Source organism: Enterobacter cloacae complex sp. P1B (genome assembly GCF_014982345.1).
Lineage (GTDB): Bacteria > Pseudomonadota > Gammaproteobacteria > Enterobacterales > Enterobacteriaceae > Enterobacter > Enterobacter bugandensis.
This window is the reverse complement of sequence record NZ_JADCLF010000009.1, coordinates 56317-113032: the sequence shown is the minus strand read 5'-3', so window position 1 is coordinate 113032 and position 56716 is coordinate 56317. Positions and strand designations below refer to the sequence as shown.

Genomic DNA, 56716 nt, shown 5'->3' with positions numbered 1-56716 from the left:
CTGCGTTTGCCCGGCCTACGGTTTTTGTAGGCCCGGTAAGCGCAGCGCCAGCGGGCGAATCACAAGCGGCGTAGCAGCCTCGCCGGGTTCCCGGCATAGACACCTTTCTCGACGATCGATTTCGTCACCACGCTTCCCGCCCCAATCACCGCTCCGTCGCAAATGGAGACCGCCAGGATGGTGGCACCGCTGCCAATCGACACATCATTTCCGATGGTAATGTGGCCCCAGCTGGTCCGGTCGGCGTTCGGTTTCCCCTCACGAAACATATCGTTCGCAAACATCACGCCATGGCCAACAAAGCAACGCTTACCGATGGTCACATACTCACAGATGAAGGTGTGCGACTGAATTTTGCTGTCGTCACCGATGCGCGAATTGCCCTGAATTTCAACAAACGGGCCGACGAACACGCCGTTGCCCAGTACACAGTCGTAAAGATTAGTGGGTTCATATACGGTCACATTGTCGCCGCACGTCACGTTGCGAACCCCGGTTGGTTTACGATCCATCGGTTACCTCCCTACATAAAACATAATTAAAAAATATAGATCCCCGTCACATTTTTGCGTTATACAGGAATCTCGTCCTGGAGAATGAGGTGCTGTATGACATCCCTGACTCGCCCGCGCGTTGAGTTTATCTCAACGATACTCCAGACCGTGCTGAACCTCGGTCTGCTGAGCCTTGGCCTGATCCTGGTCGTCTTTCTCGGCAAAGAGACGGTGCATCTGGCGGATGTGCTGTTCGCCCCTGAGCAAACCAGCAAATATGCGCTGGTGGAAGGCCTGGTGGTTTACTTTCTCTACTTTGAATTTATCGCCCTGATTGTGAAGTACTTCCAGTCCGGCTTTCACTTCCCGCTACGCTATTTTGTCTACATTGGCATCACCGCCATTGTGCGGCTGATCATCGTCGATCATAAATCCCCGCTCGACGTGCTGATCTACTCGGCGGCGATCCTGCTGCTGGTGATCACCCTCTGGCTGTGTAATTCGAAGCGGCTGAAACGGGAATAAAAAAATGGCGGCCCGGAGGCCGCCTAACAACAGTCACAAGTTGGGTCAATACAATACGTCTAAAGTTGAGGGTTGCAGTGGCATAACAAATGAAACTTAACCTTTCACGCCGCCCGCCGTCAGGCCATTCACCAGCCAGCGCTGGGCCAGCAGGAACACCACGGTAATCGGGATGGCAGACAGTACGGCCGCCGCGGCAAAGTCGCCCCACAGGTAGTTTTGCGGGTTGAGGTATTGCTGCATACCTACGGCCAGGGTGTAGCTGTTCACATCGCGCAGTAACAGTGAGGCGACCGGTACTTCGGTGATCGCCGCGATAAACGACAGAATAAAGACCACCGCCAGAATCGGCACGGACAGCGGCAGCAGCACCAGACGGAACGCCTGCCACGGGGTAGCGCCATCCAGCGACGCCGCCTCTTCCAGCGAGCCGTCGATGGTTTCGAAATAGCCTTTAATGGTCCACACGTGCAGGGCAATACCGCCGAGATAGGCGAAGATCACGCCGCCGTGGGTATTCAGGCCGATAAACGGCACGTACTGGCCCAGACGGTCAAACAGGGCATACAGCGCCACCAGCGACAGCACCGCCGGGAACATCTGGAAAATCAGCATGCCTTTCAGCAGCGTTGCTTTGCCCGGGAAACGCATGCGGGCGAAGGCATAAGCACAGGTGGTGGAGAGCGTCACGATGCCGATCGCAGTGATGGTTGCTACCTTCACCGAGTTCCACAGCCACAGCAGCACCGGGAACGGCGGCGGGGTGACGCGGCCATCGGCGTGCTCCACGCTGAAGCCCAGCGCGAGCTTCCAGTGCTCCCAGGAGATTTCATCCGGGATCAGGCTCCCGGTCGCAAAGTTACCCGAGCGCAGGGAGATGGCGATAACCATCAGCAGCGGGAACATGATGGCCGCGATGAAAATCAGCAGGCCTAAGTGCGTCGCGAGGAGGCGCAGCTTCTGAGATTTGGGTTGTACCATTGCCATGTTCAGTGCCCTCCTTAGTCAAATTTCATACGTGTGGCTTTCAGGTTCACAATCGCCAGAGCGCCAACCAGCAGGAAGATCAGGGTGGCAATCGCCGCCGCCAGACCAAAGTCCTGGCCGCCGCCGCCTTCAAAGGCGATACGGTAGGTGTAGCTCACGAGCAGGTCGGTATAGCCTGCCGGCGTCGTGGTGCCGAGACGGTCCGGGCCACCGTTGGTCAACAGCTGAATCAGCACGAAGTTGTTAAAGTTAAAGGCGAAGCTGGCAATCATCAGCGGCGTCAGAGGCTTAATAAGCAGCGGCAGCGTAATTTTAAAGAAGTTCTGGAACGGACCCGCGCCATCCATCGCCGAGGCTTCATACAGATCGTCCGGAATCGCCTTCAGCAGCCCCATGCACAGGATCATCATGTACGGATAACCCAGCCAGGTGTTGACGATGATAATCATCGAGCGGGCGGTGGTCGGGTCGCTGAACCAGGCCGGTTTGATACCGAACAGCGCGCTCAGCATCATGTTGATTTCACCGAAGCTCTGGTTAAACAGCCCTTTGAAAATCAGAATCGAGATAAACGACGGTACGGCGTAAGGCAGAATCAGCATCACGCGGTAAATCGCTTTGCCTTTCAGGGACTCCCACTGCACGAGGCAGGCCAGCACCATGCCTACGGCAACGGTCAGGATCACCGTCAGCACCGAGAAGACCACCGTCCAGACGAAGATGGCGAAGAACGGTTTCTGGATACCTTCGTCGGTAAACACGCGGGTAAAGTTGTCCCAGCCGATGGTGACGGTATAGCCAGGGCTGAGCTTGTCATCACCCCATTTGCCATCGGCATTTACAGACTGATAAAAACCAATGTCGTTATTCGGACGGTACTTCACGCCGCTCTGGTTGTTGGTCAGCGTGCCGTCATCCGCCAGGGTATAAAGCGGCTGCGTGCCGGAGAACTGGCGCAGCGAGCTCATGGTCACTTTGCTTTCATCGGGCAGCACGGCGGTGAGCTGGGTCAGCGCCTGGCGATTCTGGGTAATGATACGCAGGTTCGCACGTTCACCCTCCGGCAGGGCCGCGGCCTCTTTTAAGACCAGCTTCTGCTCGCCGCCAAATTTGAACGCGTCGGAAAGATAGTTTTTGCCGCTCTCACCGTCAGTGAGTGCTAACTTCCACTCGTCACCTGCAGGATACAGGCCGAAGTTAAAGGTTTTACCCGCCTGATAAGAGCGATCCAGAAGCACCTGAGTGGCGCGCTCCTGCGCGAGCTGGTTGGTGCTGCTGTAGTTGGTGAACGCAATGGCGATGGTGCAGATCAGCGGGAACAGGACAAACAGCCCCATCCCGGCCACGCCCGGGTAGACATAGCGCCAGGCATAGGCTTTACGGTTGGCGAAAATATACAGGCCAGCAGAGCTTAAGATCAGCGTCATGATGGCGAACAGATATTCCCCTTGTACGTACATTAAAACAACAAGGTAACCCACCAGCAGACACAGCAGACCGATCGCTGACCACTTCAGCGCGTCGCTTTGCCACCAGTGCTTCTTTTTAATGACATCCATGGGGTTCTTCCTCTACAACGGTGGAAACTTTTCGTCAGGTGGCGCTGCGCTTACCTGACCTACGGATCGTGCCGTAGTCGTAGGGCGGGTAAGCGCACGCGCCACCCGCCGTTTTTCTTCTTACTTAGTAATACGACCCTGAGCATCTTTCAGCGCGGCATCGACGGTCTGGCGACCGCTTGCAGCGTTGATGACGGCGGTACGGGTGGCGTACCAGAACGCGGCCATCTGTGGGATGTTCGGCATGATTTCGCCTTTCTGAGCGTTATCCATGGTTGCCGCGATGCGTGGATCTTTTGCCAGCTGATCCTGGAAGGATTTCAGCGCCACGGCGCCCAGCGGTTTGTCCTTGTTCACTTCACCCAGACCCTGATCGGTCAGCAGGTAGTTTTCCAGGAACTCTTTCGCCAGCTCTTTGTTCGGGCTGGCGGCGTTGATGCCCGCGCTCAGCACGCCCACGAACGGTTTAGACGGTTTGCCGTTGAAGGTTGGCAGCAGGGTCACGCCGTAGTTGATTTTGCTCTTGTCGATATTGGTCCAGGCCCACGGACCGTTGATGGTCATCGCGGTTTCGCCTTTGTTGAACGCCGCTTCCGCGATGGAGTAGTCGGTATCCGCGTTCATGTGTTTGTTCTTAATCAGGTCAACCAGGAAGGTCAGGCCTTTTTTCGCGCCCGCGTTGTCCACGCCCACGTCTTTCACGTCATATTTGCCGTTTTCAAACTTGAACGCGTAGCCGCCGTCGGCAGCAATCAGCGGCCAGGTGAAGTACGGCTCTTGCAGGTTGAACATCAGGGCGGATTTACCTTTCGCCTTCAGCTCTTTATCCAGTTTCGGGATCTCTTCCCAGGTTTTTGGTGGGTTTGGCACCAGGTCTTTGTTGTAAATCAGTGACAGGGCTTCAACCGCGATTGGGTAGGCGATCAGCTTGCCGTTATAGCGAACGGCGTCCCAGGTGAACGGGAACAGTTTGTCCTGGAAAGCTTTGTCTGGCGTGACTTCAGCCAGCAGGCCAGACTGCGCGTAACCGCCGAAACGGTCGTGTGCCCAGAAGATGATGTCCGGGCCGTCACCGGTTGCCGCAACCTGCGGGAATTTCTCTTCCAGTTTGTCCGGGTGCTCTACGGTGACTTTGATACCGGTGTCTTTCTCGAATTTTTTGCCCACTTCGGCCAGGCCGTTATAGCCTTTGTCGCCGTTAATCCAGATAACCAGCTTGCCTTCTTCAATTTTGGCGAGCGCTGGGGCGGAAACCATCATTGCTGCAAGGGCGGACAATGCGAAAACGCGTGCGCCAGTCTTGATATTCATATCTGCCATCCTTTTTGGTGATGTGCTCGTGGATACATAAGGTGGTTCAACGTGACTCAGTCTCCTTATTTGACATCCTCTTTCCATCCTCCCAACCCCTACGCCCCACCCCCCGTTTGTGTGATCTCCGTTGCATAAATTTAAGTTATGAGTGCTGGCGCACATAAAAACCCACCGAATTTTGCAGGCGGCTTCACGAATTTCGCCTCAGCCCCCCGGCTGCGGTCGCAGAGCCTGTTCTCTCATCCTCCCGCCTCCTCCCCCATAAAAAAGGCGGGGGGTGGAGGATTCACGGAAGTAATGGATACCCCATAGTGAACTTATCTTGAATGTTTCTGTCGGTGACAGGTTGTAACGAAGGGAGAAGGGCATGGCGAGCGTACAGCTGCGTAATGTAACGAAAGCCTGGGGCGACGTAGTGGTGTCGAAAGACATCAATCTGGACATCACTGAAGGCGAATTTGTGGTGTTTGTCGGCCCATCAGGCTGTGGTAAATCAACTCTGCTGCGTATGATTGCCGGTCTTGAAACCATCACCAGCGGCGACCTGCTGATCGGTGATACCCGAATGAACGACATCCCGCCAGCCGAACGCGGCGTAGGCATGGTGTTCCAGTCTTATGCGCTTTATCCCCATCTTTCCGTTGCCGAGAACATGTCCTTTGGCCTGAAGCTGGCCGGGGCGAAAAAAGAGGTCATTAACCAGCGCGTCACGCAGGTGGCTGAAGTGTTGCAGCTGGCGCACTTGCTGGAGCGTAAACCGAAAGCGCTTTCCGGTGGTCAGCGTCAGCGTGTGGCGATTGGCCGTACGCTGGTGGCCGAGCCGCGCGTGTTCCTGCTCGATGAACCTCTCTCTAACCTGGATGCCGCCCTGCGCGTCCAGATGCGTATTGAAATCTCCCGTCTGCACAAGCGCCTTGGCCGCACGATGATTTACGTCACCCACGATCAGGTCGAAGCGATGACCCTCGCCGACAAAATCGTGGTGCTGGACGCCGGTCGCGTGGCGCAGGTGGGCAAACCGCTGGAGCTGTATCACTACCCGGCAGACCGCTTTGTTGCGGGCTTCATTGGCTCGCCAAAGATGAACTTCCTGCCCGTCAAAGTGACGGCGACAGCCATTGAACAGGTACAGGTGGAGCTGCCAAACCGCCAGCAGGTCTGGCTGCCGGTCGACAGCGCCAACGTACAGGTCGGGGCAAATATGTCCCTCGGTATCCGTCCTGAGCATCTACTGCCAAGCCACATTGCGGATGTGACGCTGGAAGGTGAAGTTCAGGTCGTCGAACAGCTTGGTCACGAAACACAGATTCATATCCAGATCCCCGCCATCCGTCAGAACCTGGTCTACCGCCAGAATGACGTGGTGTTGGTAGAAGAGGGTGCCACATTCGCTATCGGCTTGCCGCCAGAGCGTTGCCATCTGTTCCGTGAGGATGGCACCGCATGTCGTCGGCTGCACAAAGAGCCAGGCGTTTAAGCAATCCCAAAAGAAGACACGAAACCGACAGGTGAAGTGTTCAAAGAAAAGCAATGATCTCAGGAGATAGAATGATGATTACTCTGCGCAAACAAGTCCCTCTGGCGGTCGCCATTGCGGCAGGCATCCTGTCTGCCCAGGCTGGCGCCGTGGACTTTAAAGGTTATGCTCGTTCCGGCATTGGCTGGACCGGGAGTGGCGGTGCCCAGCAGTGCTTCCAGGCAACGGGTGCTCAAAGTAAATACCGTCTGGGTAACGAATGTGAAACCTATGCGGAATTGAAGCTGGGCCAGGAAGTGTGGAAAGAGGGCGATAAGAGCTTCTATTTCGACACTAACGTCGCGTATTCCGTTGCGCAGCAGAATGACTGGGAAGCCACTGATCCGGCCTTCCGTGAAGCCAACGTGCAGGGTAAAAACCTGATTGAGTGGCTGCCTGGCTCCACCATCTGGGCCGGTAAGCGCTTCTATCAGCGTCATGACGTCCACATGATCGACTTCTACTACTGGGACATTTCCGGTCCTGGTGCGGGTATCGAAAACATCGACCTGGGCTTCGGTAAACTCTCTCTGGCAGCCAGCCGCTCCACTGAAGCAGGCGGTTCTTCTACCTTCGCCAGCAACAACATCCGTGACTACACCACCGACACCGCGAACGACGTGTTTGACGTGCGTTTAGCGCAGATGGAAGTCAACCCGGGCGGTACGCTGGAGCTGGGCGTTGACTACGGTCACACCAACGTTAACGATGATTACTACCTGCAGCCAAAAGCTTCGAAAGATGGCTGGATGTTCACCGCAGAACATACCCAGAGCATGCTGAAGGGCTTCAACAAGTTCGTTGTTCAGTACGCAACGGACTCTATGACCTCCCAGGGTAAAGGTCTGAACCAGGGCGCGGGCATTGGTCTTGGCAATGACGATTCCGATGGCAAACTGTACGGATACGGCATCAACAACAACGGTAGCCTGCTGCGTATCCTTGACCACGGTGCAATCTCCCTGGGCGACAGTTGGGACCTGATGTACGTCGGTATGTATCAGGATATCGACTGGGATAACAACAACGGCACCAAGTGGTGGACCGTCGGCGTGCGTCCTATGTACAAATGGACGCCAATCATGAGCACCCTGCTGGAAGTAGGCTACGACAACGTCAAATCTCAGAAAACTGACGAAACCAACAACCAGTACAAAATCACCCTGGCACAACAGTGGCAGGCTGGCGACAGCATCTGGTCTCGTCCTGCAATCCGTGTCTTCGCAACCTACGCCAAGTGGGATGAGAAGTGGGGTTATGACACTTCCGGTAGCCCGATTTCTACGAGTTCCAACTATAACTCCAACTTCGGTATGCAGACTGCAGGCCTTGGCCGCGGCGACACTGACGAGTGGAGCTTCGGTGCCCAGATGGAAATCTGGTGGTAATTCGCAAGACCTGACGTAATGACCTGAAAGAGGGGCGTAAGCCCCTCTCTCCTTAGGGCCCTGCGCGCTATTGCCTGGCCACCGCAGAGCTGATGCTATCAGAGGTAATAACAATGAAAATGAAGAAAAGTCTCGTCGCGCTGTACCTCTCTGCGGGGCTGCTGGCCAGCGTGCCGGCGCTAACGTTCGCAGAAGTGAATTTTGTTCCTCAGAATACGTCCACGGCGCCTTCTGTTCCTACGGCAGCGCTGCAGCAGCTGACCTGGACACCGGTTGATCAATCCAAAACGCAGTCCACACAGCTTTCCACGGGCGGGCAACAGCTGAATGTGCCCGGCATTTCCGGCCCGGTTGCTGCCTACAGCGTTCCGGCCAATATTGGCGAGCTGACCCTGACGCTGACCAGTGAAGTGAATAAGCAGACCAGCGTATTTGCGCCGAACGTGCTGATCCTCGACCAGAACATGACGCCATCTGCCTTCTTCCCGAGCGAGTATTTTACCTATCAGGAGCCCGGCGTGATGAGCGCGGACCGGCTTGAGGGCGTGATGCGTCTGACGCCAGCGCTGGGTCAGCAAAAAATCTACGTGCTGGTATTCACCACCGATAAAGATTTGCAGCAAACCACCAGGTTAGTGGATCCGGCAAAAGCGTATGCAAAAGGTACTGGCAACGCGGTGCCGGATATTCCCGACCCGATTGCCCGCCACGCAACGGACGGTCTGGTGAAGTTAAAAGTCTCCACCAATAGCGCTTCCAGCGTGCTGGTTGGCCCGCTGTTTGGTTCGTCTGGTCCGGGGCCGGTCACCGTCGGTAATACCGCCGCTCCAGCCTATGCCGCGCCAGTTGCCGCTGCGCCAGCCGCAGCGCCAGCCCCGGCGAAGAAAGCCGAGCCCGTACTGAACGACACCGAAGAGTACTTCAACAACGCCATTAAGCAGGCGGTGAAGCGCGGCGATGTCGATAAAGCGCTGAAACTGCTTGATGAAGCCGAACGTTTAGGTTCAACCACTGCCCGTTCCACCTTTATCAGCAGTGTAAAAGGCAAGGGGTAACTGTTCCCCACAGTGCTGATTTGTTAGTAGTTTAGTGCGCCTGAGTGGGCGCACTTTTTTTCGTATTCGCCAGGCTGTTGCGCCCATGTTGCGATAGTGATCGTTAAATAACGTTTGGCCCCCCCTCATTGCCCGTTTCTGCGATACAATGCCATTACGTTATGTATCGGAGAGTCTGGCATGTCACACCCCGCGCTAACGCAACTGCTTGCGCTGCGCTATTTCGACCAAATACCTGCGCTTGATCCGCAGCAGCTGGACTGGTTGCTGCTGGAAGATTCCATGACAAAACGTTTTGAGCAACAGGGTAAAACGGTCACGGTAACCCTGATACAGGAAGGGTTTGTCTCCGGCGATGAGATCGCCAGCGAGCTGCCGCTGTTGCCGCAAGAGGAACGCTACTGGCTGCGTGAAATTTTGCTCTGTGCCGATGGCGAACCCTGGCTTGCCGGGCGGACGGTGGTGCCTGAATCTACCCTATCCGGGCCTGAGCTGGCGCTGCAGCGGCTGGGGAAAACGCCGCTGGGACGTTATCTTTTCACCTCATCTGAGCTGACCAGGGATTTCATTGAAATTGGGCGTGATGCCGAACTGTGGGGGCGCCGTTCCCGCCTTCGCCTGAGCGGTAAGCCGTTAATCCTGACGGAGCTATTTTTACCGGCATCACCGTTGTACTAAGAGGAAGAAAAAATGGAGTGGACCCTGACGCAGAATAAGCTGTTGGCGTATCACCGCTTAATGCGTACCGATAAACCCATTGGCGCGTTGCTGCTGCTGTGGCCGACCTTATGGGCGCTGTGGGTGGCCACGCCGGGCATGCCGCCGCTGTGGATCCTGGGCGTATTCGTTGCCGGCGTCTGGCTGATGCGCGCGGCGGGCTGCGTGGTGAATGACTATGCCGATCGTAAATTTGACGGCCACGTAAAGCGCACTGCCAACCGCCCGCTACCCAGCGGCCAGGTGACCGGGAAAGAAGCCCGCGTACTGTTCATCGTTCTGGTGCTGCTCTCTTTCCTGCTGGTATTAACCCTGAACACCATGACGATTCTGCTGTCCGTCGCGGCGCTTGCTCTGGCCTGGGTTTATCCCTTTATGAAGCGCTACACCCATCTGCCTCAGGTGGTGCTGGGGGCGGCGTTTGGCTGGTCGATTCCGATGGCGTTTGCGGCAGTTAGTGAGTCCTTACCGCTTAGCTGCTGGCTGATGTTCCTGGCGAACATCCTCTGGGCCGTAGCGTATGACACGCAATATGCGATGGTTGACCGCGACGATGACCTGAAAATTGGCATTAAATCCACCGCCATTCTCTTTGGACGCCAGGACAAACTCATCATTGGCATTCTGCAGGTTGCGGTTCTGGCACTGATGGTCGCGATTGCGCGCCTGAACGGACTGAACTGGGAGTTTTACTGGTCGATACTGGTAGCAGGGCTGCTGTTTGCCTACCAGCAGAAGCTGATTGCAAAACGCGAACGCGAAGCCTGCTTTAAAGCGTTTATGAACAATAACTATGTCGGTCTGGTGCTGTTTTTAGGCCTGGTCATGAGCTATTTTTCCTGATTGACGCGCGGTCATGCCCCCGCCGGGTATGGCCGCATCGTTACCCGGCATTACCGCCCTCACAAATTTAAACCATCGTTTCATAAATTCGCGCTTTTGTGAGGCGCTTCACCTACGCTTCTCCCGGGCTAGTCTATTTTCTAAGCGTGAAAAAATAAAACACTGTTTTAACGCTGACATCGCTACCCTGGAGCTGACTCAATGAAAACGACCCTCAAGCCGTTACTGGCCGCGCTGTGCCTGTCTGCTTTTGCCTGCACCGTTTCTGCCCAAACCATCAAAGCCGCCGATGTGCATCCTGAAGGCTACCCGAACGTGGTCGCGGTTCAGCACATGGGTGAAAAACTCAAACAACAAACCGACGGCAAGCTGGAGATTAAGGTCTTCCCCGGCGGCGTGCTGGGGGATGAAAAGCAGATGATTGAGCAGGCGCAGATGGGGGCGATTGACATGATCCGCGTCTCCATGGCGCCGGTTGCCGCCATCCTGCCGGATATCGAAGTCTTCACCCTGCCGTACGTTTTCCGCGATGAGGATCATATGCATAAAGTGATCGACGGGGATATCGGCAAGCAGATCGGCGACAAGCTGACCGCGAACCCGAAATCCCGCCTGGTGTTCCTCGGCTGGATGGATTCCGGCACCCGCAACCTGATCACCAAAGAGCCGATCGTCAAACCTGAAGATCTGAAAGGGAAGAAAATCCGCGTGCAGGGCAGCCCGGTGGCACTCGCCACGCTGAAGGACATGGGGGCGAACTCGGTGGCGATGGGCGTTAGCGAGGTTTACAGCGGCATGCAGACCGGCGTGATCGACGGCGCGGAGAATAACCCGCCCACCTTTATCGCCCACAACTACATGCCGGTTGCTAAAAACTACACCCTCAGCGGCCACTTTATCACCCCGGAAATGCTGCTCTATTCAAAAGTGAAATGGGACAAGCTGAGCGCTGATGAACAGCAAAAAATCCTGACCCTGGCCCGTGAAGCGCAGTTCGAACAGCGCAAGCTGTGGAATGCGTATAACGACCAGGCGCTGGCGAAAATGAAGGCGGGCGGCGTGCAGTTCCACGATATCGATAAGACGGTATTCATCAAGGCCACAGAGCCGGTGCGCGCCCAGTATGGCGACAAGCATCAGGATCTGATGAAAGCCATCGCTGACGTCCAGTAATACGGAGCACGTATGTCCGAACTCTACCTGAAGTGGATGGACCGTCTGTACCTGCTCGCCATGGCGGTGGCGGGTGTCTCGCTGCTGGTGATGACGATTGTCATCCCCATCGGCATCTTCTCACGCTACGTGCTCAACCGCGGCGAATCCTGGCCGGAGCCCGTCGCCATTATCTGCATGGTGACGTTCACCTTCATCGGCGCGGCGGTGAGCTACCGCGCCGGGTCGCACATTGCGGTCAATATGCTCACCGACCGTCTGCCCGCGTCGCTGCAAAAGCTGTGTGTACGTGTGGTTGATCTGCTGATGCTGCTGATTTCCGGTCTGATGTGCTGGTACAGCTACTGGCTGTGCGTCGAGCTCTGGGAGCAGCCGGTGGCGGAGTTCCCGATCCTGACTTCCGGCGAAAGCTACCTGCCGCTGCCGATCGGGTCGGCGATTTTGATTCTGTTTGTGCTTGAACGCCTGCTGTTTGGCGCGCAGGAAAACCGTCCGGTCGTGCTGATCGGCAATCACAGTTAAGGGGTGAACAATGGATGCTTTTGTTTTGTTATTCACCCTCGCCATTTTGCTGGCGCTGGGGATGCCGGTGGCCTTCGCCGTGGGGCTGAGCGCCGTGGCAGGTGCGCTGTGGATTGATTTACCGCTGGAGGCGCTGATGATCCAGATCACCAGTGGGGTGAACAAATTTACCCTGCTGGCGATCCCGTTCTTTATCCTCGCCGGAGCGATCATGGCGGAAGGGGGCATTGCCCGACGGCTGGTTAACTTCGCCTATGTGTTTGTCGGCTTTATCCGCGGCGGGCTGTCGCTGGTGAACATCGTCGCCTCGACGTTCTTCGGCGCGATTTCTGGCTCGTCGGTGGCGGATACAGCGTCCATCGGCAGCGTGATGATCCCGGAGATGGAGAAGAAGGGCTATCCGCGCGAATACGCGGCGGCGGTCACGGCGAGCGGGTCGGTGCAGGCGATTCTGATCCCGCCCAGCCACAACTCGGTGATTTATTCCCTGGCGGCGGGGGGAACGGTCTCCATCGCCACGCTGTTTATCGCCGGCGTGCTGCCGGGGCTGCTGCTGGGGCTGTGCCTGATGATCCTCTGTCTCGGATTCGCCCACAAGCGCGGTTACCCGAAGGGTGAGAAAATCCCGTTTAAGCAGGCGGTGAAGATTTTACTTGATGCCCTGTGGGGGCTGATGACGGTGGTGATTATCCTCGGCGGGATCTTGTCCGGGATATTTACGGCGACGGAATCCGCCGCCGTGGCCTGCCTGTGGGCATTCTTCGTCACCATGTTTATCTACCGCGACTACAAATGGAGCGAACTGCCGAAGCTGATGTGCCGCACGGTGAAAACTGTCACCATCGTGATGATTTTGATTGGCTTTGCCGCGGCGTTTGGCGCGGTGATGACCTACATGCAGCTGCCGATGCGCATCACCGAGTTCTTCACGTCGCTCTCTGATAATAAGTACGTGATCCTGATGTATCTCAACATCATGCTGCTGCTGATCGGCACGCTGATGGACATGGCGCCGATCATCCTGATCCTGACGCCGGTGCTGCTGCCGGTGACCAACGCGCTGGGGATCGACCCGGTGCACTTCGGGATGATCATGATGGTTAACCTGGGGATCGGGCTGATCACCCCGCCGGTCGGATCGGTGCTGTTTGTGGCGAGCGCGGTGAGTAAGCAGAAGATTGAAACCGTGGTGCGGGCGATGCTGCCATTTTACGGCATCCTGCTGGTGGTGCTGGGGATGGTGACGTATATCCCGGCGATATCATTGTGGCTGCCGAGGATGTTAGGGATGCAGTAACGCCGTTTTTTGCCGGGTGGCGGCTGCGCCTTACCCGGCCTACGGTTCAGAGTTGTTATTGGCCCGGTAAGGCGCAGCCGCCACCGGGCGTTTTTATTTCCGCCGTAATAATCTCAACGCGTTCGCCGTGACCAGCACCGTCGCCCCGGTATCCGCCAGCACCGCCAGCCACAGGCCAGTCATGCCGAGCAGCGTGGTGACGAGAAATATCCCCTTCAGACCCAGCGCAATGCCGATGTTCTGGCGAATATTGGCGCGCGTCGCCCGCGCAAGATCTATCATCTGTGCCAGCCCGGTCAGGCGGTTGTGCGTCAGCGCCGCGTCGGCGGTCTCCAGCGCCACGTCGGTGCCGCTGCCCATGGCAATGCCAATGGTTGAGGCCTTCATCGCCGGGGCATCGTTAATTCCGTCACCGACCATCGCCAGCGGCGCGCGGCTATTCAGTTCGGTTACCGCGCTGACCTTGTCCGCAGGCAGTAATCCGGCCTTAAACGCCAGCCCCAGCTCGTCGGCAATCGCAGCCGCCGCGCGCGGGTTATCGCCGGTGAGGATCACGCCCTGTACGCCCAACTGATGCAGCGCCGCCACGGCGTCTTTGGCGTCATCGCGCAGAGTGTCGCGCAGTGCCAGCATGCCCTTCGACATGCCGTCCTGCATCACGGCAACGACCGTCTGCCCGGCCTGCTCTAACGCCTCAACCTGTGGATGAGAGAACGCGCCTGCCGCAACAATCAGCACCTTTTTGCCGTCGACGACGGCCTCAATCCCTGACCCGACCAGCGCCCGTTGGGCGGTTGCCGAAGGGATAGCCAGCCCGCGTCTCTGCGCTTCACGCACTATCGCCTGCGCCAGCGGGTGAGTGGAGCCCTGCTCAACGGCGGCGGCCATGATCAGCAGTTCGTCTTCGCTGATGTCCTGCGGATAGACGCCGGTGACCTGCGGCTTGCCAACCGTCAGCGTACCGGTTTTATCGAAGGCGATGTGCTGAACCTGGCTCAGCTGTTCCAGCGCCGCGCCGCCCTTAATCAGCGCCCCGCGACGTGCCGCCGCCGCCAGCCCCGAGGTAATCGCCGCGGGCGTAGAGATCACCAGCGCGCACGGGCAGCCAATCAGCAGCAGGGTCAGCCCTTTATAAATCCAGCCCTCCCACGGCGCGCCGAAGAACAGCGGTGGAATAACGGTAACCAGCAGGGCGACCAGCATGATGGCGGGGGCGTAAATCCGGCTGAAGCGGTCAATAAAGCGTTCGACCGGCGCGCGGCGCTCCTCGGCCTCTTCAATCAGCTTCAGGATACGGTCGATGGCGCTGTCGCCCGGCTCGGACAGGACTTTGAGCTGCACCAGGCGGTCGACGCTGGTGGCACCGGCAGGGACTTTTTCGCCTGCCGCACGCTCCACCGGAATGGATTCCCCGGTCAGGGCGCTTTCGTCAAAGCTCGCGGTGGCGGTAACGAGAGCCCCATCGGCAGGCAGACGCCCACCCGCGGCGACTTCAATCACGTCGCCCGGTCGCAGCGTGTTGATGGCGACCGTTTCACGTTTGCCTTCATTAACCCGCGTGGCGGTTTCTGGCTTCAGCGCCATCAGCGCGCTCACCCCTTTGCGCGCCCGGCTCGCTGCCCAGCCCTCAAGCCGCTCGCCGATCAGGAACAGCAGCAGCACCATCGCCGCTTCCGCCGTCGCGCCAATAAACAGTGCGCCAATGGCCGCCACGCTCATCAACGTTTCAATGGCAAACCAGCTGCCGCTTCTCATCAGGCGCAGTGCCTGACGGGCAATCGGGAACAGCCCGACCAGGGTAGTGGCAATAAACGCCAGATTACCGAACGGGTGGTTAATCTGCTCCAGACCCCAGCTCAGGGCCATCATGATGACGAGCGTGATAAGGGGCAGGTTTTCTTTTAGCGGAGACGTTTTTTCAGCGGGGACTGCTTCGCTGCGCAGAGCGTAGCCCGCCTTGCTGACGGCGGCTTCAACCTGCTTACTGACGTCTTTTTCGGCGCTGACCAGCAGCTTTTCGGTGGCGAACAGGACCTGAACGTGGTTCACGCCCGGTACTTGCCTCACCGCGTTTTCCACTTTGCGGGCGCAGGCCGCGCAGTCCATGCCGTTGATGACCCAGCTGTAGCGGTTGCCGCCTTCAGGCAGCGCGTCGACCTGCGTTTCGCACGCGCCCTCGCAGCAGCAGTCGTCTTTCGGCGGAACCGGGCTGAGCTTAAGCGCCGAGAATTGTGGGACTTTTTTTGGAATTTCTGGAGTCGACATGGCAGTCTCCGGTAATGATAATTTTCTCATTAACCGCAGCATACACTCTGGAGTCGACTCCAGAGTCAAGCGTTATTTAGATATACAATGAACGCACGATCAGGAAGTGCCCGGCAAAGTAGCAGGCGGACGAAATCGCGTTATCCGCGCGGAAGCGGCGGCGATAGTGGCTGCCCAGCCAGACGATATTGCCGATTAACAGCAGCGCCGCGCCGAAGAACGCGGACATCGCCTGAGATGTCGGACGGAAGAACCACAGTTCACCGGCCAGCCACACCATCACCAGCGTCATGGCGATAAACGTGCATACCGGCAGACGCATCTCTTCCAGACGCGACCAGATCACCGCAATCAGCAGCGCGCCAATCACCAGCAGCACCAGCGGTAGCGGCCAGAAGAAGGAGAGCGTCATCTGGCTGGCAAAGTAGATGGTATACAGCAGATGGGAGAGGAAAAATGCCCCCACGGCATACAGCAGGCGCTGACGCGGCAGCAGGGTTAAGGCATCACCAATCAGGGAGGCACACAGCCCGGCGAGCACCAGATAGCTGATGGCGTTAAACATCGGAGCCTGCCAGGCGAGCAGCAGAAGCAACAGCAGCGTGACGGGTTTAAACAACCAGCGCTGCCAGGCTGGACCGCGATAGGACGCATCGACATAAAGCCATGCGGAAAAACAGACAGCGATAAATGACCAAAGCATATTAACTCCCTGTAACTGTTGAGGCTGAATAATCAGTTTCTGATCCAGTGTAGTGACGCGAGCGGGCGTTTGGCAATGCCGGGGCAGGCGAGGTATCCTGAATTCCGCATAATCTGATGGGATTTTTCAATGAGCAAGATGCCGCTGTTTTTCATTATCGTGGTGGCGATTATCGTCATTGCCGCCTCGTTTCGCTTCGTGCAGCAGCGCCGCGAAAAGGCGGACAACGACGCCGCGCCGCTGATGCAAAAGCGCGTAGTGGTGGCGAACAAACGCGAGAAACCGCTTAATGACCGCCGCTCTCGCCAGCAGCAGGTGACGCCTGCGGGCACCGGCATGCGCTATGAAGCCAGCTTTAAGCCGGAAACCGGCGGTCTGGAGATGACCTTCCGCCTGGAGGCGCAGCAATACCATCAGCTGACGGTGGGAGAGAAAGGCACGCTGAGCTATAAAGGGTCGCGTTTTGTAGGTTTTAGGGCTGAATAATGCGCGATCGGTCCCCTCTCCCAGTGGGAGAGGGTTAGGGTGAGGGCATCACACCGCACCTTACTTCTTCACCTGCGCCTTAAACTTCTTCATCCACACCAGCAGTTCAAACACGCCGAAAATAAACACCCGCAGCTGCTGCCAGCCGGTCATCGGCGGGCCATCTTTCGGCAGGCCGTTTTTCAGCATCACCATCTGCAGGGCGTGCATGAACGAGGTGAAAATCAGCGCCACGTTAACAAAGATGTTCAACGGGCGCGGGAACGGGTGCACCAGATTCAAAATCAAAAATGCCCAGACGCCCAGCATCAGCAAGCGTCCCAGGTTAATCAGTACCGGCATCGGATCCTCCTTGTGCCTGACGGTGATACAGACGATAAGCCACCTGGCCTGCGACCTTCTCGCGGTGCAGATCCCAGTGAACGGGAACGGGTGGCAGGCCGTTTTCCACTTCGCTTTCTACATAAATCAGCGCGTCATCCGCCAGCCAGCCATTGTGCTCCAGCAGGGATAACGTCTCTTCCAGCAACCCCTTGCGGAACGGCGGGTCGACAAAGACCACGTTATGCGGCGTACCCTGCTGCGCGAGGAAACTCAGCGTATTGGTGTTGACCACTTTCGCATTCGTCGCCTTCAGCGTCGCCAGATTTTGCTGCAGCGTCTGCGCAACGCCGCGCTCCATCTCCAGCAGCGTGGCGCTGGCGGCGTAGCGCGACAGCGCTTCCAGCCCTAAGGCACCGCTTCCGGCGAAGCAGTCCAGGCAGTGGGCGTCTACCATTGATGGGGCAAGCCAGTTAAACAGCGTCTCGCGAACGCGGTCGGTTGTAGGGCGTAAACCGGGGCTGTCCGGCACCGGTAATTTCCGGCCTCGCCACTGGCCGCCGATAATGCGAATTTGACCGGCCGGGGCGCGGGTGGGTTTCTTCATCTCTGGAAAGCTCTGTTAACCATAGCCCTGCGATTGCGGGCGGTGATGTCAATTAAGTAAAGTGTTAGACTATTTCATCATTTTTTTAGCTTCCCTGTATATAGCGCCGCGAGGAGTGTAGTCGCAGATGGCAAAACAAAAAAAACGTGGCTTCTTTTCCTGGTTGGGTTTCGGTGAAAAAGAGCAAGAAACAGAACAGAAAACCGAAGAGCAACAGGTTGTAGAAGAGCAGTCACAGCCTGAAACGCCTGTCGAAACCGCTGCGGTTGTCGAAGCGGAAGAACCAGCGCACAGCAAAGAAGAGATTGAATCCTTTGCTGAAGAGGTGGTTGAGGTCACTGAGCAGGTTCAGGAGAGCGAGAAGCCAGAGCCGGTTATCGTAGAAACCCTTACCGAAGCGCCGCAGGCCGCTATCGAACACGAAGCGCTGCCGCTGCCCGAAGAGGTTAAAGCTGAAGAGGTTTCTGCCGAAGAGTGGCAGGCCGAAGCGGAAATCGTTGAGGCGGTGGAAGAAGAGGCGGCACTTGAGCCAGAGCTGACCGACGAAGAGCTGGAAGCTCAGGCGTTGGCGGCGGAAGCGGCTGAAGAAGCGGTAATCGTCGTGCCGGTGGAAGAGCAGGCCGAAGAAGAGATCGTTCAGGAGCAGGAAAAACCGACCAAAGAAGGTTTCTTCGCGCGCCTGAAGCGCAGCCTGCTCAAAACCAAAGAAAACTTAGGTTCCGGATTTATCAGTCTTTTCCGCGGCAAGAAGATCGACGACGATCTGTTTGAAGAGCTGGAAGAGCAGCTGCTGATTGCGGACGTGGGCGTGGAAACTACCCGTAAGATCATCGCCAACCTGACCGAAGGGGCGAGCCGCAAACAGCTGCGCGACGCCGAGGCGCTGTACGGCCTGCTGAAAGACGAGATGGGTGAAATTCTCGCAAAAGTTGACGAACCGCTTAATATTGAAGGCAAAACGCCATTTGTTATTCTGATGGTTGGCGTTAACGGCGTGGGTAAAACCACCACCATCGGCAAGCTGGCGCGCCAGTTTGAGCAGCAGGGCAAATCGGTGATGCTGGCGGCGGGCGATACCTTCCGTGCGGCAGCGGTTGAGCAGCTCCAGGTGTGGGGCCAGCGCAACAACATTCCGGTTATTGCCCAGCACACCGGCGCAGATTCCGCATCCGTGATTTTCGACGCCATCCAGGCGGCAAAGTCGCGCAACGTGGACGTGCTGATTGCCGACACCGCAGGGCGTTTGCAAAACAAATCGCACCTGATGGAAGAGCTGAAGAAAATCGTTCGCGTCATGAAGAAGCTGGACGAAGATGCACCGCATGAAATTATGCTGACTATCGACGCCAGCACCGGGCAGAACGCCATTAGCCAGGCGAAGCTGTTCCATGAAGCGGTAGGACTGACGGGGATCACGCTGACCAAACTGGACGGCACCGCGAAAGGCGGGGTGATCTTCTCCGTGGCCGACCAGTTCGGCATTCCTATCCGCTACATCGGTGTGGGCGAGCGTATTGAGGATTTGCGTCCGTTTAAGGCGGACGACTTTATTGAGGCATTATTTGCCCGAGAGGACTAACAATGATTCGCTTTGAACACGTCAGCAAGGCCTATCTCGGTGGGAGACAAGCGCTGCAGGGGGTGACGTTCCACCTGCAGCCAGGCGAGATGGCATTCCTGACCGGCCATTCCGGCGCGGGGAAAAGTACCCTGCTCAAGCTTATCTGTGGGATCGAACGGCCAAGCGCCGGGAAAATCTGGTTCAGCGGCCACGAAATTAGCCGTCTGAAAAACCGTGAAGTGCCGTTTCTGCGTCGTCAGATCGGCATGATTTTCCAGGATCACCACCTGCTGATGGATCGCACCGTTTTCGATAACGTGGCGATCCCGCTGATTATTGCCGGCGCCAGCTATGACGATATCCGCCGTCGCGTCTCTGCGGCGCTGGACAAGGTCGGGCTGCTGGACAAAGCGAAGAACTTCCCGATCCAGCTTTCCGGCGGTGAACAGCAGCGCGTGGGCATCGCCCGCGCGGTGGTGAACAAGCCTGCCGTACTGCTGGCGGATGAACCGACCGGTAACCTGGACGATGCCCTGTCCGAAGGGATTTTGCGTCTGTTTGAGGAATTCAACCGCGTAGGGGTAACGGTACTGATGGCGACGCACGACATGGGGCTGATTTCCCGTCGTTCGTACCGCATGCTGACCCTGAGCGACGGGCATTTGCACGGAGGCCACGGTGAACAAGCGTGATGCAATGAACCAGATTCGGCAGTTCGGGAACCGGTTCGACCGTTTCCGTAAGCCGCAGGGCGGCGGTGACGGCAATCGTAATGCGCCTAAGCGCCAGAAAGCGGCGCCGAAACCGGCCTCCCGCAAGACCAACGTGTTTAACGAACAGGTGCGCTACGCCTTCCACGGCGCGCTGCAGGACCTGAAAAGCAAACCGCTGGCGACGTTCCTGACGGTGATGGTGATCGCCATCTCCCTGACGCTGCCAAGCGTCTGCTACATGGTCTATAAGAACGTCAACCAGGCGGCGTCGCAGTATTACCCGTCACCGCAGATCACCGTTTATCTGGATAAAGCGCTCGACGATAACGCGGCGGCGCAGGTGGTCGGGCAAATCCAGGCCGAGCAGGGCGTGGAGAAGGTGAATTATCTCTCCCGTGAAGAAGCGTTGGGCGAGTTCCGTAACTGGTCAGGCTTTGGCGGCGCGCTGGACATGCTGGAAGAGAACCCGCTGCCCGCCGTGGCGGTGGTGATCCCGAAGCTGGATTTCCAGGGTACCGATTCGCTGAATACCCTGCGCGACCGCATCACACGCATCAACGGGATTGATGAAGTGCGCATGGACGACAGCTGGTTTGCCCGTCTTGCGGCGCTGACCGGGCTGGTGGGGCGCGTGTCGGCGATGATCGGCGTGCTGATGGTGGCGGCGGTGTTCCTCGTCATCGGTAACAGCGTGCGTCTGAGCATCTTTGCGCGTCGCGATACCATCAACGTGCAAAAACTGATTGGCGCAACGGATGGTTTCATCCTGCGTCCGTTCCTCTACGGTGGCGCACTGCTCGGTTTCTCCGGCGCATTTCTTTCACTGATATTGTCAGAAATTTTGGTGATGCGGCTTTCGTCTGCCGTCACCGAAGTGGCGCAGGTTTTCGGAACTAAGTTTGATATCAGTGGCTTAGGCTTCGATGAGTGCCTTCTGTTGCTGCTGGTGTGCTCCATGATCGGCTGGATTGCCGCATGGCTGGCAACGGTTCAACATTTACGCCACTTTACTCCCGACTAATAAAAGCGTGATATAATCTTTCCCTGCACCGAGATGTTCGCTCTGCAGGGAAAGCGTCCCTGTTGTCTCTTCCCCTGTTATCATCTCCATGTCACATTTTGTGCGTAATTTATTCACCGTTGCACCTGGAACTTGTGGATAAAATCACTGTCTGATAAAAGAGTGAATGCTAATCTCGTTGCTCAAACGCTTTGGCATGGTTGTTGCCTGACGGGGACAGCCTGGACCAGAAGAAACATTGAGAGGAATGAATGACCAAAGAAATGCAAACTTTAGCTTTAGCCCCTGTTGGTAACCTGGAATCTTACATCCGGGCTGCGAACACCTGGCCGATGTTAACGGCCGAGGAAGAAAAGGAGCTTGCTGAAAAGCTGCATTACCAGGGCGATCTGGAAGCAGCGAAAAAGCTGATCCTGTCTCACCTGCGCTTTGTTGTTCACATTGCTCGTAACTATGCGGGCTATGGCCTGCCGCAGGCGGACTTGATTCAGGAAGGTAACATCGGCCTGATGAAGGCTGTACGTCGCTTTAACCCGGAAGTGGGCGTGCGACTGGTCTCCTTCGCCGTACACTGGATCAAAGCAGAAATTCATGAATACGTGCTGCGCAACTGGCGTATCGTGAAAGTCGCCACGACAAAAGCGCAACGTAAGCTGTTCTTCAACCTGCGTAAAACCAAGCAGCGTCTGGGCTGGTTCAATCAGGATGAAGTGGAAATGGTGGCGCGCGAGCTGGGTGTATCCAGCAAAGACGTCCGTGAGATGGAATCCCGTATGGCCGCGCAGGACATGACCTTTGATATGTCCTCCGACGACGACGCATCTGACAGCCAGCCGATGGCACCGGTTCTGTATCTGCAGGATAAAACCTCTAACTTTGCCGACGGCATTGAAGAGGACAACTGGGAAGATCAGGCTGCGAACAAGCTGACCCATGCGATGGAAGGCCTCGACGAGCGTAGCCAGGACATTATCCGCGCCCGCTGGCTGGACGAAGACAACAAGTCCACGCTGCAGGAGCTGGCCGACCGCTACGGCGTTTCTGCGGAACGTGTCCGTCAGCTTGAAAAGAACGCCATGAAAAAACTTCGCGCTGCTATCGAAGCGTAATTACCGCGAAGTACACCGAGAGCCCTCGAATGCAAATTCGGGGGTTTTGTTTTTTTAGCGCCCGCTCTGGCGAATTTCTCCCCCCTGGCAAACACTTACTGATGCGCTAAGCAGGCGATTTTCTCAGGGGGTCAGGGTGAAAAATAACGAACTGAATGACCGGCGTTTACAGGCGACGCCGCGCGGCATCGGCGTGATGTGTAACTTCTATGCTGATAAAGCCGAAAACGCCACGGTGTGGGACGTGGAAGGCAATGAGTACATCGACTTCGCCGCCGGGATCGCGGTGCTGAATACCGGCCATCGCCATCCCAAAGTTATCTCCGCTATCGAAAAACAACTCCACGCTTTTACCCACACGGCCTACCAGATAGTGCCGTATGAGGGCTATGTGGCGCTTGCCGAGCGCATCAACCAGCGCGTGCCGATTGACGGCCCGGCCAAAACCGCCTTCTTCTCGACGGGTGCTGAAGCGGTCGAAAATGCGGTCAAAATTGCCCGCGCGTATACCAGACGCCCCGGCCTTATCACCTTCGGCGGCGCGTTCCACGGTCGCACCTTTATGACCATGGCGCTGACCGGTAAGGTCGCGCCGTACAAGCTGGGTTTCGGCCCGTTCCCCGGTTCGGTATACCACGCTCAATTCCCTGACGATCTGCACGGCATCAGCACGACGGAAGCATTAAAAAGCCTGGAGCGCATCTTTAAGGCGGATATCGCCCCAGACCAGGTGGCGGCCATTATTCTCGAACCGGTTCAGGGGGAGGGCGGGTTCAACATTGCGTCCGCTGATTTTATGCAGGCGCTGCGCGCCCTGTGCGATACCCACGGAATTTTGCTGATTGCCGACGAGGTGCAAAGCGGCTTCGCCCGCACCGGCAAGCTGTTCTCGATGGAACACCACTGCGTGAAGCCGGACCTGATCACCATGGCAAAAAGCCTCGCGGGCGGGATGCCGCTCTCAGCGGTATCGGGCCGCGCCGAGGTGATGGACGCGCCTGCACCTGGCGGTCTGGGCGGTACCTACGCAGGTAACCCGCTGGCGATTGCCGCGGCACACGCGGTGCTGGACGTGATTGACGAGGAAGATCTCTGCACGCGCTCGGCGCACCTCGGCCATCATCTGGTAGAAGTGCTCAACAAAGCGAAGGAAAACTGCCCGTTCATCGCCGACATCCGTGCCCAGGGCTCGATGGTCGCGGTGGAGTTTAACGATCCGCAATCCGGGCAACCGTCGCCGGAATTTACCCGTCAGGTGCAGGAGCGCGCGTTGAACGAAGGGCTGCTGCTCCTGAGCTGCGGCGTTTACGGCAACGTGATCCGCTTCCTTTATCCGCTTACCATCCCCGAAGCGCAGTTCCGCAAAGCGCTGGACATTATCTCCGCGTCGCTGACACGTTAAAGCCACCAGCCCGGCGGTAAATCCTGTCGGGCTTATCATATATTCATTTCAAATTAGCTATTCCAAAATCATAAAAATGGGGTATGTTTTAGCAGAGTATGCTGAAAAAGCGCGAACAGCACACCAATAACTGAAATAAAGCGCTGCACAACAACATCACAACAATCGTAATAACCATAATAATGGGGAATCTCAGGATGAACATGAAGGGTAAAGCGTTACTGGCAGGATGTATCGCGTTGGCATTCAGCACCATGGCGCAGGCAGATATTAAAGTGGCCGTGGTGGGCGCAATGTCCGGTCCGGTAGCACAGTACGGCGACCAGGAATTTACGGGCGCAGAACAGGCGGTTGCAGACATTAATGCTAAGGGCGGCATCAAGGGCGAAAAACTGCAGATCGTAAAATACGACGATGCCTGTGACCCGAAGCAAGCGGTCGCGGTGGCGAACAAAGTGGTCAACGACGGCATCAAATACGTTATCGGTCACCTGTGCTCCTCTTCTACTCAGCCCGCGTCTGACATCTACGAAGACGAAGGTATTCTGATGATCACCCCAGCTGCGACCGCACCGGAGCTGACCGCGCGCGGCTACAAGCTGACCCTGCGTACCACCGGTCTGGACTCCGATCAGGGCCCAACGGCGGCTAAGTACATTCTGGAAAAAGTGAAGCCGCAGCGTATCGCGATTGTTCACGACAAACAGCAGTACGGCGAAGGTCTGGCCCGTGCGGTGCAGGACGGTCTGCAAAAAGGCAATGCCAACGTGGTCTTCTTTGATGGGATCACCGCTGGCGAGAAAGACTTCTCCACCCTGGTGGCGCGTCTGAAGAAAGAGAATATCGATTTCGTTTACTACGGCGGCTACCACCCGGAAATGGGCCAGATCCTGCGCCAGGCGCGCGCGGCGGGTCTGAAAACCCAGTTCATGGGCCCGGAAGGCGTGGCGAACGTTTCCCTGTCTAACATCGCGGGTGAATCTGCCGAAGGTCTGCTGGTGACCAAGCCGAAGAACTACGACCAGGTGCCAGCGAACAAACCTATCGTAGATGCCATCAAGGCGAAGAAGCAGGATCCAAGCGGCGCGTTCGTCTGGACAACCTACGCAGCGCTGCAGTCTCTGCAGGCGGGTCTGAATCAGTCAGCCGATCCGGCTGAGATTGCCACCTGGCTGAAAGCCAACACGGTGGAAACCGTGATGGGGCCGCTCTCCTGGGACGCAAAAGGCGATCTGAAGGGCTTTGAGTTCGGCGTGTTTGACTGGCATGCGAACGGAACGGCGACAGACGCCAAATAAAAGCAAAAAGGCAACTTAAGTTGCCTTTTTTAATGTTTTCTCCCTCTCCCCGTGGGAGAGGGCCGGGGTGAGGGCATCATGCCGCACCGCACAATTCATCCCAAACGCTTCTCCCACCCGCTCTCCTGCGCCGTAAACCCTAACGCCTGCATAAACGCCGCCATGACGTCGCGGTCTTCCACGCCCACGTCGGCCATCCACCATGAGGTCACGCTCGGGTTTTCGCGGATCACTTCTTCAATTAAATACTGTCCCACACCGCGACGACGGGTCACGTCACGCACGCGCAGCGAGTCCAGCGCTCCCTCCGTGCCGCTCAGGGTCACGCGAACCGCGGCCAGCAGGCGCTCGTTGAAGCGCGCGGCATAAATGCGATGGTTCTCGTCGACATGCAGCGAGGAAGGGGAATATTCCGGCCAGATCTTGCCCAGGTCGATATGATCCTGGTCGCTAAAGGTCACCAGACGCACGATAGTCAGTTTCATTAGCTACTTGTCCAAATCAAATTGAGTAGAGGCAGTGTACTCAATTTATTCACTTAGCGGCTTCCTCTTTTTATTCTCATACGCCAGGTGATTAGTTTTTTAGCAACGCAATGGGCAGTGTGAAAACACATGGATCGAAAAATAAGCAGAATTTTAACCTGAATGGCAGTGATTTATTCGGCGCTTTGTACCGTTATTTTATGCTGCAAACTGCACTTTTATTTGTTTATCTCTGCCTGATTTCAGAATATTATCTTTCCTTAATCGCCTGAAAAATAGAGATTTTAGTCTGGTTTTTGACAAAAAACTGCGCTAAACCATTAAAGGCACTGGTAAAAATAGCGTTGTTCATTAAAAGTACAGAATGCTTTTTAACCATAATAAAACAAAATATAAACACGACATCACGAATGGGGATTCTGAGATGAAAAGGAACGCGAAGACATTTATCGCGGGAATGGTTGCACTGGCGATCTCGCATGCGGCCATGGCGGAAGAGATTAAAGTTGCGGTAGTCGGTGCGATGTCCGGCCCTGTTGCCCAGTGGGGTGACATGGAGTTTAACGGCGCGCGTCAGGCCATCAAAGACATCAACGCCAAAGGCGGCATCAAGGGCGACAAGCTGGTGGGCGTGGAGTATGACGACGCCTGCGATCCGAAACAGGCCGTTGCGGTCGCCAACAAAATCGTCAACGACGGGATTCAGTACGTCATCGGCCACCTGTGCTCATCCTCCACCCAGCCCGCGTCCGATATCTACGAAGACGAAGGTATTTTGATGATCACTCCGGGTGCCACCAACCCGGAGCTGACCCAGCGCGGTTACCAGCACATCATGCGTACCGCCGGGCTGGACTCCTCCCAGGGGCCAACCGCGGCCAAATACATCCTCGAGACCGTTAAGCCACAGCGTATCGCCATCATTCATGACAAGCAGCAATACGGCGAAGGCCTGGCGCGCTCCGTGCAGGACGGCCTGAAAAAAGGCGGCGCGAACATCGTCTTCTTCGACGGCATTACCGCAGGCGAAAAAGATTTTTCCGCGCTGATCGCCCGTCTGCAAAAAGAGAACATCGACTTCGTCTACTACGGTGGCTACTACCCGGAAATGGGCCAGATGCTGCGCCAGGCGCGCGCCACCGGTCTGAAAACCCAGTTTATGGGGCCAGAGGGCGTGGGCAACGCCTCCCTGTCGAACATCGCAGGGGATTCTGCCGAAGGCATGCTGGTGACGATGCCAAAACGCTATGACCAGGATCCGGCCAACAAGGCTATCGTGGATGCGCTCAAGGCGCAGAAGAAAGATCCGAGTGGTCCATACGTCTGGATCACCTACGCGGCCGTGCAGTCTCTGGCAACCGCGCTGGAGCGTACCGGCAGCAAAGAGCCGCTGGATCTGGTGAAAGATTTAAAAGCACACGGGGCGAACACCGTGATTGGGCCGCTGAACTGGGATGAGAAAGGCGATCTGAAGGGATTTGAGTTTGGTGTCTTTAAGTGGCACGCCGACGGTTCGTCCTCGGTCGCCAAATAATTATCCCACCGCCCGGCTCACCGGGCGGGTATAAAAAGGTTTGCATATGTCCGAGCAGTTTCTCTACTTTTTGCAGCAGATGTTTAACGGCGTCACGCTGGGAAGCACCTACGCGCTGATCGCCATCGGCTATACGATGGTTTACGGCATTATCGGCATGATCAACTTCGCCCACGGCGAGGTGTACATGATCGGTAGCTACGTCTCCTTTATGATTATCGCCGCGCTGATGATGATGGGCATCGACAGCAGCTGGCTGCTGGTCGCCGCCGGGTTTGTTGGCGCGATCGTGATCGCCAGCGCCTACGGCTGGAGCATCGAACGCGTGGCCTACCGGCCGGTGCGCAGCTCCAAGCGTCTTATTGCGCTGATTTCCGCGATCGGGATGTCGATCTTCCTGCAAAACTACGTCAGCCTGACCGAAGGTTCGCGCGACGTGGCGCTGCCAAGCCTGTTTAACGGCCAGTGGATTGTGGGGGCCAGCGAAAACTTCTCTGCCTCTATTACCACGATGCAGCTGGTGATCTGGATCGTGACCTTTGTCGCCATGCTCGCCCTGACCCTGTTCATCCGCTACTCCCGCATGGGACGCGCCTGCCGCGCGTGTGCGGAAGACCTGAAGATGGCGAGCCTGCTCGGCATCAACACCGACCGCGTAATCGCCCTGACCTTCGTGATTGGCGCGGCGATGGCGGCGGTGGCTGGCGTGCTGCTCGGCCAGTTCTACGGCGTAATTAACCCGTACATCGGCTTTATGGCCGGGATGAAAGCCTTCACCGCGGCGGTACTGGGCGGCATCGGCAGCATTCCGGGCGCGATGATCGGTGGCCTGATCCTGGGCGTGGCGGAAGCGCTCTCCTCGGCGTACCTGAGCACCGAATATAAAGACGTGGTGTCGTTTGCCCTGCTGATTCTGGTTCTGCTGGTGATGCCTACCGGTATTCTGGGCCGTCCGGAGGTAGAGAAAGTATGAAACCGATGCATTTTGCAATGGCGCTGCTCTCTGCCGCCATGTTCTTCGTGCTGGCCAGCGTCTTTATGGGCGTCCAGCTTGAGCTGAATGGTACCAAACTCGTTGTCGATACTGCAGCTGATATTCGCTGGCAGTGGGTCTTTATCGGCACCGCCGTGGTGTTCCTGTTCCAGCTGCTGCGCCCGCTGTTCCAGAAGACGCTGAAAAATGTCTCCGGACCGAAATTCGTCCTGCCGGCTATCGACGGTTCTACCGTTAAGCAGAAGCTGTTCCTCGTGGCGCTGCTGGTGGCTGCCGTGGCGTGGCCGTTTATGGTGTCGCGCGGCACGGTGGACATCGCCACCCTGACCATGATTTACGTGATCCTCGGCCTCGGTCTGAACGTGGTGGTGGGGCTGTCCGGCCTGCTGGTGCTGGGCTACGGCGGTTTCTACGCTATCGGCGCGTACACCTTCGCGCTGCTGAACCACTATTACGGCCTGGGCTTCTGGACCTGCCTGCCGCTGGCGGGGCTGGTCTCTGCCGCCGCAGGCTTCCTGCTCGGCTTCCCGGTGCTGCGCCTGCGCGGTGACTACCTGGCGATTGTGACCTTAGGCTTCGGTGAAATCGTCCGTATCCTGCTGCTCAACAACACCGAAGTGACCGGCGGCCCGAACGGCATCAGCCAGATCCCGAAGCCGACCTTCTTCGGCCTGGAGTTCAGCCGTACCGCCCGCGAAGGCGGCTGGGATACCTTCAGCAACTTCTTCGGCATCAAATATGATCCCTCTGACCGCGTGATCTGGCTCTACCTGGTGGCACTGCTGCTGGTGGTCATCACCCTGTTCGTGATCAACCGCCTGCTGCGCATGCCGCTGGGCCGAGCGTGGGAAGCGCTGCGCGAAGATGAGATCGCCTGCCGCTCTCTGGGCCTGAACCCGACCCGCATCAAACTGACCGCGTTCACCATCAGCGCCGCGTTTGCCGGTTTCGCCGGCACGCTGTTCGCCGCGCGCCAGGGCTTCGTCAGCCCCGAGTCGTTCACCTTTGCCGAATCGGCCTTTGTGCTGGCGATTGTGGTACTCGGTGGGATGGGCTCGCAGTTCGCCGTTATCCTCGCGGCCATCCTGCTGGTGGTCTCCCGCGAGCTAATGCGCGACTTTAACGAATACAGCATGCTGATGCTGGGTGGTTTGATGGTGCTGATGATGATCTGGCGTCCGCAGGGTCTGCTGCCGATGACGCGTCCACAGCTGAAGCTTAAGAATGTGGAAGCGAAAGGAGAGCAGGCATGAGTCAGCCATTATTATCCGTAAACGGTCTGATGATGCGTTTTGGCGGCCTGCTGGCGGTCAACAACGTGAACCTGGACCTGCATAAAAAAGAGATCGTCTCCCTGATTGGCCCGAACGGCGCGGGGAAAACCACGGTCTTTAACTGCCTGACCGGTTTCTACAAGCCGACGGGCGGCACCATCATGCTGCGCGAACAGCACCTTGAAGGGCTGCCGGGCCAGCAGATTGCCCGCATGGGCGTGGTGCGTACCTTCCAGCACGTGCGCCTGTTCCGCGAGATGACGGTGATTGAGAACCTGCTGGTGGCACAGCATCAGCAGCTGAAAACCGGCCTGTTCTCCGGCCTGCTGAAAACCCCGGCCTTCCGCCGCGCGCAGGAGGAGGCGCTCGATCGCGCCGCCACCTGGCTCGACCGTATCGGCCTGCTCCAGCACGCCAACCGTCAGGCGAGCAACCTGGCCTATGGCGACCAGCGTCGACTGGAGATCGTGCGCTGCATGGTGACCCAGCCGGAGATCCTGATGCTCGACGAACCGGCGGCCGGCCTCAACCCAAAAGAGACCAAAGAGCTGGACGAGCTGATTGCCGAGCTGCGCGATCATCACGACACCACCATCCTGCTGATTGAGCACGACATGAAGCTGGTGATGGGTATTTCGGACCGTATCTACGTGGTTAACCAGGGCACGCCGCTGGCAAACGGCACGCCGGAAGAGATCCGCAACAACCCGGACGTGATCCGCGCATACCTTGGTGAGGCATAAGATGGAAAAAGCGATGTTAACGTTCGACAAGGTCAATGCGCACTACGGCAAGATCCAGGCGCTGCACGACGTCAGCCTGCACATCAATCAGGGTGAAATCGTTACCCTGATTGGCGCCAACGGCGCGGGCAAAACCACGCTGCTCGGCACCCTGTGCGGCGACCCGCGCGCCACCAGCGGGCGGATTGTGTTCGATGGTAAAGACATTACCGACTGGCAGACCGCCAGAATCATGCGCGAGGCGGTGGCGATTGTCCCGGAAGGGCGCCGCGTGTTTTCACGTATGACGGTGGAAGAGAACCTGGCGATGGGCGGGTTCTTCGCTCACCGCGATGAATACCAGACCCGCATCAAGTGGGTGTACGAACTCTTCCCGCGCCTGTGGGAGCGCCGCATTCAGCGTGCGGGCACCATGTCCGGCGGTGAACAGCAGATGCTGGCGATTGGCCGAGCGCTGATGAGCCAGCCGCGTCTGCTGCTTCTGGATGAACCGTCGCTCGGTCTGGCGCCGATCATCATCCAGCAGATCTTCGACACCATCGAGCAGTTGCGTAAAGAGGGGATGACCATCTTCCTCGTCGAGCAGAACGCCAACCAGGCGCTGAAGCTCGCTGACCGTGGCTACGTGCTGGAGAACGGCCGCGTGGTGCTGGAAGACACCGGCGATGCGCTGCTGGCGAACGAAGCGGTGCGGAGCGCTTACCTGGGCGGCTGAGCCGTCTTTATCGCCCGGTGGCGCTGCGCTTACCGGGCCTACAGGGATCGAGTAGGCCGGGTAAGGCGTAGCCGCCACCCGGCTTTTTCACATAAACCCCCTTCACACAACCATCATCCCCCTGACCCTTTACTGTCACTTATCTGTAAACAAACAGTTATTTTTCTGTCATTCGAGCATGTCATGTTACCTCGCGAGCATAAAACGCGTGATATCGCGCATCCGGCACAATAAGAGAGATGACAATGACATCGTTACGACACACAGCTTTGGGTCTGGCACTGGGTCTGGCTTTTGCGACGAACGCAATGGCTGTGACCACCATTCCGTTCTGGCATTCCATGGAAGGGGAGTTGGGTAAAGAGGTTGACTCCCTGGCGCAGCGTTTCAACGACACCCACCCGGATTACAAAATTGTGCCGGTGTACAAAGGTAACTACGAGCAGAGCCTGAGCGCGGGCATCGCCGCCTTCCGTACCGGCAACGCGCCTGCGCTGTTACAGGTGTATGAAGTGGGCACCGCCACCATGATGGCCTCGAAAGCTATCAAGCCGGTGTATGAAGTGTTCAAAGAGGCGGGTATCAACTTCGATGAATCCCAGTTCGTGCCGACCGTAGCGGGTTACTACACCGATTCCAAAACCGGTCACCTGCTGTCCCAGCCGTTTAACAGCTCCACGCCGGTGCTGTACTACAACAAAGACGCCTTCAAAAAAGCCGGTTTAGATCCGGAGCAGCCGCCAAAAACCTGGCAGGACCTGGCCGAATACACCGCGAAGCTGAAAGCGGCGGGCATGAAGTGCGGCTACGCCAGCGGCTGGCAGGGCTGGATCCAGATTGAGAACTTCAGCGCCTGGCACGGCCTGCCGGTTGCCACCAAAAACAACGGCTTCGATGGCACCGATGCGGTACTCGAGTTCAACAAACCGGAGCAGGTGAAGCACATTGCGCTGCTTGCCGATCTGAACAAGAAGGGCGACTTCAGCTACTTCGGGCGTAAAGACGAATCCACCGAGAAGTTCTACAACGGCGACTGCGCCATTACCACCGCCTCGTCCGGCTCGCTGGCGGATATTCGTCACTACGCCAAATTCAACTACGGCGTGGGCATGATGCCGTACGACGCTGACGTGAAGGGCGCGCCGCAGAACGCCATCATCGGCGGGGCGAGCCTGTGGGTGATGCAGGGTAAAGATAAGGGCACCTACAAAGGCGTCGCCGAGTTCCTCGATTTCCTGGCCAAGCCGGAAAACGCTGCTGAATGGCACCAGAAGACCGGCTACCTGCCGATCACCAAAGCCGCGTACGACCTGACCCGCGAGCAGGGCTTCTACAGCAAAAACCCGGGCGCGGACATCGCGACGCGTCAGATGCTGAACAAGCCGCCGTTGCCGTTCACTAAAGGCCTGCGTCTGGGCAACATGCCGCAGATCCGCACCATCGTGGATGAAGAGCTGGAAAGCGTGTGGACCGGGAAGAAAACCCCGCAGCAGGCGCTGGATTCCGCAGTAGAGCGCGGGAATCAGCTGCTGCGCCGCTTTGAGCAGTCGACGAAATCGTAATTTGTGATTCGCCCGGTGGCGCTGCGCTTACCGGGCCTACGACGTGCCCCATCCAGGCCGGGTAAGGCGCAGCCGCCACCCGGCATTGTTCAGGAACCCAATCTCCATGTCCTCATCTCGTCCGGTGTTTCGCTCCCGCTGGCTGCCGTACCTGTTGGTCGCGCCTCAGCTGGTCATCACCGTTATCTTCTTTATCTGGCCTGCGGGCGAAGCGCTGTGGTACTCGGTACAAAGCGTCGATCCGTTCGGGCTCTCCAGCCAGTTCGTCGGGCTGGACAACTTTACCGCGCTATTCCATGACAGCTACTACCTGGACTCCTTCTGGACGACGATGAAGTTCAGCGCGCTGGTCACCGTGAGCGGTCTTGTTGCCTCGCTGTTTTTCGCCGCGCTGGTGGATTACGTGGTGCGCGGCAGCCGCCTGTATCAGACCCTGATGCTGCTGCCTTACGCCGTGGCCCCCGCCGTTGCCGCTGTGCTGTGGATCTTCCTGTTTAACCCCGGACGCGGGCTGATTACTCACTTCCTGGCAGAGTTCGGCTACGACTGGAACCACGCCCAGAACAGCGGTCAGGCGATGTTCCTGGTGGTGTTCGCCTCGGTGTGGAAGCAGATTAGCTATAACTTCCTGTTCTTCTTTGCCGCGCTGCAGTCCATTCCGCGCTCGCTGGTGGAGGCCGCCGCGATTGACGGCGCAGGGCCGATTCGGCGCTTCTTCAGGCTGTCCCTGCCGCTGATTGCCCCGGTGAGCTTCTTCCTGCTGGTGGTGAACCTCGTGTACGCCTTCTTCGACACCTTCCCGGTGATCGACGCCGCCACCGCGGGCGGCCCGGTGCAGGCGACAACGACGCTTATTTATAAGATCTACCGCGAAGGTTTTGCGGGGCTGGATCTCTCTGCTTCTGCCGCCCAGTCCGTCGTGCTGATGTTCCTCGTCATCATCCTCACGGTGGTGCAGTTCCGCTATGTTGAAAGTAAGGTGCGCTACCAATGATTGAGAACCGTCGCGGGCTGACGATTTTCAGCCATACCATGCTGATTTTAGGGATTATCGTCATCCTGTTCCCGCTGTACGTGGCCTTTGTCGCCGCCACGCTGGACACCAAAGCGGTGTTCGACACGCCGATGACGCTGATCCCGGGCGGGCATCTTTTCGAGAACATGAAAACCATCTGGACCCAGGGCGTGGGCGCCAACAGCGCGCCGTTCTGGCTGATGATGCTCAACAGCTTCATCATGGCGTTCGGCATTACGGTGGGCAAAATCACGGTGTCGATGCTCTCGGCCTTCGCCATCGTCTGGTTTCGCTTTCCGCTGCGTAACCTGTTCTTCTGGATGATTTTCATCACCCTGATGCTGCCGGTGGAGGTGCGTATCTTCCCGACGGTGGAGGTGATTGCCAACCTGAAGATGCTGGACAGCTACGCGGGCTTAACCCTGCCGCTGATGGCCTCGGCGACCGCCACCTTCCTGTTCCGCCAGTTCTTTATGACCCTGCCGGACGAGCTGATTGAGGCCGCGCGCATCGACGGTGCCTCCCCGATGCGCTTCTTCCGCGACATCGTGCTGCCGCTGTCGAAAACCAACCTTGCGGCGCTGTTTGTGATCACCTTTATCTACGGCTGGAACCAGTACCTGTGGCCGCTGCTGATTATTCAGGACGTCAACCTCGGCACCGCCGTGGCGGGCATCAAAGGCATGATTGCCACCGGTGAAGGCACCACCCTCTGGAACCAGGTGATGGCGGCGATGCTGCTCACCCTAATCCCACCCGTAGTCATTGTTTTAGCCATGCAGCGCGCGTTTGTCCGCGGCCTGGTCGATAGCGAGAAATAAGATGGCAGGTTTAAAACTTCAGGCAGTTACCAAAAGCTGGGACGGTAAAACCCAGGTCATTCAGCCGCTGACGCTCGACGTGGCGGACGGCGAATTTATCGTGATGGTCGGCCCGTCCGGCTGCGGGAAGTCCACGCTGCTGCGCATGGTGGCGGGGCTGGAGCGCGTGACCTCGGGGGACATCTGGATTGACCGCCAGCGCGTCACCGAGATGGAGCCGAAAGACAGGGGCATCGCGATGGTGTTCCAGAACTACGCCCTCTATCCGCACATGAGCGTGGAAGAGAACATGGCCTGGGGGCTGAAAATCCGCGGCATGGGTAAAGGCCATATCGAGGAGCGCGTGAAAGAGGCCGCGCGCATTCTTGAGCTGGACGGCCTGCTGAAGCGCCGCCCGCGCGAGCTCTCCGGCGGCCAGCGCCAGCGCGTGGCAATGGGGCGCGCTATCGTGCGTGACCCGGCGGTATTCCTGTTCGACGAGCCGCTTTCTAACCTCGACGCCAAGCTGCGCGTACAGATGCGCCTCGAATTGCAGCAACTGCACCGTCGTCTTAAAACAACGTCTCTGTACGTGACCCACGATCAGGTCGAAGCCATGACTCTCGCCCAGCGCGTTATGGTGATGAACAAAGGCGTTGCCGAGCAGATTGGCACCCCGGTGGAAGTGTACGAAAAACCGGCCACCCGCTTTGTGGCGAGCTTTATCGGCAGCCCGGCGATGAACCTGCTGGAAGGGCGCATCAGCAGCGCGGGCACCCACTTTGAACTGGAAAGCGGGATGGCGCTGCCGATCAACTGGTACTATCGTGGCTACGCCGGGCGTAAGATGACGCTCGGTATCCGCCCCGAGCATATTGGTTTAACCTCTGAGGCGGACGGCGGCGTGCCGCTGGTGATGGACACGCTGGAGATGTTGGGTGCAGATAACCTGGCGCACGGGCGCTGGGGCGAGCAAAAAATGGTGGTGCGCCTGGCGCATCAGGAGCGCCCGAAAGCGGGCAGCACGCTGTGGCTCCACCTGCCGGAAAACCATCTGCACCTTTTTGACGGTGAAACAGGACAACGAGTATGAGCAACTGGCCTTACCCCCACATCGTCGCCCACCGTGGCGGCGGTAAGCTGGCCCCGGAAAACACCCTGGCGGCGATCGATGTCGGCGCGCGCTACGGCCACACGATGATCGAGTTCGACGCCAAGCTGTCGAAGGACGGCGAAATTTTCCTGCTGCATGACGACAATCTTGAACGCACCAGCAACGGCTGGGGCGTGGCGGGTGAACTGCCGTGGCGCGATCTGCTGAAGGTGGACGCCGGAAGCTGGTTCAGCGGGGAGTTCAAAGGCGAACCGCTGCCGCTGCTGGCGGAGGTGGCAGACCGGTGTCGTCTACATGGCATGATGGCCAACATTGAAATTAAGCCGACCACCGGCACCGGGCCGCTGACGGGCAAAGTGATTGCCCTTGCCGCGCGCGAGCTGTGGGAAGGCATGACCGCGCCGCTGCTGTCGTCGTTTGACATCGACGCGCTGGAGGCCGCACAGGCAGCTGTACCTGAGCTGCCGCGCGGGCTGCTGCTGGACGAGTGGCGTGAGGACTGGCGTGAACTGACGGGCCGCTTAGGCTGCGTCTCTATCCATCTGAACCACAAGCTGCTGGATGAGGCGCGGGTGAAAATGCTGAAAGACGCAGGTCTGCATATTCTGGTCTACACCGTTAACAAACCCCAGCGCGCAGCCGAGCTGCTGCGCTGGGGCGTGGACAGTATCTGTACCGATGCGATTGACCAGATCGGCCCGAAATTTATTTATTGAGCATACTGCCGTTCTGCTGGGTCGGCAGCATATGCTGCTGACCGCTGCTTTGCGACATCCCGCCCCCTAACATCCCGCCGTTTTTATTTGGCAGCGGCTGCTCGCGCACCTGTCCCTGCTGCACGCGCTGGGTGTTGGCGTTCATCTGGTTTTGCAGGCTCTGCTGCTGCATCTGGGTCTGCGTTCTCAGTTGCTGATTGAGCATCCCTTTCTGCTGCTGTTGCTGGCTCATCATCTCGGTCTGCATACGCTGCTGGCTCGGGATGACATAACCCTGCTGGTTCGGGTTGTTCATGGTGTTGAGTGGCTGTGCGAGCGCGGCAAACGGGATCAGCGCCGCAATAATCATCAAGCGTTTCATTGTCATTTCCTCCTCTTGAGGCCTCTCTTAAGTTTACCCTGATTTCACCATGACGATGATTTTTTAGGAGTTGTGAACCAGGCTTAAGCGGGGAATATGGATTCCTTCACCTGGAGAACAATAATGATGAAACCAACCTTCTTGCGCTGGGTCGCCATCGCCGCGCTGATGGCAGGCGGCACATTTACCGTGGCGGCCAACCCGCCCGCCGCTCCTCCCGTCTCTTACGGCGTGGAGGAGGATGTTTTTCACCCCGTGCGGGCCACGCACGGCATGGTGGCCTCGGTTGACGCGCTGGCGACCCAAGTGGGCGTCGATATTCTTAAGCAGGGCGGTAACGCGGTGGATGCAGCGGTCGCGGTCGGGTACGCGCTGGCGGTAACGCACCCGCAGGCGGGGAATCTGGGCGGCGGTGGCTTTATGATGCTGCGCACCAAAGACGGCAAAACCACGGCCATCGACTTCCGCGAAATGGCGCCTTCTCAGGCGTCCCGCGATATGTTCCTCGACGACCAGGGTAACCCTGACAGCAAAAAATCCCTGACCTCGCACCTCGCCTCCGGCACGCCGGGCACCGTTGCGGGCTTCTCGCTGGCGCTGGAAAAATACGGCACGATGCCGCTGAACAAGGTGGTGCAGCCTGCCATCAGGCTGGCGCGGGAGGGCTTTGTGGTCAATGACGCCCTGGCGGACGACCTCAAGACCTACGGCAGTGAAGTCATTCCCAATCACGAAAACAGCAAGGCGATCTTCTGGAAGGACGGTGAGCCGCTGAAGAAGGGCGATAAGCTGGTACAGAAGAATCTCGCCAAAAGCCTGGAGCTGATTGCGGAGCACGGCCCGGACGCGTTCTACAAAGGGGCGATTGCCGACCAGATTGCCGAAGAGATGCAGAAGAACGGCGGGCTTATCACCAAAGCGGATCTGGCGGAATACAGGGCGGTGGAGCGCGAGCCGATTAGCGGCACCTATCGCGGCTACGAGGTGTTCTCCATGCCGCCGCCGTCCTCCGGGGGCATTCACATCGTGCAGATCCTCAATATTCTTGAAAACTTTGATATGCACAAGTTCGGCTTCGGCAGCGCGGATGCCATGCAGGTGATGGCGGAGGCGGAAAAACGCGCCTATGCCGACCGTTCGGAATACCTCGGCGATCCGGACTTCGTGAAGGTGCCGTGGCAGGCGCTGACCAACAAGGCGTATGCAAAATCCATTGCCGATCAGATCGACATCAACAAGGCTAAGCCGTCGAGCGAGATCCGCCCCGGCAAGCTGGCGCCGTATGAAAGCAACCAGACCACCCACTTCTCGGTGGTGGATAAAGACGGCAATGCGGTGGCGGTAACCTATACGCTCAACACCACCTTTGGCACCGGGATCGTAGCGGGTAACAGCGGCATTCTGCTGAACAACGAGATGGATGACTTCTCCGCCAAGCCGGGCGTGCCAAACGTCTACGGGCTGGTCGGCGGCGATGCGAATGCGGTGGGGCCGAAGAAGCGTCCGCTGTCGTCCATGTCGCCAACCATCGTGGTGAAAGACGGGAAAACCTGGCTGGTGACCGGCAGCCCTGGCGGGAGCCGCATCATAACTACCGTGCTACAAATGGTGGTGAACAGCATCGACTTTGGCATGAACGTCGCCGAGGCGACCAATGCGCCGCGTTTCCATCATCAGTGGCTGCCGGATGAACTGCGCGTGGAGAAGGGCTTTAGCCCGGACACCATCAAGCTGCTGGAGCAGCGCGGACAGAAGGTTGCGGTGAAAGAGGCGATGGGCAGCACCCAGAGCATTATGGTGGGGCCAGACGGCGCGCTGTTTGGCGCGTCGGATCCGCGTTCGGTGGATGATTTGACGGCGGGGTACTGATTATTCCCCTCACTCTAACCCTCTCCCCAAAGGGGAGAGGGGAGTGTGTCACTTCATTCTCGCCATGAAGTACGCGTCCACATATTCGCCGTTGCGCAGGGCGTAGCGCTTGCCGGTGCCTTCAATTACGAACCCGTGCTTTTTGTACACCGCGATTGCCGGTTCGTTATCAACAAATACCGTTAATTCAATGCGATCGACGCGCAGCCAGTTGTCGCACATATCAATCATGGTTCGCATCAGCGCGCTGGCAACGCCCCGATTTTGCCATTGCGCACCCACACAAATACCGAAATCGGCAACGTGGCTGCGACGCGGGCGTTGTGCGACGGCAATGCACAGGTGCCCGGCGACGGTCCCGTCGATACAAGCCACCAGCTGTTTAATGCCGGGCTGATCGGTTAGCCGGTCATGCCACATCTGCTCTGAGGGATGAGGAACCTGTAGCGTGTTGTGGTACACCTCCGGCTGGGCGTGGATCTGACGAATGGCATCGTAATCTCTCGGTTCAGCGTGGCGTATCACTATCTCACTCATTCCTTGTTCCTCAGTCGGTTAAAAGTCCCCTCCAACATCAATGACTTTAAAATTTGAGTCAACCGCTATTTTTTGCAAAAAGTATTGGACAAGTGCGAATGAGAATGATTATTATTGCTTTGCATTCAGGAGGACCCCTACGGGAACCTGAAAGCACGACATTGCTCACATTGCTTCCAGTATTACTTTAGCCAGCTTCTCGCTGGCTTTTTTTTTGTTATGGTTAAACTCAGTAACCTTCTAAAAGGACTGAGCCATGACACTACATTGCGCATTTATTGGATTTGGCAAAAGCACCACGCGTTACCACCTTCCGTATGTCCTCCACCGTAAAGATACCTGGCATGTGGCCCATATTTACCGCCGCCGCGCGAAGCCGGAAGAGCAATCCCCGCAGTATTCCCACATTCACTTCACCAGCGATCTCGATGAAGTATTGAATGACCCGCAGGTAAAGCTGGTGGTTGTCTGCACCCATGCCGACAGCCATTTTGACTATGCGAAACGCGCGCTCGAAGCGGGGAAGAACGTGCTGGTGGAAAAGCCGTTCACCCCGACCATTGCCGAAGCGAAAGCGCTGTTTACGCTGGCGAAAAACAAAGGGCTGACCGTCACACCGTATCAGAACCGTCGCTTTGACAGCTGTTTCCTGACGGCGAAAAAGGCGATTGAGAGCGGCAAGCTTGGCGACATTGTGGAAATCGAAAGCCACTTCGATTACTACCGCCCGGTGGCGGAAACCCAGCCCGGCCTGCCGCAGGACGGCTCGTTCTATGGTCTGGGCGTACACACCATGGACCAGATCATCTCCCTGTTTGGCCGCCCGGACCACGTGGCTTACGACATCCGCAGCCTGCGCAATAAAGCCAACCCGGACGACACCTTCGAGGCGCAGCTGTTCTACGGCGACCTTAAGGCTATCGTTAAAACCAGTCATCTGGTGAAAATCGACTACCCAAAATTTATCGTTCATGGCACCAAAGGTTCGTTCATTAAGTACGGCATTGACCAGCAGGAGACCAGCCTGAAGGCCAACATCATGCCGGGCGAACCGGGCTTTGCGGCGGACGATTCCGTGGGCGTGCTGGAGTATGTGAACGATGAGGGCGTAACGGTCAAAGAAGAGCTGAAACCGGAAACCGGCGACTATGGCCGCGTCTACGATGCGCTGTATGAAACCCTTACCAGCGGCGCGCCGAATTACGTCAAGGAATCTGACGTTTTGACCAACCTTGAAATCCTTGAACGGGCCTTCGAGCAGGCTTCTCCTGCCACGGTAACCCTCGCGAAATAAGCAAAAACGACTCCTCTGGGCTTGTTCATAATTTTTGAACAGAGGAGTCAATTTTCACCCTCTATGATCCCCGACCGTTTGAGTCCACACTTACTCCATCGAAACGAACTGAGGGTGAAAACAATGATCTACTTACGCAAAGCAAACGAACGCGGTCACGCAAATCATGGCTGGCTGGACTCATGGCATTCATTCTCGTTTGCCGACTACTACGACCCGAACTTCATGGGCTTCTCCGCGCTGCGCGTGATTAACGACGACGTGATTGATGCAGGCCAGGGCTTCGGTACCCACCCGCACAAAGACATGGAAATCCTGACCTACGTGCTGGAAGGGGCGGTTGAGCACCAGGACAGCATGGGCAACAAAGAGCAGGTGCCGGCGGGCGAGTTCCAGATTATGAGCGCGGGTACCGGGGTGCGTCACTCTGAGTACAACCCGAGCAAAACGGAAAAATTGCACCTGTATCAAATCTGGATCATTCCAGAAGAGACCGGCATCACGCCACGCTACGAGCAGCGCCGCTTCGACGCGAAACAGGGCAAACAGCTGGTGCTGTCCCCGGACGCGCGTGAAGGTTCCCTGAAAGTGCATCAGGATATGGAGCTGTACCGCTGGGCGCTGGCGAAAGACGAACAGTCCGTGCACCAGATTGCCGCCAACCGCCGCGTCTGGATCCAGGTGGTGAAAGGGGAAGTGTCTATCAACGGCACCAAAGCCACCACCGCCGATGGTCTGGCCGTCTGGGATGAGCAGGCGCTCTCCGTGCACGCCGACAGCGAAAGCGAAATCCTGCTGTTTGACCTGCCTCCGGTCTAAATAATTTCTCAACCTTCCCTTTAAACGGGGAAGGTTGAGCTTTGTCCGTGATAAACTGAGCAAATCTCTCACTTCAAGATTTCTCAGGACGATGAAAAAGAAACGCCCCGTACTTCAGGATGTCGCCGATCGCGTCGGTGTGACCAAAATGACGGTCAGCCGTTTTTTACGTAACCCGGAACAGGTTTCCGTGGCGTTGCGTGGCAAGATTGCCGCCGCCCTTGATGAACTGGGTTATATTCCCAACCGCGCCCCCGATATTCTCTCCAATGCGACCAGCCGTGCGGTGGGCGTTCTGCTTCCTTCCCTGACCAACCAGGTTTTCGCTGAAGTTCTGCGCGGCATTGAAAGCGTCACCGATGCGTTTGGCTACCAGACCATGCTCGCTCACTATGGGTACAAGCCGGAACTGGAAGAGGAACGTCTTGAATCAATGCTTTCCTGGAACATTGACGGTCTGATTTTAACCGAACGTACCCACACGCCGCGCACGCTCAAAATGATTGAAGTCGCCGGTATTCCGGTGGTGGAGCTCATGGACAGCCAGTCGCCATGCCTCGACATCGCCGTTGGGTTCGATAACTTTGAAGCGGCTCGTCAGATGACAGCGGCGATCATCGCCCGTGGTCATCGTCATATTGCCTACTTGGGTGCGCGTCTTGATGAACGTACTATCATCAAACAGAAGGGATACGAGCAGGCGATGCTCGACGCAAATTTAACCCCGTACAGCGTGATGGTGGAGCAGTCCTCATCTTACACCTCGGGTATTGAGCTGATGCGTCAGGCACGACGCGAGTATCCGCAACTGGACGGTATTTTCTGTACCAACGATGACCTTGCGGTCGGTGCAGCGTTCGAATGCCAGCGTCTGGGGTTGAAGATCCCTGAGGATATGGCGATTGCCGGCTTCCACGGCCACGATATTGGTCAGGTGATGGAGCCGCGTCTGGCGAGCGTTCTGACACCGCGTGAACGCATGGGCCGCATTGGTGCAGAACGCCTGCTGGCGCGCATTCGTGGAGAGACGGTTACCCCTAAAATGTTAGATTTAGGTTTCACCTTGTCACCGGGTGGATCTATTTGAACTGACAAATTTGAAGTAGCTCACACTTATTCACTTCGCGCACGTTTGGATATTGCTTCTCTTTTGCCCCAGCAGGACAATGTTACCGATAACTGTTACCCGTAACAATTGACTGAGGGACACCCTTTGAGCACGACTAATCACGATCACCACGTTTACGTCCTGATGGGCGTGTCCGGTAGCGGTAAATCTGCCGTGGCGAGCGAAGTGGCGCATCAACTTCAGGCTGCGTTTCTTGATGGTGACTTCCTCCATCCGCGCAGCAACATCATGAAAATGGCCTCCGGCGAACCGCTGAACGATGACGACCGCAAACCGTGGTTGCAGGCGCTGAATGACGCCGCGTTCGCGATGCAGCGCACCAACAAAGTTTCCCTGATCGTCTGCTCCGCGCTGAAAAAAACCTACCGCGACCTGCTGCGCGACGGCAATCCGAACCTCTCGTTCATCTACCTGAAAGGCGATTTCGGGGTGATTGAAAGCCGTCTGAAAGCGCGTAAAGGCCACTTCTTTAAAACCCAGATGCTGGTGACGCAGTTCGAAGCGCTTCAGGAGCCGGGTGAAGATGAAAAAGACGTCTTAGTGGTTGATATCGATCAGCCGCTGGAAGGTGTTGTAGCCAGCACCATCGAGGTCATTAACAAAAGGCAGTAAGTTTTGAGTACATTAACGCTAGTTTTGACAGCAGTGGGTTCGGTATTGCTGCTGCTGTTTTTAGTGATGAAGGCGCGTATGCACGCTTTCGTTGCTTTGATGGTGGTTTCTATTGGTGCAGGTCTCTTTTCCGGTATGCCGCTCGACAAGATCGCCGCGACGATGGAAAAAGGGATGGGAGGCACGCTGGGCTTCCTGGCGATTGTGGTCGCGCTGGGCGCGATGTTTGGCAAGATTCTGCATGAGACGGGCGCGGTCGACCAGATTGCCGTCAAAATGCTCAAATCCTTCGGGCACAGCCGCGCGCACTACGCGATTGGCCTGGCCGGTCTGATTTGCGCACTGCCGCTGTTCTTCGAAGTGGCGGTGGTGCTGCTCATCAGCGTCGCCTTCTCCATGGCGCGCCATACCGGCACTAACCTCGTGAAGCTGGTCATTCCGCTGTTTGCGGGCGTGGCGGCGGCTGCGGCGTTTCTGCTGCCAGGGCCGGCGCCGATGCTGCTGGCCTCCCAGATGCACGCCGACTTTGGCTGGATGATCCTGATTGGCCTGTGTGCGGCCATCCCGGGGATGATTATTGCCGGGCCGCTGTGGGGCAACTTCATCAGCCGTTACGTTGAGCTGCACATCCCGGACGACATCTCCGAGCCGCACCTGGGCGAAGGCAAAATGCCGTCATTCGGCTTTAGCCTTTCTTTGATCCTGCTCCCGCTGGTGCTGGTGGGCCTGAAAACCATCGCCGCGCGCTTTGTGCCGGTCGGTTCTACCGCCTACGAATGGTTTGAGTTCATTGGTCACCCGTTCACGGCGATCCTGGTGGCGTGCCTGGTGGCGATTTACGGCCTGGCGATGCGTCAAGGGATGCCAAAAGACCGGGTGATGGAGATCTGCGGTGCGGCGCTGCAGCCTGCGGGGATTATCCTGCTGGTTATCGGTGCAGGCGGCGTGTTCAAGCAGGTGCTGGTGGATTCCGGCGTGGGCCCGGCTCTGGGTGAAGCACTGACCGGAATGGGCCTGCCGATTGCGGTAACCTGCTTCGTGCTGGCTGCGGCGGTGCGCATCATTCAGGGTTCCGCCACCGTGGCGTGCTTAACCGCCGTGGGTCTGGTGATGCCGGTAATTGAACAGCTCAACTACTCCGGTGCCCAGATGGCCGCGCTGTCTATCTGCATCGCGGGCGGTTCGATTGTCGTCTCGCACGTTAACGACGCCGGCTTCTGGCTGTTCGGCAAGTTTACCGGCGCGACCGAAGCGCAAACGCTGAAAACCTGGACGCTGATGGAAACCATCCTCGGCACCACCGGGGCCATTGTCGGGATGATTGCCTTTACGCTGCTCAGCTAAATGCAATGATTTAACAAGGCAAAAAAGGCCCGGTAGCGTCAGCGCTTACCGGGCCTTTTTTATTATCCAGGGCATCAGGCCGGGCCATAACCCGGCATTGTGTTACTCGCCCTGCGTCGCGCTCTCAATGGTCAAACGCACGTCTGAGGTAATCAGCTCTGCCAGCATCTGGTACACCTTCAGCGTCTCTTCCGGCTCGGCATCACCCGTATCGCTGATGAAGCCTTCGTCACGCAGCGTCAGCACCAGCGAGCTGAAGACCGCTTTGTCGAAGAATTCCGGGGCGTTAATGCCGTGCAGCACGGACAGACGCTGTGCCAGCGTCCGGCTCTCTTTCTCCAGCGTGCCGCGGTTGATGGACGGGTTCGCGCTCAGCAGCCAGAACGTAATGGCGTAGCGCTGCAGCGTTTCGCGCGCACCGGCCGCCAGCAGTTGCAGGGTACGGGAGCGTGACGGATTGATGTGCAGCTCGTCGTTCGCAACGGTGATCAGCCCCTGACGGCGCAGCTCTTCCGTCAGTTTATCCAGCTCAACGGCCAGCTCTTCCTTGCTCCAGCGCAGGAATAGCTCTGCTTTAAGCATCGGGTAGAGCGTCTCAACGTGGCGCAACAGCTCCTGACGTGAAATACGGCGATGCTGGGTGATAATGGCCGCCATGAGCGACGGCAGCATCAGCATATGAGCGATGTTGTTGCGGTAGTACGTCATCAGTACGGCCTGCTCGCGCGGCAGAATGATGATATCGCCGATCGTATCTTTCTCGACTTCGAACTTATTCATCTGCAGCGCGTGATCGATAAGCTCGCTGGCGGTAGCAGAAGGAGCTGTCGAATCAACCGAGTATGGCACGTTGCGCATCATGTCCAGATAGCAGTCCAGCTGCTCCGTGAGCTGTTCACGGGTCAGGGAACGCTGACGTGAAGCCAGCAGCGCCGTACAGCACAGGTTCATCGCATTGGCCGCACCGGCGTTGTTAATGCGCACCATCAGCTCGGACGCGATACCGTTCACCGTTGGCGTCAGCCAGGCCGGACGCACCGCTTCGATAGGATCGATAGACTCGCGCCAATCCGGAACATGATGGTTCAGATACGTCATCAGCGGCATCGGCTCGCCAAAGTTTACGTAGCCCTGACCCAGGTTGCGTAACTTGCTCAGGCCGCGCAGCATCTGCGGCAGGCTCTCTTTCTCTTTGGTCGCGCCGCGCAGCTCTTTCGCGTAGGTGCCCACTTCCATCACGTGCTCATAGCCAATGTAAATTGGCACGAGCGTGATTGGACGCGTACCGCCGCGCAGCATCGCCTGAATGGTCATCGACAGCGTGCCGGTCTTCGGATCGAGCAGACGACCGGTACGGGAGCGCCCGCCCTCCACGAAGTACTCTACGGAGTAGCCGCGGCTGAACAGCTCGCCGAGATACTCGCGGAACACGGTGGAGTAGAGCTTGTTGCCCTTGAAGGTACGACGAATAAAGAACGCACCCAGGCGGCGGAAAATCGGGCCTGCTGGCCAGAAGTTCAGGTTAATACCGGCGGCAATGTGCGGCGGTACCAGTCCCTGGTGATAGAGCACGTAGGAGAGAAGCAGGTAGTCCATGTGGCTGCGGTGGCAGGGGACATAGACAATCTCATGACCATCGTGCGCCAGCTGACGTACACGCTCAGCGTTATGCACGTTGATGCCCTGATACAGGCGGTTCCAGGTAAAGCCGAGAATACGATCGGACAGGCGAATCATCTCGTAGGAGAAGTTCGCTGCGATCTCTTCCATCAGCGCAATGGCATTCTGCTGGGCTTTCTCATGGGAAATTTTCTTGCTGCGCGCTTCGTCTTCAACGGCGCGGGCGATCGCTTTGGAGGCCAGCAGCTTGTTGAACAGGTCCTGACGCGCCGGAAGACGTGGCCCTACGGCCGCCAGGCGCTGACGGGCAAAGTGCATACGCGCCACGCGCGCCAGTTTTTGCGCGATGATCTTGTCAGTGCCGTGCTCGTCCGCCATTCGGCGAAGGGAGACGGAAGGGGAGAAGCGCACAAAGCTGTCGCGTCCCAGCCAGGAGACCGCGAAGAACTTCTGGATGCCGTTAAGCATGCGCAGCGGCGGGTTCTCTTCGCCTTTTTCGCGGCCCGGACGGCGACCAAACATCACCGATACCGGCACCATCTGCACATCCAGGTCAGGATTGCTGCGGTGCAGGTCGAGATAGTCGTGGAACAGCTTGATGGACTCTTCTTTCGGTGTGTAATAGGTAAACACGCGCGGCCCGCCGTGAATGAACACGTAGCGCGGCAGCAAAGTGCCGTCAACTTCCAGTGGTTCAAGCGGATCGGGTAAATCATGCGCCAGACACTGGGCACGGAGCGTTAGCAGGTCGGCCTTAGAGTTATAAGGCAAAACGTACATAATAGGGCGCGACGTATCGAGCCCCAGTTCCAGCGCGGGTTCTGCTGGGATAGACTTGCTTTTTACCAGTATGCTTAATGGTAAATTAAGTAATTTGTAGTAAATTCGTGGCCAGCCGGACATAAACGATGTAAAGCCTCTGGTTAATAATGCAATTGCGGCGCAAGGATAACAGAAAGCGCGCAAAATTTCTGTTGTTACCCGTCATACTTCAGGCGGCAGCGAAACGCGCTGCAGCTCCTGTTACTGACGCTCTTTTTTAAAAAAGGTTCTTTTAATGGCCAATAATACCACTGGGTTGACGCGTATCATCAAAGCCGCCGGCTATTCATGGAAAGGTTTCCGTGCCGCGTGGGTCAATGAAGCTGCTTTTCGCCAGGAAGGTGTCGCCGCTATCGTCGCGGTTATCATCGCCTGTTTCCTTGATGTAGATGCCATTACCCGCGTGCTTCTCATCGGTTCCGTACTTCTGGTGATGATAGTGGAAATTCTCAATAGCGCTATTGAGGCCGTGGTCGACCGGATCGGTTCTGAATTTCACGAGCTCTCTGGCCGTGCGAAAGATATGGGCTCCGCCGCTGTCCTGCTGGCGATTATCACCGCAGCCATTACCTGGGTCACGCTGCTTTGGTCACATTTCCGATGATGCTCGAGGAATAATTAAGTCCCTGGTTTTTTGTGCAGTTTTTGGTTCCAAAATCGCCTTTGACTGTATATACTCACAGCATAACTGTATATACACCCAGGGGGCGGAATGAAAGCATTAACGACCAGGCAGCAAGAGGTGTTTGATCTCATTCGGGATCATATCGGCCAGACGGGTATGCCACCCACGCGTGCGGAAATCGCGCAGCGTCTGGGTTTCCGTTCTCCGAATGCTGCCGAGGAACACCTGAAAGCGCTGGCGCGTAAGGGTGTGATTGAGATTGTGTCAGGCGCGTCGCGTGGTATCCGCCTGCTGGTGGAAGAAGAGACGGGCATTCCGCTGATAGGCCGCGTTGCTGCAGGTGAACCGCTGCTGGCACAACAGCATATTGAAGGTCACTACCAGGTCGATCCTGGTATGTTCAAGCCGAGCGCTGATTTTCTGCTGCGCGTTAGCGGGATGTCGATGAAAGACATCGGCATTCTTGATGGCGACCTTCTGGCCGTTCACAAAACGCAGGATGTGCGAAACGGCCAGGTGGTGGTTGCGCGCATTGATGACGAAGTGACCGTTAAGCGCCTGAAAAAACAGGGTAACACTGTTCAGCTGTTGCCCGAAAACAACGAGTTCACCCCGATTGTGGTCGACCTCCGCGAACAGAGCTTCTCTATTGAAGGTCTGGCTGTTGGCGTGATTCGTAACGGCGAATGGCTGTAATCTCTTCCTGACAGGCTACGCTTCCGCTGTAGCCTGCTTCATTTACCCTTCCCGGTATCTCTCATGTCACTGCTGACGGCATCTGATAAGGCATTGTGGCGTCTTGCCCTGCCGATGATTTTCTCCAATATCACCGTGCCCTTGCTGGGTCTGGTCGATACGGCCGTTATTGGTCATCTCGATTCCCCTGTTTATCTTGGCGGCGTGGCGATTGGCGCGACGGCAACCAGCTTTCTGTTTATGCTGCTGCTCTTTTTGCGTATGAGCACCACCGGGCTCACCGCACAGGCGTATGGTGCGAAAGATCCGTTACGTCTGGCGCGTGCGCTGGTGCAGCCGCTGATCCTGGCGCTTGGCGCGGGGGTACTCATTGTTTTACTGCGCACGCCCCTGATAGACCTTGCGCTCCATGTTGTTGGTGGCAGCGAGGCGGTACTGGAGCAGGCGCGTCGCTTCCTGGAAATCCGCTGGCTCAGCGCGCCCGCTTCGCTGGCAAACCTGGTTCTGCTGGGTTGGTTACTCGGTGTGCAATACGCCCGTGCGCCAGTGATTTTGCTGGTCGTGGGAAACCTTCTCAACATTGTGCTCGATCTCTGGCTGGTGATGGGCCTGCATATGGACGTGCGCGGGGCGGCACTGGCGACGGCGATTGCAGAATACGGAACCTTACTCATTGGGCTGTGGATGGTCTGGCGCGTGATGGCCCTGCGCGGGATATCCCTCGTAATGCTGAAAACCGCATGGCGCGGCAATATCCGTAAACTGCTGGCGCTCAACCGTGACATCATGCTGCGCTCGCTTCTGCTACAACTCTGTTTTGGCGCATTGACGGTTTTTGGTGCCCGTCTTGGGCCTGAGATCGTCGCGGTGAATGCGGTCCTGATGACATTGCTGACGTTTACCGCCTACGCGCTGGACGGCTTCGCCTACGCCGTTGAGGCGCATTCCGGGCAGGCGTACGGCGCGCGGGAAAGTGGCCAGCTTAGGGATGTCTGGCGGGCAGCCTGTCGACAAGCGGGACTGGTCGCGCTGGCGTTTGCACTGATTTATGCCTGTTTTGGCCGTGACATTATTGCATTACTCACTTCGATCCCGGCTTTACGCGAACTGGCGGACCACTACATCGTCTGGCAGGTGATCTTGCCGGTGGTGGGGGTGTGGTGTTATCTGCTGGACGGCATGTTTATCGGTGCGACGCGCGGAGCGGAAATGCGCAACAGTATGGCGGTTGCGGCGGCGGGGTTTGGTTTGACGCTGCTGACGCTTCCGTGGCTGGGTAATCACGGTTTGTGGATGGCGCTTGCGGTCTTTCTCTCACTGCGCGGCCTCTCGCTTGCCTTTATCTGGCATCGCCACTGGCAAAATAATACCTGGCTTCCTTCCCGTCACGATATATCGTGACGGTTAAAGATTCCGAATATGAAATCAACTGCCGAATCCTCAACTACAATTATTACCACGTCCAGCAGAAAAGAACGTAACGGACGTTACGACCCGACGCTTAACTAAGAGGACACGATGATGAATAAAGACGAAATCGGCGGCAACTGGAAGCAGTTCAAAGGTAAAGCGAAAGAACAGTGGGGTAAGCTGACTGATGACGATATGACCGTCATTGAAGGCAAGCGCGATCAGCTTGTCGGTAAAATTCAGGAACGTTACGGCTACGAGAAAGACCAGGCGGAAAATGAAGTCAAAGACTGGGAAACCCGTAACGATTACCGCTGGTAACGCTGAATAACCCACAGAGGCGGCTTAAGAGCCGCCTCTCTTTTGCTGCTAACGCGGCTTTTTCTTTGTCAGAATTGAGTGGTCGTGCTGACACGCATCCTGATGTCGACAGGCTTCCACCTCAACGCATGCAGAACACAGCCCGTGCGCTTCAATCACGTTATGACGCAGGGCAAAACCCATTTTTGCCGCCAGCGTGTGCATAATGTCCTCTACGCCTTCCGCTCCCTCTTCTTTCACCACGCCGCAACGATCGCAGATAAACATGGCCGATGTATGCGTTGGCTGATCGAAAAGATGGCACAGGACATAGCTGTTTGTGGATTCGACTTTATGCACAAATCCTTGTTCCAGCAGGAAATCCAGCGCGCGATACACCGTGGGCGGTTTAGCCTGCGGCTCGCTTTCGCGGAGTAGGTCGAGCAGATCGTAGGCGCTGATCGCCCCCTGTTGCAGGCTCATCAGGCGCAAGACTTCAAGGCGCTGCGGGGTCAGGCGCACATTGCGTTGCGCGCACAGCTTTTCGGCCTGCGCTAACAGCTCTTTTGTGGACTTATCCATTTAGCACCTCGGATGTTCTGGGAGATAAAACCCTCACTTTATCATGTTCTGGCAAAAACACCGATATCCGCCAGGCTGTGCTATACCTGACGCATCGCAAACCGGGAATGTAACAATGAAAAAACCAGACTGTATCAAGCACTGGCGCGACGTAGAAGGGCCAGATGACGCCACCTACCCCGACAGTAACGAGCTTTTTTCCATCGGATCGCCGCTGGCGCGCAGCCTGGGCCTCAGGCGTATAGGCATTCATCATGAACGTTTACCGCCGGGGCGTCGGACGTCCTATCCCCATGCGGAAAGTGACGAAGAAGAGTTTATCTACGTGCTTGAGGGCTATCCTGAAGCCTGGATTAATGGTTATTTGTGGAAACTCGAACCCGGAGACAGCGTGGGCTTTCCCGCCGGAACGGGGGTGTGTCACACCTTTATCAACAACACCGAGGAAGAGGTGCGGTTGCTGGTGGTGGGGGAGGCCAACAAGAAGCACAACCGCATCTACTATCCGCTCAATCCGGTTTATGCCGCCACGCGGGAAGATCGCTGGGTAGACCATCCGCCACAGTTTTTTGGGCCGCACGATGGAAAACCTGGGAAAAAATAATTTCCTCTTCTATAAATATTGAGGGCCGTCACAAATTACAACAGGCCGTAAGGAAGTTTTACTTAGGGAATGAATTAGCGGGTCTTTTTATCTTTATTCACAGCAATAGTTCGCGCCTGTTTGGGGGATAACAGACAGGGGTTATTTCATAACAGACTATAAGACGGGCATACTGTGAAAAAACATTTTAAATTTTCGGTGGTTAGCATCGCTGTCTCCTTGTTTATGGCAAATCAGGCGGGAGCAGCCAATACCTGGACAGAATCACGTAGTGACGCGATGGGGGGCACCGGCGTTGCTTCGGGCAATTATGGTAGCGGGGCGTTAATTAACCCCGCGCTGCTGGCAAAGGCAAAACCGGACGATGACGTGACGGTCATTTTGCCGTCCGTTGGGGTGCAGGTGACGGATGAAGACAATCTTCAGGATGAGATTGATACCATCAACGACAAAATCAATCACTATAAGGATGTGGTTGATAACCTTACTCCAATTCAGGTTATCACTAATCCTTTAGGCTCCATCAACCAGTTCCAGGGCGCGGCCAAAGATCTGGCCGATGAGCTGGACTATCTCAAGGGCAAAACCGCTCGCGCGACGGCAGGAGCAGGCCTTGCCGTGAGTATCCCTAACGATGTGCTTTCCGTGGCCTTTATGGCGAAAGGGTACGCCCATGGCCGGGTAAGTTCGTCTATCGACCAGCAGGATATTGATTATCTGCGCGGTATTCAAAGAAGCAATCTGGTGGCTGCCGGCGTTGCCCTGGACGCTGCGCTGAATGGCACGGACCAGATCACTAAAAACCTCAACTCAACGGCGTCCGGTCGGGCGGCGATTATCTCCGACTACGGTATTGCCGTTGCCCGCCAGTTTGACCTTGGCGGCGTTCCGGTTTCCGTGGGCGTGACGCCAAAACTGCAAAAAAGTTGGATCTATAACTACACCACCTCGATCTACGATTACGACAGTAATAAGTGGAACGATAGCCGCTACCGTACAGACGATACCGGCTTTAACGTCGATGCCGGTATTGCCGCTGATTTTGGCGAAAACTGGACGGTCGGCGTGAGCGGGCAAAACCTGATGTCGCGCGACATCGACACCAAAGATATCCGCATCCGCAACGGGCGTACGGGGGAAGTGGTAAGCTATAAAGACACCTACCAGATCCGTCCGCTGGTGACCGCGGGCGCTGCCTGGCACAACGATCTGGTGACCCTGACCGCCGATGGCGATCTGACCGAAACCAAAGGCTTTAAGAGCGAAGATACGTCGCAGTATGTTGGGGTCGGTGCTGAAGTGACTCCGCTGAGCTGGCTGGCGGTGCGTGCCGGTTATCGTGCGGATATGAAAGGGAACGACAGCAACGTCTTTACCGGCGGTGTCGGTTTCGCGCCGTTTAATACCGTTCATGTTGACCTGATGGGTCTGTATGGCGAGGACGAAACCTGGGGCGCAGGGGCTCAGCTGAGCATGACGTTCTAAAGTACAACGGAGGCGCTGCGCCTCCGGCTTTTCTTTGTGCTATAGTAGCGCCCCTTTTCCACCAGATGCTTAAAACTTCGCCATGTCGTCAGAACTCCAGACCGCTTTTCCTGCACACCGTTTCTCTATTGCGCCAATGCTCGACTGGACGGACAGACACTGCCGCTATTTCCTGCGCCAGCTCTCCCGCCATACGCTGCTGTACACCGAAATGGTGACCACGGGCGCAATTATTCACGGTAAGGGCGACTACCTGGCATACAGTGAAGAAGAGCATCCGGTTGCGCTGCAGCTGGGGGGCAGCGATCCGGTCGCGCTGGCCCAGTGTGCAAAGCTGGCGGAAGAACGCGGCTACGACGAGATCAACCTGAACGTTGGCTGCCCTTCCGACCGCGTGCAAAACGGCATGTTCGGCGCCTGTCTGATGGGCAACGCACAGCTGGTGGCGGACTGCATCAAAGCGATGCGCGATGTGGTCTCCATTCCGGTGACGGTCAAAACCCGTATCGGCATCGACGACCAGGACAGCTACGAATTCCTGTGTGATTTCATCAATACGGTGTCAGGGAAAGGCGAGTGTGAGATGTTTATCATCCACGCCCGCAAAGCCTGGCTTTCAGGCCTTAGCCCGAAAGAGAACCGTGAGATCCCGCCGCTGGACTACCCGCGCGTGTACCAGCTGAAACGTGATTTCCCGCACCTGACGATGTCAATCAACGGCGGTATTACGTCGCTGGAAGAGGCGAAAGCGCACCTTGAGCATATGGATGGCGTGATGGTCGGGCGCGAGGCGTATCAAAATCCGGGCATTCTGGCGACGGTCGATCGCGAAATCTTTGGCGTTGCAGGCGCAGACACCGATCCGGTTGCCGTCGTGCGTGCCATGTACCCTTACATTGAGCGCGAGTTGAGCAATGGCACCTATCTTGGCCACATCACCCGCCATATGCTTGGCCTGTTCCAGGGTATTCCGGGCGCGCGCCAGTGGCGTCGCTACCTCAGTGAGAACGCGCATAAAGCCGGTGCCGATATTGAGGTGCTGGAACATGCGCTGCGGCTGGTGGCGGATAAGCGATAATTTCGCTAAAAGATCGTCAAATTCACCACGCCCTGCGGATCCTCGCGGGGCGTTTTGCTTTAAGAACAATAGGTTAGTTTTGGCATGATTCTTGTAATGATTGCAGCATCATTCGGGAACTCGTGGGAGAGCACCATGCTTGAACTACTTTTTGTGATTGGCTTTTTTGTCATGCTGATGGTCACGGGCGTGTCGCTGCTCGGCATTCTGGCCGCGCTCGTTGTGGCCACGGTAGTTATGTTTATCGGCGGATTATTTGCCCTGACGATCAAACTGCTGCCGTGGCTGCTGCTGGCTATCGCCGTGGTGTGGGTAATACGGGCGATTAAAGCGCCAAAACTGCCGACTTATCAGCGCAATAACCGCTTCCGTTACTAAGGTATTGAGGGGTTCGTCACATACTTGTAACTTTTCCGGCAGCATGGCTTAGAACAGAATAGGATTTACTTATCGAATCTGTCACTATGGCTGCCGCTACAGAATTCATCGAGCTGTACCCTACATACAGCCGAACTAAAAAAAGAAAGGGCTTCCCACGGGAAGCCCAATTTCTTTTTGGGGGTCAGGGAATTAGCAAACTTGAACCCTGCGTCGCCCGGCTTTCCAGCACCTCATGCGCGCGCTGCGCATCGGTTAGCGGGTATTTCTGCGCATCCGCCACATCCACCTTAATCACGCCGCTGGCTATTAGCGAGAACAGCTCGTTGCTGGCTTCCTCCAGTTCTTCCCGGTTGGTGATGTAACCCTGCAAAGAAGGGCGCGTCACGTACAGCGACCCTTTCTGATTCAGAATGCCGAGATTGACGCCGGTGACAGCGCCTGAGGCGTTACCAAAGCTCACCATCAGCCCGCGACGCTGCAGGCAGTCCAGCGACGCTTCCCAGGTGTCTTTCCCCACCGAGTCATACACGACGCGTACTTTTTTGCCGCCGGTGATCTCTTTTAGCCGCTCGACGATGCTCTCTTCCCGATAGTTGATCACCTGCCACGCGCCCGCGTCCAGCGCACGCTGGGCTTTTTGCGCACTGCCTGTGGTGCCGATCAGCTTCGCGCCTAAGGCTTTCGCCCACTGGCAGGCAATCAGCCCCACGCCACCGGCGGCAGCATGAAACAGGAACTGCTCATCGGGCTTAATTTCGTAGGTTTTGCGCAGCAGGTAATAGACCGTCAGCCCTTTCAGGAAGGAGGCCGCCGCCTGCTCAAAGGAGATGGCGTTAGGCAGCAGGGCGGCTTTATCCGCCGGGACGTTGTGGATGGAGCTATAAGCGCCCAGGGCAGACTGTGCATACACCACACGATCGCCTTCTTTAATGTGCTTAACCGCACTGCCCACTTTGCTGACGATGCCGGCCGCTTCAGTGCCCAGGCCGCTCGGCATTGACGGAGGCGGGTAGAGCCCGCCGCGAATATAGGTATCAATGTAGTTAATGCCGATGGCTTTGTTTTCAACCTGAATTTCGTTCTCGCCAGGCGCAGCGGGGGTAAACTCCACCGCTTTCAGCACTTCAGGACCGCCGTGTTTCTGGAACTCAATGCGCGTTGCCATGCTCCCTCCGTAAGAAAAATATGGTAATCTTTCGACCCACTCTTTATCTCGGTAACTCCATTCACTATGGCAGGAAACAAACCCTTCAACAAACAGACTGAACCTCGCGAGCGTGATTTCCAGGTCGCAGGGTTAAAAGTCCCGCCGCACTCGATTGAAGCGGAACAGTCGGTGTTGGGCGGTTTAATGCTGGATAACGAACGCTGGGACGACGTCGCCGAGCGCGTAGTGTCTGAAGATTTCTACACCCGTCCGCACCGCCATATCTTTACCGAAATGGCGCGCCTGCAGGAGTCCGGCAGCCCGATTGACCTGATCACGCTCGCGGAATCGCTGGAGCGTCAGGGGCAGCTGGACAGCGTTGGCGGCTTTGCCTACCTGGCAGAACTGTCAAAAAACACGCCAAGTGCGGCGAACATCAGCGCTTACGCCGACATCGTGCGCGAACGTGCCGTCGTCCGCGAGATGATCTCGGTAGCGAACGAAATCGCCGAAGCCGGATTCGACCCGCAGGGCCGCACCAGCGAAGACCTGCTCGACCTTGCTGAGTCCCGCGTCTTTAAAATCGCCGAAAGCCGTGCCAACAAAGATGAAGGCCCGAAAAACATCGCTGACGTGCTCGACGCCACCGTTGCGCGTATAGAGCAGCTTTTCCAGCAGCCGCACGACGGCGTGACCGGGGTGAACACCGGCTATGACGATCTCAACAAAAAAACTGCCGGTTTACAGCCGTCGGATTTAATTATCGTCGCGGCGCGTCCGTCGATGGGTAAAACGACATTTGCGATGAACCTCGTTGAAAATGCGGCGATGCTACAGGATAAGCCCGTACTCATTTTCAGCCTTGAGATGCCCTCCGAGCAGATCATGATGCGTTCTCTGGCATCCCTGTCGCGCGTGGATCAGACCCGCATCCGTACCGGCCAGCTCGACGACGAGGACTGGGCGCGAATCTCCGGCACCATGGGCATTCTGCTGGAAAAACGGAACATCTATATCGATGACTCCTCCGGCCTGACGCCGACGGAAGTGCGCTCCCGCGCGCGCCGCATCGCCCGCGAACACGGCGGTATCGGCCTTATCATGATCGACTACCTTCAGCTGATGCGCGTCCCGTCGCTCTCAGACAACCGTACACTGGAAATTGCAGAGATTTCCCGCTCGCTCAAGGCGTTAGCTAAAGAGCTGCACGTGCCGGTAGTGGCGCTGTCGCAGCTTAACCGCTCCCTGGAACAGCGTGCAGACAAACGCCCGGTCAACTCCGACCTGCGTGAATCCGGCTCCATTGAGCAGGATGCCGACTTAATCATGTTCATCTACCGTGATGAGGTCTATCACGAGAACAGCGACCTGAAAGGGATCGCCGAAATTATTATTGGTAAGCAACGTAACGGCCCCATCGGTACGGTACGTCTGACCTTTAACGGCCAGTGGTCGCGTTTCGACAACTATGCCGGTCCTCAATATGATGATGAGTAATTTCTAAGGAATTCAAATGCAAGCGGCAACTGTTGTTATTAACCGCCGCGCTCTGCGACACAACCTGCAACGTCTGCGTGAACTGGCACCCGCCAGCAGGCTCGTTGCAGTCGTGAAAGCGAACGCTTACGGACACGGTCTTCTTGAGACCGCGCGAACGCTCCCCGATGCCGACGCCTTTGGCGTCGCCCGTCTCGAAGAAGCTCTCCGCCTGCGCGCAGGCGGCATTACGCAACCGATTCTGCTCCTCGAAGGCTTTTTTGAAGCCTCGGATCTGCCGACCATTGCAGACCAGCAGCTGCATACGGCAGTCCATAACGAAGAACAGCTGGCCGCGCTGGAAACGGCTGAACTGAGCGAGCCAGTCACCGTCTGGATGAAGCTCGATACGGGCATGCACAGGCTGGGCGTGCGTCCGGAAAACGCGGAGGCGTTTTATCAGCGTTTGTGCCAGTGCAAAAATGTGCGTCAGCCGGTCAATATCGTCAGCCACTTCGCCCGTGCCGATGAGCCCGAATGTGGCGCAACCGAGCAGCAGCTTGATATCTTCAACACCTTCTGCGAAGGCAAGCCGGGAATGCGCTCCATTGCGGCATCCGGCGGCATTCTGCTGTGGCCGCAATCCCACTTCGACTGGGCGCGTCCGGGGATTATTCTGTATGGCGTTTCCCCGCTT

56 protein-coding genes and 1 pseudogene (1 of these 57 cut by a window edge) are annotated in these 56716 nt (G+C 57.1%); 43 read left to right on the top strand and 14 right to left on the bottom strand.

Annotated elements, in window-relative coordinates; genetic code table 11:
* Positions 1–59: 59 nt before the first annotated feature.
* A complete protein-coding gene (locus INF77_RS10985; protein WP_028015127.1) occupies positions 60–512 on the bottom strand; it encodes an acyltransferase in 453 nt (150 codons plus the stop codon).
* 96 nt (positions 513–608) lie between these two features.
* Between INF77_RS10985 and psiE the strand changes: the two genes are divergently transcribed.
* Positions 609–1019 carry a phosphate-starvation-inducible protein PsiE gene (gene psiE / locus INF77_RS10980; RefSeq protein ID WP_000202963.1) on the top strand — a complete coding sequence of 137 codons (411 nt, stop codon included), beginning with the start codon at positions 609–611 and terminating at the stop codon, positions 1017–1019.
* A gap of 96 nt (positions 1020–1115) precedes the next feature.
* Here psiE and malG read toward each other — a convergent pair whose 3' ends face one another.
* From malG to malE, 3 genes are all read right to left on the bottom strand, one after another.
* The gene (malG, locus tag INF77_RS10975; protein ID WP_006810496.1) at positions 1116–2006 is read right to left on the bottom strand and encodes a maltose ABC transporter permease MalG; all 891 of its coding nucleotides are present in this window, start codon (positions 2004–2006) and stop codon (positions 1116–1118) included.
* A 14-nt stretch (positions 2007–2020) separates the two neighbouring features.
* Entirely contained in the window at positions 2021–3565 is a 1545-nt protein-coding gene (gene malF / locus INF77_RS10970) for a maltose ABC transporter permease MalF (protein WP_193532239.1), read from the bottom strand.
* 120 nt (positions 3566–3685) lie between these two features.
* Positions 3686–4876: a maltose/maltodextrin ABC transporter substrate-binding protein MalE gene (gene malE / locus INF77_RS10965; protein ID WP_032644952.1), complete on the bottom strand. Its 1191-nt coding sequence runs from the start codon at positions 4874–4876 to the stop codon at positions 3686–3688.
* Positions 4877–5246: 370 nt separating this feature from the next.
* Between malE and malK the strand changes: the two genes are divergently transcribed.
* The 8 genes from malK to INF77_RS10925 all read left to right on the top strand — a co-directional run bounded on the left by malK (position 5247) and on the right by INF77_RS10925 (position 13390).
* A complete protein-coding gene (malK, locus tag INF77_RS10960; RefSeq protein ID WP_028015130.1) occupies positions 5247–6356 on the top strand; it encodes a maltose/maltodextrin ABC transporter ATP-binding protein MalK in 1110 nt (369 codons plus the stop codon).
* A 71-nt stretch (positions 6357–6427) separates the two neighbouring features.
* A complete protein-coding gene (locus INF77_RS10955) occupies positions 6428–7783 on the top strand; it encodes a maltoporin (protein WP_047366843.1) in 1356 nt (451 codons plus the stop codon).
* Between the two features lie 113 nt (positions 7784–7896).
* Positions 7897–8838 (top strand): maltose operon protein MalM, encoded by a 942-nt coding sequence (malM, locus tag INF77_RS10950; RefSeq protein ID WP_063943950.1) that lies wholly within the window; start codon positions 7897–7899, stop codon positions 8836–8838.
* 180 nt (positions 8839–9018) lie between these two features.
* Complete coding sequence (gene ubiC / locus INF77_RS10945) at positions 9019–9516, top strand: chorismate lyase (protein WP_193532240.1); 498 nt, start codon at positions 9019–9021, stop codon at positions 9514–9516.
* Between the two features lie 12 nt (positions 9517–9528).
* Positions 9529–10398: a 4-hydroxybenzoate octaprenyltransferase gene (gene ubiA / locus INF77_RS10940; RefSeq protein ID WP_028015133.1), complete on the top strand. Its 870-nt coding sequence runs from the start codon at positions 9529–9531 to the stop codon at positions 10396–10398.
* Positions 10399–10599: 201 nt separating this feature from the next.
* On the top strand, positions 10600–11571 hold the full coding sequence (locus INF77_RS10935; protein ID WP_041911564.1) for a TRAP transporter substrate-binding protein: 972 nt from the start codon (positions 10600–10602) through the stop codon (positions 11569–11571).
* 12 nt (positions 11572–11583) lie between these two features.
* Positions 11584–12093: a TRAP transporter small permease gene (locus INF77_RS10930; RefSeq protein ID WP_045260961.1), complete on the top strand. Its 510-nt coding sequence runs from the start codon at positions 11584–11586 to the stop codon at positions 12091–12093.
* Positions 12094–12103: 10 nt separating this feature from the next.
* On the top strand, positions 12104–13390 hold the full coding sequence (locus INF77_RS10925) for a TRAP transporter large permease (protein WP_063438211.1): 1287 nt from the start codon (positions 12104–12106) through the stop codon (positions 13388–13390).
* A gap of 93 nt (positions 13391–13483) precedes the next feature.
* On the opposite strand, the gene zntA is transcribed toward INF77_RS10925, so the two are convergent.
* The gene (zntA, locus tag INF77_RS10920) at positions 13484–15655 is read right to left on the bottom strand and encodes a Zn(II)/Cd(II)/Pb(II) translocating P-type ATPase ZntA (RefSeq protein WP_193532241.1); all 2172 of its coding nucleotides are present in this window, start codon (positions 15653–15655) and stop codon (positions 13484–13486) included.
* Between the two features lie 76 nt (positions 15656–15731).
* The gene (locus INF77_RS10915; RefSeq protein WP_028015138.1) at positions 15732–16358 is read right to left on the bottom strand and encodes a lysoplasmalogenase; all 627 of its coding nucleotides are present in this window, start codon (positions 16356–16358) and stop codon (positions 15732–15734) included.
* A 129-nt stretch (positions 16359–16487) separates the two neighbouring features.
* Between INF77_RS10915 and INF77_RS10910 the strand changes: the two genes are divergently transcribed.
* On the top strand, positions 16488–16844 hold the full coding sequence (locus INF77_RS10910) for a DUF2500 domain-containing protein (RefSeq protein WP_028015139.1): 357 nt from the start codon (positions 16488–16490) through the stop codon (positions 16842–16844).
* A gap of 60 nt (positions 16845–16904) precedes the next feature.
* On the opposite strand, the gene INF77_RS10905 is transcribed toward INF77_RS10910, so the two are convergent.
* Positions 16905–17186 (bottom strand): DUF1145 family protein, encoded by a 282-nt coding sequence (locus tag INF77_RS10905; RefSeq protein ID WP_014882110.1) that lies wholly within the window; start codon positions 17184–17186, stop codon positions 16905–16907.
* Complete coding sequence (rsmD, locus tag INF77_RS10900; RefSeq protein WP_028015140.1) at positions 17170–17772, bottom strand: 16S rRNA (guanine(966)-N(2))-methyltransferase; 603 nt, start codon at positions 17770–17772, stop codon at positions 17170–17172. Before rsmD ends, INF77_RS10905 begins: the two co-directional genes overlap by 17 nt.
* A 127-nt stretch (positions 17773–17899) precedes the next feature.
* On the opposite strand from rsmD, the gene ftsY reads away from it, so the two are divergent.
* From ftsY to livJ, 6 genes are all read left to right on the top strand, one after another.
* A complete protein-coding gene (gene ftsY, locus INF77_RS10895; RefSeq protein WP_153657263.1) occupies positions 17900–19351 on the top strand; it encodes a signal recognition particle-docking protein FtsY in 1452 nt (483 codons plus the stop codon).
* A gap of 2 nt (positions 19352–19353) precedes the next feature.
* Positions 19354–20025 (top strand): cell division ATP-binding protein FtsE, encoded by a 672-nt coding sequence (gene ftsE, locus INF77_RS10890; RefSeq protein WP_003861525.1) that lies wholly within the window; start codon positions 19354–19356, stop codon positions 20023–20025.
* Positions 20012–21067 (top strand): permease-like cell division protein FtsX, encoded by a 1056-nt coding sequence (gene ftsX, locus INF77_RS10885; RefSeq protein WP_028015142.1) that lies wholly within the window; start codon positions 20012–20014, stop codon positions 21065–21067. The genes ftsE and ftsX overlap by 14 nt, the downstream gene beginning before the upstream one ends.
* A gap of 251 nt (positions 21068–21318) precedes the next feature.
* A complete protein-coding gene (gene rpoH / locus INF77_RS10880; RefSeq protein ID WP_028015143.1) occupies positions 21319–22176 on the top strand; it encodes an RNA polymerase sigma factor RpoH in 858 nt (285 codons plus the stop codon).
* Between the two features lie 136 nt (positions 22177–22312).
* The gene (locus INF77_RS10875; protein ID WP_193532242.1) at positions 22313–23578 is read left to right on the top strand and encodes a 4-aminobutyrate--2-oxoglutarate transaminase; all 1266 of its coding nucleotides are present in this window, start codon (positions 22313–22315) and stop codon (positions 23576–23578) included.
* Positions 23579–23775: 197 nt separating this feature from the next.
* The gene (gene livJ, locus INF77_RS10870) at positions 23776–24876 is read left to right on the top strand and encodes a branched chain amino acid ABC transporter substrate-binding protein LivJ (RefSeq protein ID WP_193532243.1); all 1101 of its coding nucleotides are present in this window, start codon (positions 23776–23778) and stop codon (positions 24874–24876) included.
* 95 nt (positions 24877–24971) lie between these two features.
* Here the strand turns inward: livJ and panM are convergent, their stop codons facing one another.
* Complete coding sequence (gene panM / locus INF77_RS10865; RefSeq protein ID WP_193532244.1) at positions 24972–25361, bottom strand: aspartate 1-decarboxylase autocleavage activator PanM; 390 nt, start codon at positions 25359–25361, stop codon at positions 24972–24974.
* Positions 25362–25785: 424 nt separating this feature from the next.
* Here panM and livK point away from each other — a divergent pair, with 424 nt between their 5' ends.
* The 10 genes from livK to ugpQ all read left to right on the top strand — a co-directional run bounded on the left by livK (position 25786) and on the right by ugpQ (position 35828).
* Positions 25786–26895, top strand: coding sequence for a high-affinity branched-chain amino acid ABC transporter substrate-binding protein LivK (gene livK, locus INF77_RS10860; protein ID WP_028015146.1), 1110 nt, complete (start codon positions 25786–25788; stop codon positions 26893–26895).
* Between the two features lie 46 nt (positions 26896–26941).
* Positions 26942–27868 (top strand): high-affinity branched-chain amino acid ABC transporter permease LivH, encoded by a 927-nt coding sequence (gene livH / locus INF77_RS10855; protein ID WP_193067174.1) that lies wholly within the window; start codon positions 26942–26944, stop codon positions 27866–27868.
* The gene (gene livM / locus INF77_RS10850) at positions 27865–29142 is read left to right on the top strand and encodes a branched chain amino acid ABC transporter permease LivM (protein WP_041911555.1); all 1278 of its coding nucleotides are present in this window, start codon (positions 27865–27867) and stop codon (positions 29140–29142) included. Before livH ends, livM begins: the two co-directional genes overlap by 4 nt.
* A complete protein-coding gene (livG, locus tag INF77_RS10845; RefSeq protein WP_046886787.1) occupies positions 29139–29906 on the top strand; it encodes a high-affinity branched-chain amino acid ABC transporter ATP-binding protein LivG in 768 nt (255 codons plus the stop codon). Before livM ends, livG begins: the two co-directional genes overlap by 4 nt.
* A 1-nt stretch (position 29907) precedes the next feature.
* A complete protein-coding gene (gene livF / locus INF77_RS10840) occupies positions 29908–30621 on the top strand; it encodes a high-affinity branched-chain amino acid ABC transporter ATP-binding protein LivF (protein ID WP_008500102.1) in 714 nt (237 codons plus the stop codon).
* Between the two features lie 245 nt (positions 30622–30866).
* Positions 30867–32183, top strand: coding sequence for a sn-glycerol-3-phosphate ABC transporter substrate-binding protein UgpB (gene ugpB / locus INF77_RS10835; RefSeq protein ID WP_023310025.1), 1317 nt, complete (start codon positions 30867–30869; stop codon positions 32181–32183).
* 106 nt (positions 32184–32289) lie between these two features.
* Positions 32290–33177, top strand: a complete 888-nt coding sequence (gene ugpA / locus INF77_RS10830; RefSeq protein ID WP_023618241.1) for a sn-glycerol-3-phosphate ABC transporter permease UgpA — start codon at positions 32290–32292, stop codon at positions 33175–33177.
* Positions 33174–34019, top strand: a complete 846-nt coding sequence (gene ugpE / locus INF77_RS10825; protein WP_028015153.1) for a sn-glycerol-3-phosphate ABC transporter permease UgpE — start codon at positions 33174–33176, stop codon at positions 34017–34019. Before ugpA ends, ugpE begins: the two co-directional genes overlap by 4 nt.
* A gap of 1 nt (position 34020) precedes the next feature.
* Entirely contained in the window at positions 34021–35091 is a 1071-nt protein-coding gene (locus INF77_RS10820) for a sn-glycerol-3-phosphate import ATP-binding protein UgpC (RefSeq protein WP_193532245.1), read from the top strand.
* Positions 35088–35828, top strand: coding sequence for a glycerophosphodiester phosphodiesterase (ugpQ, locus tag INF77_RS10815; RefSeq protein WP_193532246.1), 741 nt, complete (start codon positions 35088–35090; stop codon positions 35826–35828). Before INF77_RS10820 ends, ugpQ begins: the two co-directional genes overlap by 4 nt.
* Here the strand turns inward: ugpQ and INF77_RS10810 are convergent.
* On the bottom strand, positions 35818–36189 hold the full coding sequence (locus tag INF77_RS10810) for a DUF2756 family protein (RefSeq protein WP_045260950.1): 372 nt from the start codon (positions 36187–36189) through the stop codon (positions 35818–35820). The two genes, ugpQ and INF77_RS10810, sit on opposite strands and share 11 nt — an antisense overlap.
* 123 nt (positions 36190–36312) lie before the next feature.
* Between INF77_RS10810 and ggt the strand changes: the two genes are divergently transcribed.
* Positions 36313–38058, top strand: coding sequence for a gamma-glutamyltransferase (ggt, locus tag INF77_RS10805; protein ID WP_074171895.1), 1746 nt, complete (start codon positions 36313–36315; stop codon positions 38056–38058).
* 48 nt (positions 38059–38106) lie between these two features.
* Here the strand turns inward: ggt and yhhY are convergent, their stop codons facing one another.
* Positions 38107–38595, bottom strand: a complete 489-nt coding sequence (yhhY, locus tag INF77_RS10800; RefSeq protein WP_063155548.1) for an N-acetyltransferase — start codon at positions 38593–38595, stop codon at positions 38107–38109.
* Positions 38596–38851: 256 nt separating this feature from the next.
* Between yhhY and INF77_RS10795 the strand changes: the two genes are divergently transcribed.
* The 5 genes from INF77_RS10795 (at position 38852) to gntU (ending at position 43793) form a co-directional block, all read left to right on the top strand.
* Positions 38852–39889, top strand: a complete 1038-nt coding sequence (locus INF77_RS10795) for an oxidoreductase (protein WP_049137655.1) — start codon at positions 38852–38854, stop codon at positions 39887–39889.
* 123 nt (positions 39890–40012) lie between these two features.
* The gene (locus INF77_RS10790; RefSeq protein ID WP_003861565.1) at positions 40013–40708 is read left to right on the top strand and encodes a pirin family protein; all 696 of its coding nucleotides are present in this window, start codon (positions 40013–40015) and stop codon (positions 40706–40708) included.
* Between the two features lie 91 nt (positions 40709–40799).
* Entirely contained in the window at positions 40800–41795 is a 996-nt protein-coding gene (gntR, locus tag INF77_RS10785; protein ID WP_041911546.1) for a gluconate operon transcriptional repressor GntR, read from the top strand.
* A gap of 126 nt (positions 41796–41921) precedes the next feature.
* Positions 41922–42449 (top strand): gluconokinase, encoded by a 528-nt coding sequence (gntK, locus tag INF77_RS10780; RefSeq protein WP_045260947.1) that lies wholly within the window; start codon positions 41922–41924, stop codon positions 42447–42449.
* A gap of 3 nt (positions 42450–42452) precedes the next feature.
* On the top strand, positions 42453–43793 hold the full coding sequence (gene gntU, locus INF77_RS10775) for a gluconate transporter (RefSeq protein ID WP_023295539.1): 1341 nt from the start codon (positions 42453–42455) through the stop codon (positions 43791–43793).
* 102 nt (positions 43794–43895) lie between these two features.
* Here the strand turns inward: gntU and plsB are convergent, their stop codons facing one another.
* Positions 43896–46316: a glycerol-3-phosphate 1-O-acyltransferase PlsB gene (plsB, locus tag INF77_RS10770; protein WP_028015161.1), complete on the bottom strand. Its 2421-nt coding sequence runs from the start codon at positions 46314–46316 to the stop codon at positions 43896–43898.
* Between the two features lie 154 nt (positions 46317–46470).
* Between plsB and INF77_RS10765 the strand changes: the two genes are divergently transcribed.
* The 5 genes and pseudogenes from INF77_RS10765 (at position 46471) to INF77_RS10750 (ending at position 49287) form a co-directional block, all read left to right on the top strand.
* Positions 46471–46839, top strand: a complete 369-nt coding sequence (locus INF77_RS10765; protein WP_049137653.1) for a diacylglycerol kinase — start codon at positions 46471–46473, stop codon at positions 46837–46839.
* Between the two features lie 108 nt (positions 46840–46947).
* Positions 46948–47556, top strand: a complete 609-nt coding sequence (gene lexA, locus INF77_RS10760; RefSeq protein WP_028015162.1) for a transcriptional repressor LexA — start codon at positions 46948–46950, stop codon at positions 47554–47556.
* Positions 47557–47619: 63 nt separating this feature from the next.
* Complete coding sequence (gene dinF, locus INF77_RS10755) at positions 47620–48957, top strand: MATE family efflux transporter DinF (protein ID WP_150145271.1); 1338 nt, start codon at positions 47620–47622, stop codon at positions 48955–48957.
* Positions 48954–49028: pseudogene (locus INF77_RS23460) on the top strand (hypothetical protein); the annotation flags it as partial. The gene dinF and the pseudogene INF77_RS23460, both read left to right, overlap by 4 nt.
* A gap of 49 nt (positions 49029–49077) precedes the next feature.
* A complete protein-coding gene (locus INF77_RS10750; RefSeq protein WP_003860314.1) occupies positions 49078–49287 on the top strand; it encodes a CsbD family protein in 210 nt (69 codons plus the stop codon).
* Positions 49288–49335: 48 nt separating this feature from the next.
* Here INF77_RS10750 and zur read toward each other — a convergent pair whose 3' ends face one another.
* Positions 49336–49848 (bottom strand): zinc uptake transcriptional repressor Zur, encoded by a 513-nt coding sequence (gene zur, locus INF77_RS10745; RefSeq protein WP_193532247.1) that lies wholly within the window; start codon positions 49846–49848, stop codon positions 49336–49338.
* A gap of 115 nt (positions 49849–49963) precedes the next feature.
* On the opposite strand from zur, the gene INF77_RS10740 reads away from it, so the two are divergent.
* The 4 genes from INF77_RS10740 (at position 49964) to pspG (ending at position 53393) form a co-directional block, all read left to right on the top strand.
* The gene (locus tag INF77_RS10740; protein ID WP_045260944.1) at positions 49964–50452 is read left to right on the top strand and encodes a cupin domain-containing protein; all 489 of its coding nucleotides are present in this window, start codon (positions 49964–49966) and stop codon (positions 50450–50452) included.
* Positions 50453–50677: 225 nt separating this feature from the next.
* The gene (traF, locus tag INF77_RS10735) at positions 50678–51937 is read left to right on the top strand and encodes a conjugal transfer protein TraF (protein ID WP_226859181.1); all 1260 of its coding nucleotides are present in this window, start codon (positions 50678–50680) and stop codon (positions 51935–51937) included.
* A gap of 82 nt (positions 51938–52019) precedes the next feature.
* Entirely contained in the window at positions 52020–53015 is a 996-nt protein-coding gene (dusA, locus tag INF77_RS10730) for a tRNA dihydrouridine(20/20a) synthase DusA (protein ID WP_193532248.1), read from the top strand.
* Between the two features lie 135 nt (positions 53016–53150).
* Complete coding sequence (gene pspG / locus INF77_RS10725; RefSeq protein ID WP_028015168.1) at positions 53151–53393, top strand: envelope stress response protein PspG; 243 nt, start codon at positions 53151–53153, stop codon at positions 53391–53393.
* 184 nt (positions 53394–53577) lie between these two features.
* On the opposite strand, the gene INF77_RS10720 is transcribed toward pspG, so the two are convergent.
* Positions 53578–54561: a quinone oxidoreductase gene (locus INF77_RS10720; RefSeq protein WP_049137647.1), complete on the bottom strand. Its 984-nt coding sequence runs from the start codon at positions 54559–54561 to the stop codon at positions 53578–53580.
* 66 nt (positions 54562–54627) lie between these two features.
* Here INF77_RS10720 and dnaB point away from each other — a divergent pair, with 66 nt between their 5' ends.
* Entirely contained in the window at positions 54628–56040 is a 1413-nt protein-coding gene (dnaB, locus tag INF77_RS10715; RefSeq protein WP_008503375.1) for a replicative DNA helicase, read from the top strand.
* Between the two features lie 16 nt (positions 56041–56056).
* Positions 56057–56716, top strand: the 5' portion of a protein-coding gene (gene alr, locus INF77_RS10710) for an alanine racemase (RefSeq protein ID WP_063437699.1). The gene runs 420 nt beyond the window's last position; 660 of the gene's 1080 nt are visible here — the first part of the coding sequence; the start codon lies at positions 56057–56059; the stop codon falls past the right edge of the window.

Bases quoted from the DNA above. Each gene is read 5' to 3' on its own strand.
- INF77_RS10985 (WP_028015127.1), bottom strand. From the start codon at position 512: ATGGATCGTAAACCAACCGGGGTTCGCAACGTGACGTGCGGCGACAAT.
- psiE (WP_000202963.1), top strand. From the start codon at position 609: ATGACATCCCTGACTCGCCCGCGCGTTGAGTTTATCTCAACGATACTC.
- malG (WP_006810496.1), bottom strand. From the start codon at position 2,006: ATGGCAATGGTACAACCCAAATCTCAGAAGCTGCGCCTCCTCGCGACG.
- malF (WP_193532239.1), bottom strand. From the start codon at position 3,565: ATGGATGTCATTAAAAAGAAGCACTGGTGGCAAAGCGACGCGCTGAAG.
- malE (WP_032644952.1), bottom strand. From the start codon at position 4,876: ATGAATATCAAGACTGGCGCACGCGTTTTCGCATTGTCCGCCCTTGCA.
- malK (WP_028015130.1), top strand. From the start codon at position 5,247: ATGGCGAGCGTACAGCTGCGTAATGTAACGAAAGCCTGGGGCGACGTA.
- INF77_RS10955 (WP_047366843.1), top strand. From the start codon at position 6,428: ATGATGATTACTCTGCGCAAACAAGTCCCTCTGGCGGTCGCCATTGCG.
- malM (WP_063943950.1), top strand. From the start codon at position 7,897: ATGAAAATGAAGAAAAGTCTCGTCGCGCTGTACCTCTCTGCGGGGCTG.
- ubiC (WP_193532240.1), top strand. From the start codon at position 9,019: ATGTCACACCCCGCGCTAACGCAACTGCTTGCGCTGCGCTATTTCGAC.
- ubiA (WP_028015133.1), top strand. From the start codon at position 9,529: ATGGAGTGGACCCTGACGCAGAATAAGCTGTTGGCGTATCACCGCTTA.
- INF77_RS10935 (WP_041911564.1), top strand. From the start codon at position 10,600: ATGAAAACGACCCTCAAGCCGTTACTGGCCGCGCTGTGCCTGTCTGCT.
- INF77_RS10930 (WP_045260961.1), top strand. From the start codon at position 11,584: ATGTCCGAACTCTACCTGAAGTGGATGGACCGTCTGTACCTGCTCGCC.
- INF77_RS10925 (WP_063438211.1), top strand. From the start codon at position 12,104: ATGGATGCTTTTGTTTTGTTATTCACCCTCGCCATTTTGCTGGCGCTG.
- zntA (WP_193532241.1), bottom strand. From the start codon at position 15,655: ATGTCGACTCCAGAAATTCCAAAAAAAGTCCCACAATTCTCGGCGCTT.
- INF77_RS10915 (WP_028015138.1), bottom strand. From the start codon at position 16,358: ATGCTTTGGTCATTTATCGCTGTCTGTTTTTCCGCATGGCTTTATGTC.
- INF77_RS10910 (WP_028015139.1), top strand. From the start codon at position 16,488: ATGAGCAAGATGCCGCTGTTTTTCATTATCGTGGTGGCGATTATCGTC.
- INF77_RS10905 (WP_014882110.1), bottom strand. From the start codon at position 17,186: ATGCCGGTACTGATTAACCTGGGACGCTTGCTGATGCTGGGCGTCTGG.
- rsmD (WP_028015140.1), bottom strand. From the start codon at position 17,772: ATGAAGAAACCCACCCGCGCCCCGGCCGGTCAAATTCGCATTATCGGC.
- ftsY (WP_153657263.1), top strand. From the start codon at position 17,900: ATGGCAAAACAAAAAAAACGTGGCTTCTTTTCCTGGTTGGGTTTCGGT.
- ftsE (WP_003861525.1), top strand. From the start codon at position 19,354: ATGATTCGCTTTGAACACGTCAGCAAGGCCTATCTCGGTGGGAGACAA.
- rpoH (WP_028015143.1), top strand. From the start codon at position 21,319: ATGACCAAAGAAATGCAAACTTTAGCTTTAGCCCCTGTTGGTAACCTG.
- livJ (WP_193532243.1), top strand. From the start codon at position 23,776: ATGAACATGAAGGGTAAAGCGTTACTGGCAGGATGTATCGCGTTGGCA.
- panM (WP_193532244.1), bottom strand. From the start codon at position 25,361: ATGAAACTGACTATCGTGCGTCTGGTGACCTTTAGCGACCAGGATCAT.
- livK (WP_028015146.1), top strand. From the start codon at position 25,786: ATGAAAAGGAACGCGAAGACATTTATCGCGGGAATGGTTGCACTGGCG.
- livH (WP_193067174.1), top strand. From the start codon at position 26,942: ATGTCCGAGCAGTTTCTCTACTTTTTGCAGCAGATGTTTAACGGCGTC.
- livM (WP_041911555.1), top strand. From the start codon at position 27,865: ATGAAACCGATGCATTTTGCAATGGCGCTGCTCTCTGCCGCCATGTTC.
- livG (WP_046886787.1), top strand. From the start codon at position 29,139: ATGAGTCAGCCATTATTATCCGTAAACGGTCTGATGATGCGTTTTGGC.
- livF (WP_008500102.1), top strand. From the start codon at position 29,908: ATGGAAAAAGCGATGTTAACGTTCGACAAGGTCAATGCGCACTACGGC.
- ugpB (WP_023310025.1), top strand. From the start codon at position 30,867: ATGACATCGTTACGACACACAGCTTTGGGTCTGGCACTGGGTCTGGCT.
- ugpA (WP_023618241.1), top strand. From the start codon at position 32,290: ATGTCCTCATCTCGTCCGGTGTTTCGCTCCCGCTGGCTGCCGTACCTG.
- ugpE (WP_028015153.1), top strand. From the start codon at position 33,174: ATGATTGAGAACCGTCGCGGGCTGACGATTTTCAGCCATACCATGCTG.
- INF77_RS10820 (WP_193532245.1), top strand. From the start codon at position 34,021: ATGGCAGGTTTAAAACTTCAGGCAGTTACCAAAAGCTGGGACGGTAAA.
- ugpQ (WP_193532246.1), top strand. From the start codon at position 35,088: ATGAGCAACTGGCCTTACCCCCACATCGTCGCCCACCGTGGCGGCGGT.
- INF77_RS10810 (WP_045260950.1), bottom strand. From the start codon at position 36,189: ATGAAACGCTTGATGATTATTGCGGCGCTGATCCCGTTTGCCGCGCTC.
- ggt (WP_074171895.1), top strand. From the start codon at position 36,313: ATGATGAAACCAACCTTCTTGCGCTGGGTCGCCATCGCCGCGCTGATG.
- yhhY (WP_063155548.1), bottom strand. From the start codon at position 38,595: ATGAGTGAGATAGTGATACGCCACGCTGAACCGAGAGATTACGATGCC.
- INF77_RS10795 (WP_049137655.1), top strand. From the start codon at position 38,852: ATGACACTACATTGCGCATTTATTGGATTTGGCAAAAGCACCACGCGT.
- INF77_RS10790 (WP_003861565.1), top strand. From the start codon at position 40,013: ATGATCTACTTACGCAAAGCAAACGAACGCGGTCACGCAAATCATGGC.
- gntR (WP_041911546.1), top strand. From the start codon at position 40,800: ATGAAAAAGAAACGCCCCGTACTTCAGGATGTCGCCGATCGCGTCGGT.
- plsB (WP_028015161.1), bottom strand. From the start codon at position 46,316: ATGTCCGGCTGGCCACGAATTTACTACAAATTACTTAATTTACCATTA.
- INF77_RS10765 (WP_049137653.1), top strand. From the start codon at position 46,471: ATGGCCAATAATACCACTGGGTTGACGCGTATCATCAAAGCCGCCGGC.
- lexA (WP_028015162.1), top strand. From the start codon at position 46,948: ATGAAAGCATTAACGACCAGGCAGCAAGAGGTGTTTGATCTCATTCGG.
- dinF (WP_150145271.1), top strand. From the start codon at position 47,620: ATGTCACTGCTGACGGCATCTGATAAGGCATTGTGGCGTCTTGCCCTG.
- INF77_RS10750 (WP_003860314.1), top strand. From the start codon at position 49,078: ATGAATAAAGACGAAATCGGCGGCAACTGGAAGCAGTTCAAAGGTAAA.
- zur (WP_193532247.1), bottom strand. From the start codon at position 49,848: ATGGATAAGTCCACAAAAGAGCTGTTAGCGCAGGCCGAAAAGCTGTGC.
- INF77_RS10740 (WP_045260944.1), top strand. From the start codon at position 49,964: ATGAAAAAACCAGACTGTATCAAGCACTGGCGCGACGTAGAAGGGCCA.
- traF (WP_226859181.1), top strand. From the start codon at position 50,678: ATGGCAAATCAGGCGGGAGCAGCCAATACCTGGACAGAATCACGTAGT.
- dusA (WP_193532248.1), top strand. From the start codon at position 52,020: ATGTCGTCAGAACTCCAGACCGCTTTTCCTGCACACCGTTTCTCTATT.
- pspG (WP_028015168.1), top strand. From the start codon at position 53,151: ATGCTTGAACTACTTTTTGTGATTGGCTTTTTTGTCATGCTGATGGTC.
- INF77_RS10720 (WP_049137647.1), bottom strand. From the start codon at position 54,561: ATGGCAACGCGCATTGAGTTCCAGAAACACGGCGGTCCTGAAGTGCTG.
- dnaB (WP_008503375.1), top strand. From the start codon at position 54,628: ATGGCAGGAAACAAACCCTTCAACAAACAGACTGAACCTCGCGAGCGT.